Below are 57,671 nucleotides of genomic sequence, written 5' to 3' on the forward strand. Positions count from 1 at the left end.
TACTGTTGTGATTCCTCTTGAACTTGATGGAGCTGAGATTGGTACTGTTGTGATTCCTCTTGAACTTGATGGAGCTGAGATTGATACTGTTGTGATTCCTCTTGAACTTGATGGAGCTGAGACTGATACTGTTGTGATTCCTCTTGAACTTGATGGAGCTGAGATTGCGAGCGTTTCAATTCCCTTTCAAGTTTATTTGTTTGAGACTGCGACTGCTGCAATACTGTCTCTGTCTGATACTGTTGAGATTGGGAGTGTTCTAATTCTGCCTGAACTTGGTGAAGATGAGAGTGCGATCGCTTTAATTCCCGCTTACTGTGGTGCTGTTGAGAATGCGAGCGTTCTAGTTGGGCCTGAACTTGCACGAATTGAGACTTCGCGAGTTCTAGTTCCTGCTGATTGCGATTTAATTGAGATTTGCTATTTGTTAATTCTGCTTGAGTTGTCTGCGTTTGAAACCGCAATCGCTCCAATTCCCACTGAGTCTGATGCAGTTGAGAAGTCTTCTGTGCTAATTCTGTCTTAGTTGCGTGTAGTTGCTCCTGAGATTGCTCCAATACTGCCTGAGTTGCATCTAGTTGCTCCTGAGATTGCTCCAATACTGCCTGAGTTGCATCTAGTTGCTCCTGAGATTGCTCCAACTCTGACTGAGTTGAATGCAGTTGACCTTGATACTCTTGCAACAGTGTCTCAGCTTGTTGTATTTGATCTTGAAATTGTTCCAATACTTCCTGAGTTTTATGCAGTTGACTTTGATACTGCTGCAATTCCTCCTGAGTCTGTTGCATTTGTGACTGCGACTGTGCTAATTCCTCCTGAGTCTGTTGCATTTGTGACTGCGACTGTGCTAATTCTGCCTGAGTCTGTTGCAGTTGTAGTTTGTACTGCTCTGATTCCTTTTGATGATGAATTCGCACCTGAGAAACCGCCCCCTCGTTTTTATTGCTTAATACTCCGTTAAGTCTCACAGCTAATGAACTTTGTTTACCCCGACTGACTAAATCTTCGATTTTATCTTTAATCATTGCCATACCTTGATTGCTCTCTTTCTGAAAATCTAGCTTTTCTATAGATAGTGCGAGATTGTAAATAGCCATTGCCTTAGCTTCGATAAAATCTATGGTTGACTGACCTAGTTCGTCCTTTGAACTATTAACCTTTCCTTTCCTAAAAAAGTTTTGATATCCGCCCGCCTCCCAAAATCCCAGTTGGGATGTATCCTCAAGTTTTTGGATTCTTTGTAGTTCCTCAAATTTTTGATTGTCTACTGCTATCTGACACATCCTACTCGTAATGTTTAGCCCTAAAAAATCTCTCGTGGTTTTCCTCAATATAATTTCCGGTTTTTCCTTAAGGTTTTCATAGGAAATAAATAAAACATTGTCTGATTTTTTCTCCTTTGCTTCTATGTAACTTTCTACATGAGTTCGCCATTGTTCTACCTTAACTTTACAAAAATCATCTATTCCTTGTTTCTGAAGTTCCTCTCTCTGCTCTGGATCTCCAAGCAAATAATAGTAAAAAGAACAAAGAGCATCGGCTGGCTTCCGAAATAAGTAAATGCTGTTTACGTATCTAGTATCATAAAGTTCGTGGCTCTTTATTATCCTCAAAGGAATTTTTTTTAGTCGGGGATCGCGGTTCCATATATCAAGCTTTTCTTTGTATATATCGGGGATAAAGTTGCCACCTAATTGAGTTTTAAATCCTTGGCTTTGTAAAATTATATCACTCAACAGCAGGCGCATCCAAGTATTGCCTGAACGAGGATATGAAGCCAGAATAACATCCGTCTCTTTTAAGAGCTTTTGATTTTGTTCACAAATATCGTTAACAAACATACTTTCTTTCCTTTATTAATAAAAACAACTAGGTTTCAATCAATATTTAAAAACTTACTCCACCTAGCCTCCATCCTCAACCTCACCACATCCAGCATCCTATATTTTGCCTTCCAACCCAACTTTACCATAGCCTTACCCGGCTCACCCCGACCAAATGCAATCTCCGTCGGTCGATAAAGAAGACTCCCATCGATGGCCATATCTCCCCACCAATTCCATCCTCAAGTCGCAAACGCGAGCGCTATCAACTGTTTTAAACTCCCAAAATGGTTTCTCAGAAGCTTACCACAAATGAGGGTGATTTTTGCCCGATCGCCCCCCATGAACTCCAAATGCACTCAAGCCGTTGCCTTCCCAAGGATATCAGACTTCAGGCCTCTGAGGATGTTCCCGCACGCACCAGGTGTTATATATGGACGATCGCCCCCAAGCCCTAAGCCATCGAGCTTAACAATAGATATTACCCCAAAAACCAACGAAGACGTTCTAACTCAATCGAGCCAGCAACACGCGCGATCGGGTAAACTAGAAAGGTCGATCGCACCCAACCCCCGTGCCCTTGACCCAAAGCCCAAATTAAACTATATCGAGATTGAGCAAATTTTTAAGGAGAGAAATTCACTATGGATTTTCAACAAGTACGGAAAGACATTGCTTTTCAATACCTAAAAGGCGAGGGAATAGAAGTAGGAGCCCTTCATGCTCCTTTGCAAGTTCCAGACAGCGTGAAGGTTCATTACGTTGATAGAATGTCTGTAAGCGATTTAAGGAAGCAGTACCCAGAGTTAGCGACGGTTAATCTAGTAGAAGCGGACATTGTAGATAATGGTGAAACTCTGTCATCCATAGCTGACAACTCTTGGGATTTTGCGATCGCCAATCACATGATAGAACACTGTCAAAATCCGATCGGCGCTCTGGAAAACTTTTTGAGAGTTATTAAACCGGGAGGACTTGTGTATATGGGCGTACCAGACAAACGCTATACATTTGACATCGATCGACCCCTCACTTCCCTCGACCACCTAATTCGGGACTACAAAGAAGGGCCGGAATGGTCTAAGCTTGCTCATTACGAGGAATATGTCAGGCTAGTTGACAAAACTCCTGAAGAACAGGTGGCTGCGCGGATGCAGCTTCTACTTGACATAGATTACAGCATTCATTTTCACGTCTGGACATCAGAGACTTTCCCTGAAATGCTCGCATACTGTCAACAAAACCTATCTTCGAGTTTTGAAATAGAACTATTCCAAGAAAACTCTGGGGAAATGATTATGATTCTCCGAAAAACTGTTAAAGAAAAATAATAGTAAGATGAACTTGTTTTGGATGAGCAGCAATTGTCAATAGCTAATTGACAACTGCTGTTTCAAAAGCAAGGCAATCCCAAAACCAGCATAAAAAATACAACTCGTTGCCACAATATATCCTGACTCATCCCGAAAATAATTGCAATGGGCGGTGCAATTAACTGTCAGCCTCTACTTTCAACTTGAGGGAGCCGAAAACCAATTGATTGCTTCGAGGAGTTCTTCTTGTTCAACTATTTCAGAAACTGACGGCAGCAAGTAACGCTGAGCCTGGCGGCTAGTAGCAAAGCTGCGTTGAGGGTAAATCGTTTGCTCTTTGTCCTCATGGCGAACTTCGATAATAGCAGCAAACTCTTGGACAATACCTTTATAATATCGAATTGCAAATTCAAGCTGAATTTTCTGGTTGTACAGTTCGATTAATATATGGGGGGGAACAACATATACAATTTCCTTGAGATACCACCGAGCACCAAGCGACACCGACCACAAGTTTGCAAACCAAACGCAAAGGTGCATATAGTTATCCTCTTGGTAGTAATTTGTATGTCCGTAAATAAATGCTGAGTTATGCCAAACATAGGGTGTCCAGAACTCTAATTTAGCACCGTCAATGCAAACACGACTAACTTCTTGGAATAGATGTATCGGGTCAGTCAAATGTTCTAAGGTATGTGATGAGTGAACGTATTCAACACTGCGATCGGGGAATGGCAATATATCAGTCTGTATATTAAGTACGTGGTCAACAACGCCGGGAACATAACAGTAATCTAATCCAATTGTTCCCGGTTTTTTGTTGCCACCGCAGCCTAGATCTAATCTTAGATATTCCTGCTGATTTGTGACTGGTTCAAGTTGTGATTGAATTAAGTCATTTTGGGTTAACTCGTTCTCAATTAGCTGGGGCTGTTCCTGCGATTTGTCCAAATCTTTCACTATTTTAATAACCTCATCATAAATTACTTTCCAATCACAATCATAATTTTCCCATCCCCCCCCAGTAGTGACATCAATTATAGAATCAACAGGAACTAATACTGGATCAACAGAGTTTTCACGAACCTCAAACCAAAAAATCAACTGCGAATAATGTCCACGATCCGAGTGGGCTACTCCAGGCTTGTTAGCGATCCAAGTTACCAACGTTAATCCAGAACCAATAACAGCTATGTATGTATCTACCGTACCAGCCCAGACAATTGTTTCGTGGAGAGGACATTCAAGCGCATTGTATACCTTAACATTAGGAGAAATTAGAGCCTGTATTTGCTCCATATAGGGTTTCTCTGTGGAAAAACCATCAAAGACAACTGCCATATCTGGATAATCGTCAAATATTTTTGTGATGATATTTGCATATCCTTCTACTTGGGATATCCAAGCCTTATTATGGCTGCGAAGATTAATCCATAGCAGCGGAAAATGTTTCTTAGCTGCTTCTACAGTTTGCAAAAATGACTGACTGCACTTATTGACAGCAGCGGTCTGAATTCTGGCAGCTAAATCCTCCTTAATCAAGGAGTCCGTTACTTGGACAGCGAAATAGTTATTGTCTAATATAGATCTAAAAAAACTGTTATTGTCGGATAAGCGAACAATCTTTTCGGGCGGAATTTCAGGGAAAAGCGAAGCGAGTTCAAAGTATTCATTAGCTCCTATTAAAAATTTATCGATTTTGTGCAAGAGATCATTTTCATATAGATAATAAAGTCCGCTGATTTGATTCCAGAAATAGTGACCTAAGTTGGAGACATTCCCTACAACAGCGACAACTTCTTTTGTTTCTTCATTTGATACGTAAGATTGGAATGACCGCCAATAACTAACAGCATGAGCCTTAAATTCATTAATAATTTTTTCCGAACTCAGCCAGATACTCCATTCATTAGACAAGTTGATGACTAGATCTAATCTTGGGAAATAAATACCTATCTTGCAACCGCTCCAAGTTCCCACAATCAGGTAAAATATTTCTGTGCTTTGAAATTGATAAATTAATATCGGTACACTAGGAGCATGTTGGAGATAAAATGAACGATTACTCCTAAGTACCCTACCTGTAAACGGGCAAACTGAATAAATATAACCTGTTTCTACTATGCTTTGCTGAAAATCGTTAGTCGGTTTAATTACATCCCATGTAAAATTGGACCGTTTAATTGTTTTTTTGGCGATGTTTATACCTTTAAATTCTTGAAATTGATTTATATAAATCTCTTCTAAAGCCAGAGAGTCTTGTTTGATTAACTCCAAGTTAGCTAAGGAAAAATTTGCATCTTCAAGAATCGTCTTTTGTGATTCATTCAAGTCAGTTAAAGATACCATTTTCATGACGGTATATTTGCTTGTCTGACTGAAGTGTGTACAGGCATCTTCCAGTTTAATTTCAGCTTGACTATCTATATCAGTCTCGTGGAAAGGAGTCAGTTGATTCAAACCATTCCAAATTTTTTCATAAATTTCTGCCTCGCTGGGTTGCTTCTGGGCTTTTTGGAAACAGGCTATAGCTTCATCTAACTGACCTTGTGCTGCTAAAATAATTGATAATTTATAGCTCGCACTGGCGTGGTTGGGAGTAATTTCCAAAACCTTGCGGTAGCAAGCGATCGCTTCTTCCCACCTCTCTTGCTGTTCTAAAAGCACACCTAAACTCAAGTAAGCTTCTTCAGCTACTGGTGGAAGAGTTAAAGCATATTGGTCAGTTATTAAACCATCAATTAGTGTTCCTATTGGCGAATATTCAAAAGCACGACTGTACGCCTGATTTGCCTTCTCCCGTTGATTTTTTAATTGCAGGAGGCAACCCAAATGAAAGTAGTATAAAAAAGCAGCATCGGTGTGAGGTTTTGGTTGATAGACAAGAGTCATTTCAATACAGCTTACTGAAAATGCTGATCCGGTGGAAAAGAAACGAAATTCTGTTCTGTGACCTTCAATAAAGTCCAAGTAAAATTCAAGAGAGGTTTGATGGCTATCAACCTTGGCTTCATACAAAACATAAGGACAAGGAGAGACCACATCAAATTTGAAACTGCGATCGCAGTCTTGTTCCTCAGTCATCTCTAAACTGTTCTCTGGGAAACTGAATCCAACCCTAACGCGGTACAACCCATCGGGAATGTCTATATACGGCCCGTAAAATACAAAGCCTTGATTGCCCTCCAAGCTTAAATACCCTTCACTGGTTTCCTCAACGTTGTTTCCGGGTATAATACCTAATTCTTTGGCATTAATTCGCAGAAAATTTATCGCTTCCAAATCATCTAAAAAGCATTTTGATTGCGAGTATGGATTGAGGGCGATTACTCTGTGATAACAAGCAATTGCCCCCTCCATGTCACCCTCCTTTGCCAACTTCTCTCCTAATTCGTAGTAAGACTCAAAATTTTGGTTCTTCATCATTGCTCCTAAATATTTATTGCACTTTTACTATTCCACGTAATAAATTATCAATTTATTACAGTTACTATGCTTGAGAAAATTTGGCTACCAATATTTTTTGACTTCCTCAATCCACAGTTCACACAGACGAACCTCTATCTCGCCTAAAAAATTAGTTTTATTTAGGTAAAAATACATTTCTTTCATTAACTCGCAAGCATCGCTAGTATCACTTGTAAAATTTTCCAGTAAGTCAATAAAAGTGTGAACCTGAGTATACAAAGGAATTTCTTCACTAAAATCTTTCATCAGGTTGTGTTCATTTCTCAACTGGTACACTGAGGGCGATAGAAATAGAACACTGGAGTTCATGCACCATAAAAGTCTCTGGGCAATGTAGCTTTTCCAGATATCGGTAACACGACTGCTCACACCAATAGGCAGCAACATCAGAGGAAAAGCTTGCTTGTAAAATAAAGTATTCTGCGTATTGAAAGGACTATAACATCCGGGCGAAAGTGACAACTTCTTATCCCGTTCAAACTTAATATTTTCATCACCAACCGTCAAACGATAGATAGCGTCTACATCGGGGTCTAAGTCTGCTAGCCCTTGCTGGACGTAACAAGTAACCTCTTTTTCTGTTGCCCGATTCTCATCGACAAAACTATTAACTTTGTCAAGTGGCAAGCCTCTGGGCCATATTTTTTTACTGGTAAAGTAAGAATAGACATTAACAGCACCTTTAACGTCTACCGCTGGAGTCTTAACCAGGGAAGGGAGGAAATTGGGATACTTGTCATCATAGGGAATATTGTCGTCGTCTGTTTCCGCGATCGCTTCTGCACCCATACGCATAGCATACAAGTATCCTAAATTCTTGCGGGAGTAATGATTCATAGGAATCAGAGAAGCTAGCTCGCCAAAGTCTTCGCATTGCTGCTCTACATTAAAGTATTCCGCCCCTGCCAATTCAAAATCTCTAGGAGTTTTTTTATCCCCAACTACAATAATTTTCCACCCTAAATCTAGCAAAATATCTCTGTATTTAAACAGAGCAGCAGTGGGTTTATGAATTGTTGTTATAACTAATGATTTCACGGATTAAACCTCAAAAATTTTATAGAAATCAAACATTACCCATCCTCGCCTAAACTATCATCCGCACCACATCTTGTATCTTATAGTCTGCTTCCGACCTGAACTTTATCACAAAAAACTACCAAAGGCAAACAAATTGTACCTTTCTGATCCAGTAACTTTTCAATATTTAAAAAGAATGCTATCATCAGCCTGTTTGAATTTTATATTAAACTGACAGGATAAAACCTAACAGGCTCAATAAATTCGCTTTCATATACGCGATCGAGCGCATAACCCAATTTAGGTATATCAGCCGGAATCTCGTCCTTCATCTTTCGATAATCGCGATCGCGACTAATCACCCCTTTGTTAGTATAAGCTATCCACTCGCCTCGATATTTTTTTTTATCACGGTGATTAGCCTGATACCACTCATTAGCCGTGGGATATTCTGCCTCCATCTTTTCACCCCATACTTTTCCCTCACATCATCCTCGCTTCCACCATCATCCGCACCACATCGGGCATTTTATATTTTGCCTCCCAGCCCAATTTTTCTTTTGCCTTACCCGGATTTCCATTCCCAACTGCAATCTCCGTCGGTCTGTAAAGACTCGCATCGTTTACCAAATGTTCCTGCCAATCCAAACCCGCAGAAACAAACGCTGTCTGCACAAACTCCTCCAAAGGATAGCTTACACCCGTTGCAATTACATAATCATCCGGTTCTTCCTGCTGCAACATCAAATACATCGCCTCCACATATTCCGGCGCCCAACCCCAGTCCCGCTGCACTGAAATATTTCCCAAATGCAGTTTTTCGGGACTCCCCGCAGCAATTCGGCACACAACAGATACAATCTTTTGCGTTACAAACCTCTCCGGCCGCAGCGGCGACTCGTGATTGAACAAAATACCAGAACACGCAAACAAATTGTACGCTTCTCGATAATTTGCTACTTCCCAAAATGCCGTTGCTTTCGCTACCGCGTAAGGACTTCTGGGGCGAAATGGGGTATTTTCATCCGCTGGATTGCCTCCGGTATCTCCAAAACATTCGCTGGAACTGGCATTGTAAAGTTTAATTTTGCCGCCTGTAAACCGAATTGCTTCTAAGAGATTCAAGGTGCCTGTGGCAATGCTTTCGAGGGTTTCTACGGGTTGTTCAAAAGACAGACCGACGGAACTTTGACCTGCTAGATTGTACACCTCATCTGGTTCTATTTTGGCAAGCACTTGCAAGACGCTGCGAAAATCGTTCAGAGACATGGATTCTAGTTTTACTCGGTCTCGAATGCCCAAACGGGCCAGGTTTCCGAAACTAGACATTTGGGCGTCCCTGGAGGTTCCACAAACTTCATAACCTCGATCGAGCAAAAGTTTAGCTAAATAAGCTCCGTCTTGACCAGATATACCGCTAATTAACGCTTTTTTCATACCACATTTTGCTTTAAAAACTACACCGTAGCTGTTGCTATTTTTTGACTTTTTAGCTTTTATAGTAATTTTTATTATTTTTTTTAATACCTAAGATTTTCCCAGGAGTTCTCAGAGCAAGTTTAATGGCTTACTACAAACAACAAATTTCTCATCAAACAGACCCAAAAGCCCGATCGAAGTATGATTGCAAAAAGTTCGATAGATAGCTGGGAGTAGCAGCATAAGCATATAGTAGGGACGGCAGTGCCTTGTCCCTACTATATTTCATCTTCTACTCGCCAACTATCGACTGCCAAAAGTCTCTACCGCTCGAAAACAGAAATAACCAGTCAGCTAGAAATCGGCTCAAAAGTACAAAATGTCAGCATTTTTTACCTTCTGCCGAATGACTAATGCCTTCTACCTTCGGATTAAGCTTCCCAACGTTCGGCGACCAATTCAGCCAAGTCAACCACCCGCTGACTGTAGCCCCACTCATTGTCGTACCAAGCCAAAACCTTTACCATGTCGCCATCCATCACCAGCGTCAAGCTGGAATCCAGAATCGAAGAAGCATCACTTCCGCGATAGTCGCATGAAACTAAAGGCAAATCGTTGTACTCCAAAATCCCTTTCATGGAGCCAGAGGCAGCTTCTTGGAACACTTGATTTACCTGCTCGGTAAAAGTCTTTTTCTCTACCTGAGCCACAAAATCCACTACGGACACATTGGGAGTCGGCACGCGCATGGCAATACCATTTAACTTGCCCTTCAATTCTGGAATCACCAAAGCCACAGCTTGGGCTGCTCCGGTAGAAGTCGGCACAATATTCATTGCTGCCGCCCGGGCCCGCCGCAAGTCGCGGTGGCTGGCATCCAGCAAGCGCTGGTCGCCAGTATAGCTGTGGGTAGTGGTCATCATGCCTTTGACGATGCCAAAATTTTCGTGAAGCACTTTCAGTACAGGAGCCAGACAGTTGGTAGTACAGCTAGCATTGCTGATGACAGTGTAGTCACTGTGCTTGTAGTTGTGGTGGTTGACTCCCATCACATAAGTGCCAACTTCAGAACCCTTGCCGGGAGCGGTAATTAGCACTTTTTTAGCGCCGGCAGTGATATGCTTCGATGCACCAGCTTGGTCAACGAAGACACCGGTCGATTCAATAATCAGATCAATACCCCAATCTTTCCAAGGCAAGTTTAGCGGGTTGCGATCGCTCACGCATTTAACTGTCTTGCCGTTGAGAGTAATGGAATTTTCATCCGCACTGATGTCCACATTCTTCAACGTTCCCATCATGGAATCGTATCTGAGCAAGTGAGCATTACTTCTGGGATCGGAAGTGTCATTAATAGCTACCAACTCTAGCTGGCTGTTTTCTCTGCCCAACCAGCAGCGCGCAAAACTGCGCCCGATACGTCCAAAACCATTGATCGCGACTCTAATCACCTTGTACCTCCTAACGATGGCAGCCTCTAGCTCAGGCTTAAATTTTGAAAAAATTTAAGAATTGACTTATGAGACAAGATCATATCGCAAAGGTCGATCCTTTCTAACTTTTTGTGTCGATCAAAAAAGCTTGAACTTTTCTAGAAGGCAGAAATTACAAGGCAGAAGGCATTAGGCTTTCTGTCACGGGTTACTGGTAAAGCTGATGGGCTGCAATATAAGTTTGCACAACTTCCGGGACTAAGTAGCGGAGGTCGATTCTTTCGGCGCAGCAGCGGCGGATGTGGCTCGACGAAATCTCGATCGCAGGCATGGAAAGCACCTCCCAGCGAATTTTCACGTCCAGAAGAGCCATTTGTTCGGCAACTCGTCGGCCAACAGCATTTGCCTGAACCTGCATCCTGTCGCCCGCGGAAGCGAGGGGTTTTCCACCCGGACAATCTCCCCACTCGGACAGTCCCCCAATCTCCCCGCTTTCTGCTGTCTCTCGATCTCCCTGAGTCGGACGTGGGGCCACCAACCAGTCGCACAACCCGGCAATTTCGCCACACCGGTGCCATTTGGGCAGAGTAAGGAGTGCGTCACTACCAATAATCCAGTACCAGCGATGATCGCCTGGATACAATTTTTGCAAATACAGCAGGGTGTCGATCGCAAAAGAACTGTGGGAGGGATTTGCCGACCGCGGCGAAATTACGAAGTCTGGGCGATCCGCGATTGCCAAAGCCAGCATTTCCCGCCGCCGCTCAAAACTTGCCAAATCCGGGCGCTCTTTGTGAGGAGGAGAGCGATCCGGTACCCAAATGACTCGATCGAGAGCAAATTGACTCGCAGCCGTCTCGGCTACCAACACGTGACCCCAGTGAACCGGGTCAAAAGTCCCCCCCAAAATCGCTATTTTCCCCATATTTCCCCAAAATCAGGATTAATACAGACATCGCGCCAATTTTATGTTTATACACTTTTAACCATAAGCTCGTTTATTAGAAAACCCTCGCTTTACATCGGGGACAAACCCCTGGACGACCCTAGTTTCGACGATCGTCCTGAACGCTGAAACCGATTTTTTCAACCCCCTTAATTCGTTCAAACCTTCAATAATACTTAAAAAACCCCGTTCTGAGCGTCGGAGTGGGTTCGGGACTGGATGATTAACCTTGCAAATATTAATCCCAACTTGTTTTGAGGGCGCGATCGACCACCTGAGCATTCGTTTGTGGGCGACCGAAAAAGTTTTGAGGGTAGATATACTTAGCGCCGTGGTAAAAATTTTAAGGGCTGCCAAGAACGTCGATCGGCTTCTCTATCAAACCAATGATTTGCTTTGATCTATGGCTTTGCGACTATTTCGACTAACTGCATACCTTGTATATATACAATAAAATAAGAATATATACTATAGCTGCGATCGTGTCAATCTCTGACTTTCAAGAAAAAATGAGCGTACGAGTAGATAAATGACTATAAAAGGAGCGAAATTTTGTTGTTCGTGGTAGTGTTTGTAAATCCTTATGGGTTTTACCCTCAATCTTGGTAGAAAGGTTGTGGGGCTTTTGCTGCCGTATCCCAGCACAGCAGGCGGATAGAAATAGAAAGAATGCAGGAGTATGCAACCACCCAAAATTAGTCTATTGGCCCCGACCCCAGACCCCGTTTTCTGTTACCTGCAATTTTCGAGCTGTGACTGTTCCGGAAAACTACTCGGTACTAAGTCATATAGGATACAAGACAAACATCTCTACAAGTCCCTCAAATCTAGGGACGCGCAGAGAATTTTGTACAAAATCTCTAGCGAACTGTATCCTGAAAAAACAATTCTTGATATGATATCGCGTGTTATTGGCGTGGTGTGGTGTGTGAGGAGCAAAGATGCCGAGTTCTGTTGATTTTAGCGGTAGACCATTTCATTTCATCGGCATTGGTGGGATTGGGATGTCAGCCCTTGCCTACATTCTAGCTAAACGCAAGTTGCCTGTGTACGGCTCCGACATTAAATCGAGTCACATAACCGAGCGCTTGCAAGGAATGGGAGCTCATATTTTTTGGAGTCAAGACGCCAGCAATTTTGAACTATTTCAAACGGCCCTTAACGGTAGCAGTCCCGACTGCGGGCAACAGGAAAGGGCAGTATCCTCGATAGTCGGGGGTACGGTAGGGACTTCTGTCGCGACAGCCGAAGCTCTCCAATTGAATGGCAACGGTTCAAGCGCCCAAGCAATTCTGGGATTGCCTCAAGTAGTATGTTCGACGGCTATTCACCCAGCCAATGCCGAATATCGAGCTGCTTTAGATTTGGGCTGTCCGATTTTTCATCGATCGGATGTCTTGGCAGCGTTAATTCAAGATTACCAAAGCATAGCCGTAGCCGGGACTCATGGCAAAACTACTACTAGCAGCTTAATCGGCTTCATGCTGATGGCTGCGGGTCTAGACCCGACGATCGTGGTAGGAGGCGAGGTAAATGCTTGGGAAGGCAATGCCCGTTTGGGGGAAGGCCCCTACTTAGTTGCCGAGGCTGATGAATCCGACGGTTCTCTCGTCAAGCTGGTAGCCAAAATTGGCATAGTGACGAACGTGGAACTGGATCATCCAGACCATTACGATACCCTTGACCAGGTAATAGACACATTTAAGGTGTTTGCCGAAAACTGTCAAACCTTGGTGGGCTGCATTGACGATCAAATCGTTAAAGACTGCCTTCAGCCTCATGTCAGCTACAGCTTGCAGCCTGACAGCGGTGCTGACTACACAGCTTCGGGCGTGGAGTACGGGGCACAAAGCACCAAGGCTCGGATTTGGGAGCGAGGAGCTTTCCTGGGAGAAATGGAGTTGAAGTTGCTAGGCACACACAATCTCAGCAATGCACTAGCTGCGGTAGCAGTGGGCCGATTGTTGGGGTTAGAGTTTTCGGCGATTGCCAAAGCGATTGCTGGCTTTGAAGGAGCTCGTCGCCGTTTTGAGGTGCGGGGTTTTCACAATGACATCCTGTTTGTGGACGACTACGCTCACCATCCTAGCGAAATTCGTGTCACCTTGGCGGCCGCTCGCTTGCGTATCGAAGGTAGCGAAAAAAATCCCAAATCCCGAAGAGTGGTTGCAATTTTTCAACCCCACCGTTACAGCCGGACTCTGACATTTTTGCCAGAATTTGCTCAATCTTTTGGGGATGCTGATTTGGTTGTGGCTTGCGATATTTATAGTGCTGGGGAACCAAATTTAGGAGAGATTAGTGGGCAGCAGGTTGCTGATTTGATTGCTAAAGAAGGCCGAGAGGTTGAGTTTGCGCCTTCCCTAGAGTCAGTCACTAAGTTTTTAACCAAAAATCTGCAACCGGGGGATTTGGCTCTGTTTTTGGGCGCTGGTAATCTGAATCAGATTATTCCAGAGGTTATGGCTTTTTATCAACAAGCCGATCGCCCCGATTAGCTCGCGAACAGAGTAGAGTCGATCGACATTATGGCGTGGCACGTTGTGCCGAAACTTCTGTCGGACGGCTCGCTCAAAGGGGCGACATAAGTTAGCTAAACGAATTTTCAACCACGTCTTCGAGCGAAGGTATTTTTAAGGATTTTCAAGATGGTGACTATCTCGAATGACTCCTCTGTTAAGGACAATCGGCGAGTGTATTCTCCTATTTCTTTGCGGGGAACTGATTGCAAGATTAACTCCCAAGTTTCGCTGGCGGGCCTGACTTCGTTCCGAGTCGGCGGGCCCGCCGAGTGGTACGTGGCTCCCCGCAGTATGGAGGCTTTGCAAGCGAGTTTTGCCTGGGCACACGATGAAGGAGTGCCGGTGACTCTGCTGGGTGCGGGTTCTAATTTGTTGGTGAGCGATCGGGGTTTGTCCGGTTTGGTCGTCGGCACTCGCTACCTGAAACAGGTGAATTTTAATGCAGAAACAGGTCAAGTTACAGCCGGGGCGGGGGAGTCAATTCCCCGCCTCGCTTGGTTGGCGGCTAAACGGGGCTGGAAAGGCCTAGAATGGGCAGTCGGCATACCGGGTACGGTGGGAGGGGCTGTGGTGATGAATGCAGGCGCTCACAGAGGCTGTACTGCTGATATTCTAGTCAATGCCCGCGTCCTATCCCCTGGCGGCAAGGTGGAAATTCTGACTCCCCAAGAGTTGGAGTACCGCTACCGGACTTCGGTGCTGCAAGGGGGCGATCGGCTGGTGACTGAAGCGACTTTCCAGTTGCAGCCGGGATTCGATCGATCGCAAGTAATGGCAGAAACTAATGACCATTTCAGCCAGCGGCGGACAACTCAACCTTACCACTTACCGAGCTGTGGCTCAGTCTTCCGTAACCCTGGCCCCAAGACTGCAGGTTGGTTCATCGAACAAGCGGGACTGAAGGGATATCAGATCGGCGGCGCACAAGTGGCTCAGCGCCATGCTAATTTTATTCTTAACTGCGGGTCGGCAACGGCCAATGATATTTTTCAAGTGATCCGCCACGTTCAACAGCAAGTCGAGCAGCGATGGTCGCTGTTGTTGGAGCCAGAAGTTAGAATACTGGGAGAGTTTCCCTTCTAAGGCATCATTGAAGTAATACGGAAACGGCAGACTGCCAACCCACACACCATCAAAAAGTAGTTATGACAAAATCAGGACAAGGATTTGGCTTCGGCCTGGGAAAAATGAAAGAACTGACTGAAGCTTTCAAAAAAGCTCAGCAGGTTCAAGAAGGAGCTAAAAAGCTCCAAGAAGAGTTGGATGTAATGGAAATTGAGGGAACAGCCGGCGGTGGCTTGGTCAAGGTTTTTCTCAGCGGCAACCAAGAACCCCGCCGCGTGGAAATCTCACCGGATGCCCTCGGTGAAGGTGCTGATGTGGTTTCTGAACTCGTCACGGTGGCGATGCAGGATGCTTACGCTAAGTCTACGATGACGATGCGGGAGAAAATGGAAGAACTCACCGGTGGACTAAATCTCCCCGGTTTCGGTTAGTCATTAGTCATCAGTCAATTGTTGACTGTTGACTGTTGACTGATTAAACTTTCTGGAAAACCCCTATAGTAAGGTGCGTCGCTGCTCCATGTTCGATAGAACTTGCAGATTGACTCTGAAAGCGACGCACCCTACAAATTAGCAGTGTTGAGTGACTAATAACTAATAACTAATAACTAATGACTAATGACTAAATTATTATTTGTCTGCCTCGGAAATATCTGCCGATCGCCTTCAGCAGAAAATATTATGAATCACTTAATTGAACAAGCTGGTTTGAGCGATCGTATCACCTGCGATTCTGCCGGAACTGCTAGCTATCACATTGGCAGCCCCCCTGACAGGCGGATGGCATTGGCGGCGAGGAAGCGAGACATTGAATTGCTAGGGGAAGCCCGCCAATTTTCCAAAAACGATTTTGAAAAGTTTGATTTGATTCTGGCCATGGATAGAGAAAATTATCGTAATATTCTTGCCCTGGATGCGGCTGGAAAGTATAAAGATAAAGTGCGGCTGATGTGCGATTTTTGCCAGAAATACGACCTTAAAGAAGTGCCAGATCCTTACTACGGTGGCCCGGAGGGATTTGATCGAGTAATTGATTTGCTGCTGGACGCTCAAGCGGGTTTGTTAGAGTACGTTGTCAGTCAAGAAAAATTAACAGTTGGCGGTCAGCAATCAATTTAAATTAAAAAAGTGTCTTTTTCCGCCCGAATATTAGCAATGCTGTAGGGGGGACAACGCTAACAAAACTCGTAACTAGGGAGATCACAGTTGTCCCCGCTCCCCCTCCCAAAATGATACTGGGTGACAAAGAAAAAGTTAAACTTGTCCATACAAAATGGGAAGAATTGATACTCAAAGCAGCAATTGGCAACAAAATAGATGGATACCAAGGCATTAGCCAAGGTGTAGCGAACAAAAACAAAGTGAGAGTCGTCCATCCAATATCTGATACTAAATTAATTTCCCAATCTTTTTTGCGGAATAATGATTTAATTAACGTCCCTGCATAGTAAACAATCCAGCTTAAATACGCAAAATATTTGACTAATAATAGAATACTTTTCCTAGTTTCAACACTTACATTGGGCAAAAAATTCATAAATAAATTGATTGCATGGTGGAACGATCGAGCCGTCGCCCCGGCGGTTCCTGGATTTAAAAGACTTCTCCAAGCTGAAACTGTTGGCATAAATGTATAAGTTATCACCGCAATAATTAATAAAGAAAGCAAGAATGATGCTGCTAAATCTTTCCACCGACGCTGCTTGCAGAGAAAAGCCAAAACTAAGGGTAGCCAAATTATAGGTAAGGTTTTTACTAGAAAACCCACCCAAATTGCTAAAATTGCCAAAACATAACGTTGGTAATAAATACATCCTATTAAAACAATCAATGTATTGGCAAGAAGAACGTCAAGGTGAGCATTAGCTATTTGCTCGTTCAATAGCATGGGATTGACTAAATAGGCCAGTGTGATGAGGTTACGATGTTCAGCATTGGTTAGCAACCGCCAAATTAAGTAGCCATTGAGCGTGTGTACCAACACGCAGATTATTTTAAAAATATAAACTGCTAGTAAAGGGCTAATTGATCCACCAAGTGCTGATAGGGCAAAAAAGAATAAAGAAACGGGGCCGTAGGTAGAAGTTTGCCCCCAGTGGAGGAAGGGAGATACGTTAGAAATTAAGGTATCAGGATTATTCAAATAAGGATTAATGTTTTGTAAGCTCATCGCTCCGTAATGCAGGTACATATAAATGTCACTGCTTTGGGGATAAGCTATGAGGGCAAGTGCCAGAAAGGGGATTGCATACTTGCAAATATCTAGAAAGCTGGAACTTGTCTGTTTTTTTTGAATTAACCAAATAATATATGTAACTGTTGCTATCAAGTAGGAACCGTTAATTAGAACTCGGATCAGGCTGAAACCGCTGGTAGGGAAATCGTTATAGTTGTCTCCACCCTGTAAAACACTGTAATACTTGGTGATTCCCATGAAGGTCATGGCCATACAGAAAATTATGGAAGCTGCTAATGCTGCTGCATATAGAATTTTCTGATTTTTTAAGTAATTGTTGACCATGATGTTATTTATTCAGCGTGGTAAGTGCAGGTAATTTTCTTGCCCAGAGCGTTGGCGGTTATCTGACTAAATGGTGTTCCATCGCAAAGCGAACGAGTTCTGCTCGGTTGTTGCTTTCCGTTTTTCTGAACAAGCTGCTGACGTGCTTTTCGATCGTTCGAGGGCTCAGGTGGAGTGTGGAGCCTATTTGAATATTAGAAAGACCTTCTGTCAGCAAATCTAGCACTTGTCGCTCTCGCTGAGTCAAAGTCGGAGCATTTTGGCTGGGAGATGCCCGTGAAGCGGAGCTATCCCGTAGGGAATCGCCTGTGTTTGACTTTTGAGTTAAAAAATCTGCTTCTAGCTTGTCATTGCCTCTGCTGGGTGCCTCTGTTGGCGTCGGTTCGGGTTCCGGGGAACGAGAGGGGGCCTGAGCGATTAGAGCGTAGCGATCGAGCAAAGAGCGAATAACCGCCCCCAATTCCTGGAGTTCAAAAGGTTTAGCCAGATAATTGTCGCACCCCATCTGATAGCCGCGAATCCGTTCCTGCGTGCTCGTGCGTTCCGTCAAAAAAATCACCGGCAGCAAGCGGAAAGCGGGACGAGTCCGAACTCGCCGCACAAATTCGTAGCCATCCATTTCGGGCATTGTAATGTCGGTAACAATCAAGTGTGGCTGAAATTCATCTACCAGGCCTAATGCTTCTTTGCCGTTCTCAGCAGCGATTACAGAGTATCCGGTAATTTCTAGATAATCGGTAATTGACAAGCGAGTCGCGAAATCGTCGTCAGCAACCAGAATAGTTAATGGCATGGGGGAATTAAAAGTTAAACATTAAAAGTGACTAATTTCACTTTTAATGTTTAATTCTACTGTTTAATTCTCTTGATAACTTGCAGTTAAAGTAGCCGGTTGTCCTAATTTGCCCTCCAAAGCTACGCCGCGCCCGTTGGCTGCCAAATGCCGCAGAGTTTTGTAAATTGTCTCGATTTGCTCTGGTTTTCCTGCTTTTTTGGCTAGTTCTGCTACAGACAGAGGTTTTTGGGCGTCTTTGAGCACTTGCAGTACCCGTTGCTGCAAGTCCAATACAGCAGCGGCTGCTTTTTTGCCTGCTTCAACCCCTGGCTGGTGATAGGCATTGACATTCACCAAGGAACCGTAAAAACCTACGGCTCTTTCGTAGAGGGCGATTAATGCTCCTACTGTCCGAGGGTTGACTTGGGGGATTGTGACAGTAATTGAATCTCGGTGATTTTCGTACAAAGCTTGTCGAGTTCCCTGCAATAAACCCGACAAATAATCTCCTGAAGTGACGCCGGTTTCTACTTCTGGGGAAATGCCTTGCCTGTCTTGCAAAACTTCGATAAATGTTAGGAAGAAATTCGGCACGCCGTCTCGAAGTTGCTGGACGTAAGCGTGTTGGTCGGTGGTGCCTTTGTTGCCGTAAACTGCGATACCTTGATGAACTGTATTGCCGTCTAAATCTTCCTGTTTGCCGATCGATTCCATGACTAATTGCTGCAAGTAGCGGCTGAACAATAGCAGGGAATCTTTATACGGCAAAACTACCATATCTTTTTCGCCACGTCCGTTGCCAGCAAAATACCAGGACATTGCTAACAAGGCGGCGGGATTGTTTTTTATTTCGGTGGTTCTGGTAGCTTCGTCCATGACTTTAGCGCCGTCTAGCATCGCCCGAATGTCGATGCCTTGCAAAGCTGCTGGCAAAAGTCCAACTGCTGACAATTCGGAAGTGCGTCCTCCCACCCAATCTGCCATTGGAAAAGTGGTAATCCAGCCTTGGGATTTGGCTAATTTGTCTAGTTGGCTGTCAACTCCGGTGATGGCAATTGCTTGTTTGGCAAAATCCAGTTTTTCGGCGGCGAAGGCTTTTTGAACTTCGATCATCCCGTTGCGGGGTTCGGGGGTGCCGCCGGATTTGGAGATAGTAATTACTAGGGTGCTGGCGAGTTTGTCTTTGATTTTGTTGAGAATTCGATCGATCCCAGCCGGATCTGTGTTGTCGATAAAATGTATTGCTAGGGGCGGAATGTCTGGGGATAAAGCTTCGGAGACAAATTGGGGGCCGAGGGCGGAACCGCCGATGCCGATCGAAATTATGTCGGTAAATTGCGGAGCAAAGGGCGGTTTAATATCGCGGTTTTGAACTTTTTTGACAAATGCTTCGACTTGTGCTATGCCTTCGATTATTTCTTGTTTTAATTCTGGAGTGGGAGCTAAATCGGGGTTTCGCAGCCAGTAGTGGCCCACCATCCGGTTTTCGTCGGGATTGGCGATCGCACCTGCTTCCAAAGCTGCCATGTCTTTGAAAGCTTTGTCAAATTTGGGCTTCAATGCTGCTGCAAAAGCGTCGTCGAATCCCATGCGGCTGATATCGAGGTAAAGTCCCAATCCAGAGTGATAGTAAAGCCAGTCTTGATAGCGTTGCCAGAGTGCTGCGGCGTCCATAGGAATTCTCTACAATTTTTTTAATGTTCGATCGGCGTCGTCAGGAATCCACCAATTGTAGTTTAAAACGATCTGATGTACGGCTTTTGCAGAATCCCAATAAATTTAAGCATTAGTCGTCTGAAGGCAGCCGGAACAGAAGACAGTCAGAGCATTCGGCAGAATTAAACAATAAAAATATGACTTGGGCAACACTCTTAGTAGGTAGATCCCTGATTAATGGTCACACCCCATAGATAGATAGAAGTGGCACAGAGATTTAACTGTGGTCGGCGTTGGCGTTTGGGTTCTGGTTTCACAATATTCAAATTCGGGCGATCTGGATGTGTAAAATAGACATTGCGGTCAGGTTAAATATACTTTTAGCTGCCACTCAATAATCGGCTAAAAATATAATTAACAACTGTCAAGTATCGGAAGTGTAGTATAATATACAGATATTAGAATTAAAGTGCGATCGACTATGCTTGCTCTATCTCCAGAATTAAAAGAAAGGTTAGCAACTCCGCTAAAAATCGGCGATTTTGAAGTTAAAAGTCGCGTCCTGCAATCGCCCTTATCCGGCGTTACCGATTTGGTATTTCGCCGCCTGGTGCGCCGCTACGCGCCGGATTCGATGATGTACACGGAAATGGTGAACGCTACGGGTTTGCACTACGTGAAGCAACTGCCGAGAATTATGGAAGTTGACCCGAACGAGCGTCCGATTAGCATTCAATTGTTTGACTGCCGGCCGGATTTCTTGGCAGAAGCGGCACAGAAAGCAGTGGCAGAGGGAGCGGATACAGTTGATATTAATATGGGCTGTCCGGTTAACAAAATTACTAAAAACGGCGGCGGTTCATCCCTGCTGCGAGATCCGGCAACTGCCGAGGCAATTGTGCGGGCGGTTGTGGAAGCGGTAGATGTTCCTGTCACGGTTAAAACTAGAATCGGTTGGACGGACAAAGAAATTAATATTTTGGAATTTGCGAAGCGGATGGAAGATGCGGGAGCAAAAATGATTACCGTGCACGGCCGCACTCGATCGCAAGGTTACACCGGCCCGGCAAAATGGGAGTGGATTCGCCGAGTGAAAGAAGTTTTATCGATTCCAGTTATTGCTAACGGGGATATTTTTTCCGTGGAAGCAGCGATGCGATGTCTGGAAGAAACCGGCGCAGATGGAGTGATGTGTTCGCGGGGAACTTTGGGCTATCCATTCTTGGTGGGAGAAGTTGATTATTTCTTGAAAACTGGTGTGGAAAAGATAGCTCCGACACCAATTGAACGGCTCGAATGTGCTAAGGAACATTTGCGGGCTTTGTGGGAATATAAAGGTGAAAGCGGTGTCTCCCAAGCGCGCAAGCACTTAACCTGGTATGCTAAGGGTTTCCCCGGCGCTGGGGAATTGCGGGGCGTGTTGGCTGTGGTAGAAACGGTTGAACAAGGTTGCGATTCGATCGATCGCGCGATCGAGCAATTGCCCGCATAAACCTTACCCGCAGATGTCTGTCGATTTTAGATTTTAGATTTTAGATTTACTTGCCACATTGAATGTGGGAGCTTGAACTTTAGTCTAAAATTTTAATATCGACGCTCAGGAGTGTACGTGGCACGGTATCCGTTTTAGGGCGGAGTCAACTAGGGGTTACAGAAACAAAACCTGCCTCTGCGGGCTAAGATTTAAGACACAGTTAAAAATTTGTGTGTGGGGGAAAGCATGGACTCATTAAAAGGGCGAGATTTATTAAGTCTGGCCGATTTAAGCATTGACGAATTAAATTATTTGCTGGATCTAGCAGCCAGTTTAAAATCGGGAATGGTCAAGCTGAAACGCAATAAAGTTCTCGGCTTGTTATTTTCCAAAGCTTCAACGCGAACGCGGGTAAGTTTTACGGTGGCAATGTATAAATTGGGAGGGCAAGTGATTGACCTCAATCCCAACGTTACACAAGTCAGCCGCGGCGAACCGTTGGTAGATACAGCCAGGGTTTTAGACAGGTATTTAGACATTTTGGCGATTCGGACGTTCGAGCAAAAGGATTTAGCAACTTTTGCTAACTATGCCAAAATTCCTGTGATTAATGCACTGACCGATGACGAACACCCATGCCAAGTGCTGGCGGATTTAATGACAGTAAAAGAGTGTTTTGGCAAGTTGGAAGGGGTGACTTTGACTTATTTGGGCGATGGCAATAATATGGCAAATTCGCTGATGTTGGGCTGTGCAATGACGGGAATGAATGTCAGAATTGCTTGCCCTCAAGATTTCCAGCCGAATGCTGAGATAGTGGAAAAAGCTAAGAATATTGCTAATGGAAAAACAGAAGTTACTGTGACGGCGGACGCAGAAGCTGCTGTGAAGAATGCTCAAGTGATTTATACTGATGTTTGGGCGAGTATGGGACAGGAAGAGGAAGCAAAAATCAGGATTCCTTTGTTTAAGCCATATCAGGTAAATGAACAATTGCTGAAGTTAGCAGATAAGAATGCAATTGTATTGCACTGTTTGCCCGCACACCGGGATGAAGAGATTACGGATGACGTGATTGAGGGCAGTCAATCGCGCGTTTGGGATCAAGCAGAAAATCGGATGCACGCTCAGCAAGCTTTGCTGGCAAGTATTCTAGAAAGCGATTAGGAATAGAGAAGGGAAGAGAAGAATAGCCCGACTGAAGAATAAGAGAAAAGCCATTCTCTCAATCTCAATCTCTATCTCTTCTATTCTCTTTCTCTGCGCCCTCTGCGGTTAATAAAAAAAACATAATTCACAAAAAGTTATCGAAAAACATGAAGTTGTCGCTAATTCACATTTAACACCCAATAATCGGCAATTCCCGATCGACACCATGCTAACAGAATTTACCCTCGCAAACTTCAAGAGTTACAAAACAAGCCGATTACCGCTTGGAGCGCTGACTGTGCTCATCGGAGCCAACGCCGCAGGCAAAAGTAATGCAATTGAAGCTTTACGCTTTCTGTCATGGTTGGCCCAAGGTCAAAAACTCACTAATATTCAGTATGCTGTCAATAATGCCGATCGCATTATACGCGGTCGGGTCGATGATTTGTGCTATCTTAGACCGTCTAGTTTTACTATCGGTTGTCGCTTGGATGCAACTCAATGGAACCAACTTGATATAACCCTCAATGTGCGTGAAGGAGAACTGCATATTAGTAGTGAGCGTATAGTGGGTTCGACAATTCAAACACCTCAAACACCTAAAATACCTCAATTATATGACCTAATTAAACCATCTGAAGGAATAGGGACGGATGTTGAAGTTTCCTATAACAACTTTAGGAAAGGACAAAATAAGCCACGAGTAATTTGCAGCGATCAAATGGCGATCTTTGTCCAATTAGACACACCTGCTCGTTTTGATGCAAAGTACCACAGATCGCAAACAATTATTCCTCAAACTGTCCGCGAATATCAAAGAGTATTGCAAAACATCCTATTTCTCGATCCAGTTCCCGCCAAAATGCGCGAGTACAGTTTCAAATCGGATAAACGCTTACAGGAAGATGGAACTAATCTTTCCAGCGTTTTGTTTCGCCTATGGAACAACCAAGACAATCAACAAACAATTTTAAATTTTATTCAGAGTTTACCAGAGCAAGCTATAGAAGGACTGGATTTCATTTTTGGCCCGCGAGATGAAGTGATGGTGCGGCTGGTAGAAACCTTTGGTAATAAACCGCGCCATTGCGAGGCTGCTTTGTTATCTGATGGTACTTTGCGGGTGCTAGCAATTACAGCAGCCATGCTATCAGCAACCGAAGGTAGTTTAGTAGTCATCGAAGAAATAGATAATGGGGTTCATCCCAACCGCGCCAAACATCTACTAACCTGCATCCGAGATATTGCCGAGCGCCGTCATTTGCGGGTGCTGCTTTCTACTCATAACCCCGCTCTCATGGATGCCTTACCTGACGAGGCTCTCGGTGATGTAGTGTTTTGTTACCGAGATCCACAACAAGGGGATAGCCGCCTTATACGACTCGGAGATATGTATGAGTATCCTAGGCTGATATCGCAAGGCCCTCTTGGCCAATTGGTAACTGCTGGAGTAGTCGATCGGTTTGTCAAGTCGCCGCACACGCCTGATGAGAGAAAACAGCAAGCATTGGCATGGCTATCTCGTTGGCAAGAGTATGGGGATGAGTAGTTTTTGCCTAATCGATACTAGCATTTTCCTCAACTATCTTAATGTTCCCCACTGCAATCAGGATAGGGCATTAGTCCAAGAAGATTATAAGATTTATGCTGAATCTGGTTGTACTTTTTTCTTACCGATGGCAACCATAATAGAAACAGGCAACCACATTGCCCAGAATGGCGACGGTACAATGAGAAGGAAAACAGCCCTGCGTTTTGTTAAAGAAGTTAAAGCTGCATTTAAGGGTGAACATCCTTGGTCACTTACTGAATTCCCAAAAACAGAAGACATACTACTGTGGATTGATAAGTTTCCTGATTTAGCTGGCCAAAACAAAGCCCCTGATAAGTTGTCTGAAGGAACTAGCTTTGGCGATCTCAGTATCATTGAAGAATTTAATAAGTTGTGCAAGCGCTTCTCCATGAGTGAAGTGTTTATTTGGTCACTGGACAGTGATTTAAGTCGCTATCACCAAAACGCAAAATAATTATCAGTTAGCCCGAGGTTTAAACGCCGGCTTTTCAACTGAAGATGACTTTCGCCCGACGCCAGGGGTTTAACCCCCAGGCGTCGGGCTAAGTTGAAACCCTACAAACTGGCGAAATTCACTTTTGTTACTTCACCGGCGACAACATTAACTGTTTGTTGAATTTGACTACCGTCAACTTTCAACTGATAAGTTCCCGGAGAAAGCTCGATCGCCCCAAACCATCCTTTGCCATCGGCGCGCAGTTGACGCCCCTGGCCACCAGCATCGATCGACTGCAATGTCAAGCTGGCACCGTCGCAAGTTTGAGCGCACCGCTGCAAATTTCCGGCGATCGCACCTGTAGTCGGCCGCGACTTCCAAGGCATATCGGGAACGGCTGCTGCAGTGGCCCACACAGGCTGAGTTTGAACGGTTTTGCCCGTCGCAGCGTCAACGTATTGACTCGGCTGCGAAAGCGCGGTGTAAAACAAATCGTTGCTTTGAGGAACGTATTTCCAAGGCTGGCGGGGCAAATCACCGCTGCCGCCCGATCGCAGTTCGACATTCGTGTACACGTTGCTGCTAGCGTAGGAATAGAGCACCGTACCTGCGACGTGATTTCCTTTCGCAGACGGCCCTTCGGCGCGACGAATCTGGCCTAGGGTGTCTTCGATGTAGTTGAGGTAATTGCCGGGGCCGATCGCAATTTGGCGGTTGTACTGGTGGTCTTTGGCGAACTCGATCCAGCGGTCGTAAGCGAGTTTTTGCGATGGTTTGTACTCGCGCTGGTAAGTCATCGGCATCGCCATGTCTACGATCCCTTCTTCCAGCCAAGCGCGCCAATCTTGCAATACTTCTTTGTAAGGCTGCGTTTGATACCACCCTGCATCGTTTTGCGGGCCGTCTCCCCAGGCGATCGTGGCAGCGGTAATTTTAACGCGCGGTTTAATCGCAAGGCTTTCTACATAAAGCTTCCGCACTAAATTTGTCACCTGGTCGCGCCGCCACTGCATCCACGCGGGATCGGTGGGTGCGGGTTTGCCCGATCGACCTGTTTGCTGATTGAAACGGGCGATCGCAGTCGGATTGTAGCCCCAAGTCGGCCCGCCGTAGCGCACATAATCCAACTGTACGCCGTCCACATCGTAGCGCTTGATCAAGTCCAAATAGACGGAAACAGTATAATCTACGGCGTCTGGATGGCCGGGATCGAGGAAACCGGGTGATTCGCCACTCGAAGTCAGCATCGCCCAATTGTCATTTCCTGGGGCAGAAGGCCCGTGTTGTTGCCAAACGTGACCGGCGGGAAGTTTGCTACCGGAAACCACCGGCAGCGTCACCATCCAAGCGTGTACTTCAATGCCTGCGGCGTGGGCTTTGTCAATCAAATCTTGCAGGGGATCGAAACCGGGGGGAACGTTGGGATCGAGGGTGCGGGGTTCGATCGCACTGGTGTAAAAAGCATCGCCACGGCGGCGGACTTGGGCGACGATCGCGTTGGCATTTGCCCGCTGCGCGTCTGCGATCAATTTTGTGACTTCTTGAGGGGTTTTGAAGCCGGGGTTGAAGGCGTCCACCCAGAAGGCGCGAAATTCGGCGGTTTGGGTTTGCGGGGGCATAAGTGCGATCGCGCGGTTCGGGAACCAGTTTGATAGCCAACCAGGAGTCAGCAGAAAACTAATTGTTAAGCCAATCAGGAACAAGCTTGACAAAAAGAATGTTTTGGTATTTCGCATCAGAAATGTGTGAGAGAGCGTTTAACAGTCCTTTACGGACTTTTGGTTTGAGCGTCCGCTTGACATTTTCGCACAATGGTACATTAAGTGGGTCGATCGGTAAATATTTGAGTAATACCGCTGGGAGAGTCGAGAATGAGATTAAAATTGACCTCGGCAAAATGGGCGATATTTTCCGATCTTTCAATATAGCGGTTGAGCCAGTAAATTGAATCCGCTACACCACTTAACATAGTTTTAGAGGGTAAATAGGGTTTTAATGATTTTCATTTGGGCTTTATCAAGGCCGCCTTCAAGTTTGGAAATTGGAGTTAGGCTTTTCCACTTGCCTTTACTAGCGGTGAAGATAGCATCCGCTGTTTTTTCGGCATCAATCTTTTCAAAGCCTCCTATTTTATTAGTTGATAAGTAATTGAGACGATCGAAAATTTCATCTCTTGATGCACGTTTCACGCTGACTGCTTCAGGCGGTGGCGGCGGCGGTGGTGGCGGTGATATAGAAAATACTTTAGCAATAAAATCTAATCTCGCTTTCGTCAAACCACATTGTAACTTAGTCAGAGGGGTGAAATCTGACCATTGCTCGCGGTTAGAATCTACAATTTTATTGGCCGTTTCAACTGATTTTACATTGTTCCAATTATGCTCTTTAACTAAGTATTCAAGTGCAGCTATAATAGTATCTTTTGATGCTGTACTCAGATTGACTGTGGGATTTGCTTCTCGCGCTAGAATCTTCGCTTGTTCAATATTTGATGGTTTTGGGTCAATGACAATACACCATGCTCGCTCTAATTGAGCTTTTTTAGCAACAGCATAGACAAAGTTATTGCTCACAACTTCATACTGATAATCGCCTGTTTCTTTGACGATAATCGGAATCCAATTGCGATTACCCGATTGTAAGATAGCTTCGGCTGATCCGGCAATAATAAACTCTGACTCAGAGCAGGATTCTGCTGATTCAATTTTAGCTAACTGCAAGTGCATTAACTTACCAATGTTCTCTGAATTATTCATACAAGAAATACTCCCGAGCTAAATCTAAGTAATATTTATTCGCTGTTTTGTGTTGAAACACTGCCGGTATTCTAGAAAAAGCTGCACTTGATACAACTTCATATTCTGGCACAAAGAATATATTTGTGTCAGGCTCTCCTTTGGTATATTTAGGCCAAAAATATGGTAATAAATTAGAATCTAACACATCTTTGTCACCTTGTTTTAATGTAAGGATTACTTTGATTTGTTCCCTCATTCTTTTCTTTAGGGCATCTATTTGTTTGTATTTATTGAAAAAGATGGGTAGGGGAATAGGACCGCCGTCCTGCCTCAGCTTTTTAACTTCTGGTAAGAATTCTTTAATAACTTTGACCACATTTTTTAAAGACGAAAAGTTATTGGGTTCTGTGGGCATAAAGACAGCATCGGCAGCTCTCACGGAGCTTTTGCTAAAAAAAGTCCAGTTCGTAGGTGCATCAATTAAAATGTAATCATATTCGCGCATAAAAATTTCGAGCAAATCCCGCAGCCTTGCGGAACCTTTTTCAATTCTTGCTTCATACTCATAACTCATGTACTTTGACAACCCTGAGTCAGATGGGATGACATCAAATTTCTTAACTAATTGACCTGCTTTATTCTTGAGTACAAATGGTTTAATAGTGTCTCGAACATTTAAGGCATCCTCAAGCAGGCAATCGGATAATTTAACTTTTCCCTCCTGCAATCCCAAGGAATCTGTTAAATCTGCTTGTTGCGGGTCGAAATCAACAACCAACACTTTTTTATGCTGTTGGCAAAGGATTGCAGCCAAGTTGATTGTAGTTGTCGTTTTTCCTACACCTCCCTTATCATTATAGATGCAAATTGTTAAAGCTTTGGGTGGGTTGTCCAGCAATTTCTTAATTTTCTCAATAATTTCAATGATATTATTTTTGTTTATCCTCATGCAGTTAGTAGCAGGCACTACGATTTTACCATGTCTGCGGAATAGCTGGATATCTGTTGAGTTGGTGATGATACCCCATTGAACTGTTTGGCACTTAGAGTCGAGAATATAATCTGTTATCTGTTTTTTAGCTTCTTTATACTTGGGAGTACCTTCTGCTAAATTAACGATCCCCTTTGCCGATCCTCTGCCTTTAACTTCAATGACTAAGTTTGGGTTAATCTTAGAAACTGAAAATTTATCATCATCGTGATTTTTGCGAGCAGCAAAATCAGCAACACCACTTCCTGTTCTAAATTGTTGTACCCACTCATCAATGGTGAATCCCAGTGCATAGAGAAGAGGTTTGACAAATCGATGGGTGACTTGGGGTTCGTCTGCATTCTCTGAAATACTATCTAAAACTTCATTCCAGTTGATAGTTGTCATAACTTAGACCTAGATACTTAAGTAAAATCATAACGCTTGGTTTCAGTTTGTGTCATCGTTAGCTACCTCCCGCTCTAGCTATATGAACAGTATACATACTTTTGGATAACTTATATATTTTCTAGTGCGCTTGACATTTTTGCACATCGGTGAAATTTTAGGCGAAAATACAGTGAACTCGCGATCCTCTTCGAGGGCTTCGCTAACGCACTTTTTGAACCAATGATAGCACCACATTTTCAAACCCTAGCCCTGCCGCCTGACAGCAATTTACTCGATCGAGTAGATGGCTGGCGCCAAGAAGCAACCCGAAAGTTGCAGCAAAGCCAGAGAGGAGAAAAGGGACAATTTTTAACACCTTCCTCAGTCGCAAGTTTGATGGCGGGAATGTTTGAATTTAACTGTCCCGATATATCGCTTTTAGATGCCGGGGCAGGAATTGGTTCGCTGTTAGCAGCAGTTGTTTGCGAACTTTGCCAGCGCCCAAACAGACCGCGCAGCCTGCACGTTACAGCTTATGAAATTGACCTTATTTTGATAGAATACCTCAAGCAAACTTTAGAATTATGCAGTATTGAATGTCAGCGTTTTGGGATATCTTTTACCTGTGAGGTTCGCGAAATTGATTTTATTCAAGACAGCGCCGATATGTTGCATCCCAATCTATTTACACAACCAGTAAAACGGGAATTTACCCATGCAATTATCAATCCTCCCTATGCCAAGATAGACGCTAAATCCCAAGCCCGAACCTTGCTGCGTTCTATAGGACTAGAAACCAGCAATCTCTACGCTGGCTTCACAGTTGCTGCTGCTCACCTGCTCAAACCAAACGGTGAATTAGTATCGATTACTCCCCGCAGCTTTTGCAACGGTTTATACTTTCGAGATTTCCGCAAAGTCTTCCTTCAAATGATGGCTTTACGCCAAGTACACATCTTTGAATCCCGACAGTTGCCATTTCGCGATGATGCGGTGCTGCAAGAAACTATTATTGTGCGCGCCACCAAACAAATAGAACAGCCAGATACTGTACTAATTACCTCAAGCAGCAGCGTGGACGACGACCTGGTTTTGTCTCACCAACTGCCCTATACCGCCCTAATTAATCCCAAAGATTCTGAGCAATTTATTCGGATTCTACCGGATTCTGTCAGCCAGAAAATAGTCGAGCAAATGGCTCAATTTACTTGCAGTTTAGAGGAATTAGGCTTAACAGTTTCCACCGGAAAAGTTGTAGATTTTCGTGTTCGCTCTGACTTGCGACTAAAACCTGAAAACGGTACAGTTCCGCTGATTTATCCCGCACACTTCTCGGCTGGCTGTGTTGAATATCCCACAGCCACGAGAAAGCATCAAGCTTTAGCTGTCACGGAAAAAACTGCTGCACTCCTCGTACCTAACGAACATTATGTTTTGAGCAAGCGCTTCTCTTCAAAGGAAGAGAAAAAGCGAATTGTTGCAGTTGTCTGGGATGCCAATAAAATTAATAGTTCTCGCGTTGGTTTTGAGAACCATTTGAATTACTTTCACCAACAGGGACGCGGATTAGACCTCACCCTGGCGCGGGGATTGGCCGTTTATCTAAATTCGAGCTTGGTAGATGCGTTTTTCCGACTCTTCAACGGACACACTCAAGTTAATGCTACGGATTTACGCAATTTGAAGTATCCTACTGTAGAGCAATTACTTTTACTTGGAGCTCAAATAAGAGAAATATTTCCTACACAGCAGGAGATCGATCGACTTGTCGAGACACAACTGCTGAAGGCGACGAATCCGTTAGAAAATAACCCAATTACAATCAAGAACCGTATTGATGAATCTCTAGAAATACTTGCAGCGCTGGGTTTTCCAAAGGGTCAGCTTAACGAACGTTCCGCCTTAACCCTTCTGGCTTTGCTTGACCTCAAGCCAAATGATGCTTGGGAATTGGCAAAATCTCCACTTCTGGGAATCACACCAATTATGGAATTTATGGAGCAGCAATACGGTAAAAAGTATGCGCCAAATACGCGGGAAACTGTGCGTCGCCAGACTGTCCATCAGTTTCTAGATGCAGGTTTAATTGTTGTTAATCCTGACAGTCCAGAACGTCCGGTAAATAGTCCAAAAACTGCATATCAGATAGAAGAAAGTGCTTTAGAACTGGTGCGAACTTATGACACTTCTGACTGGGAAAAGAATGTTCGCGCTTACCTCGTTCATTTTAAGGAAGAAAAATTATTGCAGGCTTATTCCAAAAATAGAAATATTGGTGAGTCAGAATGATGCTAAAATACACTCTTTATATGGCTGCCGCTGGTATGGGAATGACATATACTGTGATGCAAGCGGTTTAGTTGACCGGAATTGTCGATCGCACTCAGTAAATTAGATAACTAACTAGCCAAAATATCTTTGCAATGGAAAAAAAGCATAACGCTGGATTGTGGGTATCAGTATTGTACTTCGCTCAAGGTCTCCCTTACACCGTCGTTAATTTAATGTCGGTGATTTTTTTGAAAGGTATGGGCACCAGTAACGAGCTCATCGGATTGACCAGTCTGTTGTCTTTTCCTTGGGTTTTAAAAGGTTTGTGGGGCCCAGTTGTTGATTTGTATTCCACCAAACGCAAATGGATTTTAACAACCGAAATCATTTGTGCTTTCCTGTTTGCTTTCCTAGCTTTTGGCGTATTAACGCCGGCACCGATTATTATCTCGCTGGTGATATTTACGGCGATCGCCTTTGTGTCAGCTACTCACGACATCGCCATTGACGGATTTTATTTAAACACTCTCAATAAAGACCAGCAAGCGTTGTTTGTCGGGGTTCGCAACACGGCTTATAGAGGTGCTGTCATTGCCGGTAGCGGTTTATTGGTGTTCTTAGCGGGGAAACTAGCCGAACAGCATTTAGTCACCGGAAATACAGGCGACACCAAAATCTATCAAAACATTCCACTGTCACTTTTCGGTTCGGATTTTAGCGTGTCTGCGCTTAACTACGGATGGGCGACAGCCTTTGGCATTTGTGCGATTATGTTTGTGCTGATATATCTCTTTCAGCGGTGGTATCTTCCCTATCCTCGAAATTACGATTTGGAATCCGATACCCCCCAAGAAACAACAAGCTTTATCGAAGCATTTAAAACATATTTTCAGCAAGATAAAATTGGTTGGATTGTTACTTATGTCGTGATTTTTAGGTTAGGCGATGCCTTGACGTTTAAAATGGCTCCGCCATTTTTAATGGATAAAGTGGAGAAAGGAGGATTAGCAGTTTCTACCTCGGAAATGGGTTTATTATCCGGTACTTTAGGGGTAATGTTTCTGTTAATAGGAGGGTTGCTAGGCGGCTATTTGATTGCCAAACAAGGATTGAAAAAATGGATGTGGCCGACGGCAATTCTGCAAAATTCGACTAACGTGCTGTATTGGCTGTTGGCAATCAATCAGCCGGGGATTGAATGGGCTTATGCTGTAAATTCGATCGAGCAATTTACTTACGGACTTGGCGTAGCTGCCTATACAGTGTTCTTGATGCGGACTGTCCGCCCTGAATACGAAGCATCTCACTATGCAATTACAACTGCTTTTATGGCCGCAGGAGTGCTGATTCCGGGCGTTTTTAGCGGCTACTTGCAGGCGAATCTCGGCTATCAAAATTATTTTTTGATGAGCGCGCTGGCTGTGATTCCCGGTATGCTGACGATTTTCTTTCTGCCCCTAGAAGATGAGAAAAAATTAGCATCCATGCCCAGACCTGGACTGGACGATTTCGATTAATATCAAGTGCGATCGCTATAACTATAATATTCGGGCGGGTCGGGTTTACCAATGTCTGCACTACTTTTGGAGATTTCGGTCAACCCCTCCCTAGAGGAATATTGATGTTTGTAATCATGGAATGAGTATAAATCAATACGCTTGGGTTAGCGCTTTCAGACGAATTTCATTTCACGCATTTATGAGAGTTCCAGACTTGTGAAAGGAAATCAGATTATTCTTATCCCAAGCGTATTGGAGTATAAATTATGTGCGGTTGCGTTCATAAAATAAAATAAGGACACAACAATGTTGTGTCCCTAGCGCTACCGAATATCTGTATTGCCAGCCGCCAACTAAATCGCAATAAAATCACTAGCTGTTAGCGGACTACTTGGAATGCCAGGAATACTGGCAAGAACTTCGCCGTTACTGGCAATTTCGATCGTCGTTATAAAATCGCCTGGAGTAACTCTCACTTGGTTGAAGGTCAAACCTCCGCTCAAGCCGATTAAATCTTGACCCTTTTGAAAGTCTACAAGTGTATCTGTACCGGCACCTACTCCTAACACCAATACGTCGCGTCCAGCACCGCCAATCAAGAGATCCGCACCCGCTCCGCCAATGAGCGTATCGTCTCCTTCTCCCCCATTTAAATTGTCATCTCCTTTGCCACCTAATAGCCGATCGTTGCCGCTGCCACCGCTGATAATATCGTTGCCTTTATTGCCACTGAGAGTGTCGTTGCCCCCATTGCCAGTGATAATATCGTCCCCTCCAAAACCTGATGCTGTATTGTTGGTATCGTCGCCGACTAAATTATTAATTTGGGATGGATCTAGAGCAGTTTGCATTGCTGCAACGTTTGCTAAAAATGAGGCTCCCGGAGTGGTTCTTAATTGCTCTAAACTGCTGCGCGATTCCAGCGAGGTTCCCAAGGCTGGCAGTGCAAAGTCTAAGCCAGCTAACAGCTCTAAATAATCGGAATCTGTAAAAGTGAAATCAGGGCGGCTCAACTCGTCTACAGAGATTTCTGTCTGAGTCAAGCCGGGAGGTGGAGAAGTTAACAAACCGCTTTGCGTGTGCTTGTCCAAGACAAGTAGCGGGTTGATAATCGGGTTAGTAAATGTTTGAAGAACTACTTTTCCGGGGAGAAAAGCTTCTCCTCCCAAACTAACAAAGTCGCCGCTAACTATGTAGTGAGTTACATTTTTTCCGGCGCCGACTTTCTGCTTGAATGTATTGACGGTGCTCTGATCAACTCCGGGAGAATTGAAGGTGACAACATCTCCAATAGTAGATGTGAATTCAGTGGCGGCTAGTTGCGTTATGGCGCCGCCCAAGCTGTGTCCCAGAAGGTCTGGTGGCAAGCGGCTGGGGTTTTTGGCTGTATCTTGACTGATTTGGGTCAGCCAATTTCCTAATGCTTGTTTGTTGGCTTCAAATTGGTTGAAACCGGTGCCGCGCGGGTCTCCGTTAGCAAGATCATCTACGGGCGAGTCGGTGCCGCGAAATACTAAAACGGGCGGTTTGTCTGGAGTGGTGGAAATTAAGCCGATCGCGTGAAATCCAGTTCCGGGATCGTCAAAAGTGCGATCGATTTGATAGCCAGCAGCACTCAAGCCTGTTTGAACTAAAGTTTGAAACTCGGGATCGTCATCTATGTAAGCAATTTGCTTGGCTATAGTTTCGTAAGCGGCGGGGGAGGAGGGCATATTTTTTTATTTCCTGTCGTTTGAGGGGGAATTAGTTTTTAAGCTACTTAACTAAGTTTACTATAAACTTCGTTTATTGACCATATTAATTGGTCATTTTTATGGGCTTTTTAGGAGGAAATTGATAGAGATTTTTTAATACAAAAAAACACTCTCGCTACAAAACCCAGGCAGGTTTTGCGCCCCCAAAAATACAAATTTTGAGCACCCTAAAGCTATACAAAATCTACCCGCGTAATATCGCTGGCCACTACGCCTCTGAGAGTAGCAAGAATTTCCCCAGTAACCGGGATAGTAATTAAAGCTCCGTCACCACCTTGGGTTACTCTAATTTGAGGAAAAGTTAGACCCCGCGACAGGGTAATTAAATCTTCACTATCTTGAAAATCTACAATCACATCTGCTCCGCCGCCGGATTCCAATACAAAGCGATCGCGCCCCGCACCACCAATTAAAAAATCGTTGCCAAACTCGCCGGAAACCAAATCGTTTCCGTCGCCACCCTCGAAATAATCGTTATCTCTGCCACCGTACAAGAAATCGTCGCCATCACCACCGGTGATGCTGTCATTACCTCGATTGCCTCTGAGAGTATCGTTACCGCCGTTGCCGATAACTGTATCCTCTCCAGGGCCCCCGGTAGCAGTATTGTTGCGAGCGTCGCCTGATAAATAATTCGGTTGCAAGGGAGCTAAACCGAATTGCATTTCTCTGATCAACTGCACAAAAGAAAATTCTGGCGCTGTTCTCACACTCTCTGCACCGCCTCTGCTTCTGATCGCTACTGACACATTGGGCAGGACCACATTCATCGCAGCTATAAACTCGTTAAAATCTGAATCGTTGTTATAAGTAAATTCGGGACTGTTTAATTGTTCTACGGAAATTTGCCTCTGCAAAAAATCCACGGGCGGAGTAGTTAACAAATCTTCAGTTCGATGTTTTGCCAAAACAGTTAAGGGATTAATACTCGGATCTGTAAAACTTTGGATAAATACTTTACCTGGGATAAATGCTTCCCCAAACAAGCTGACTACATCTCCGCTGACAATGTAGTGAGTGACATTTTTGTTGCCGGCCCTGCTGAGATTTCTCCGAAAACTGGTGAATGTACTCGCTGACACTCCCGGAGAGTTGAAAGTAAAGATATCGCCGGTCAGAGATGTGTATTCGGTTGCTACAATTTGAGCGACTGCTCCGCCCCAACTGTGTCCGATGACATCGGGCAATAATTTGCTGGGGTTTTTACCTGTATCTTGACCGATTTCTGTTAGCCAGTTTTTGATATTATCTTTGTTTTTTTCAAATTCAGGTAAACCAATGTCTCTGGAGTCAGAAAAGATAGCGTCGCCGTCGATAAAATCTGTACCTTTAAATACGAGGGCGGGCGGGTTTTCGGGATTGGATGAACCGAACCCGATCGCATAAAAGTTTGTTTCTGGGTCGTCGAATATGCGATCGATATAGTAGCCATTAGTATCTAGGAAACTGGAAATTTCATTTTCCGCGTTAGGTTTTTGATTCAAAAAAACAATTGATTTAGCCAGAGCTTCATAAACAGCAGGCGAGGCACTCATAATATTAGATTTTCTGTTTGTTGGTATTTGCGATCGCTCTCTTGTTGAGCTAATTGTCCAATGGTAGCAATTATAGCTGACAAGATTTGTATGGTACACTTGATAAGATCAACTCAATAATTAAGTTTTTGCGGTTATGGGTATCATTCGTCAATACATTGCTCCATTGATAGCGGTATTAGTATTTTTCGCGGCTCTGGTAGCAGTCAGTGCTCGCATCTTTTTGCCTGGTGACATGGCTGCCCCGGCACCGATTGAGGAAGCGATCCCCCAAAAGCAAGCGGCAGTAGTCAATCCAATTTTCTTGGGGCTAAATGATGCGGCTCTCCGTGTCCGCTGAGCTGATGTCTGCTCAACTAATACCGGGTTACTGGCTGCGATCGGGATCGGGACTCGATCGGGCAAAACTGGTAAAGTTTATGCACCGGACATATCGAGAGCTTTACCCCGATAGGGAATTGGGACATTTGGCTCAAACTGTCGAGCAGTATTTTTCTAACCAGACGCCGGTTTGGTGGGTAGAGTGCCAGAAAAACAGCCAAGAAGAGGCAAAAATTTTGCCGACGCTTCCCTCGCAGCATCTCAATCCCCAATCTCCAGTCCAAAATCTGACATCGGTTGTCGGATGTTTGTGGTTGGGAAATGCGATCGACCAAAGCACCGGAGAACGCCACGCTCACATTTTTTTGGTGTACGTAGCACCGGAACACCGCCGTCTGGGGCTCGGTGCAGCTTTAGTTATTCATGCTGAAAACTGGGCGCGGGAAAGGGGCGATAGGCAAATTGGTTTGCAAGTATTTCTGAGCAATCAACCTGCGGTGAATCTCTATCAAAAATTAGGTTATCAAAGTCATTCCCTCTCGATGCTCAAATCCCTTTGAAATATAAATTCTACTGGTTTGGAATCAGGACTTTAGTCATTATTCATCCCAATTATGAAGACTGAAGTCCTCCACTACAAACTTAAGTAACAGCAGAGATATTCCTTTGCAGTAACTCATGTGTTGCACCATTCTCAATTAGCCTTTTATGAACAGGCTTTCGGGCCTGTCCCACAAAAGATCAATTTTCTTGTGGAACAGGCCCGAAAGCCTGTTGCTGACAATGGTGCAATATCTCAGTAGTAAGGTACTGCGCGCGCACCCTACAATTATTGACTGCGGACTGCTGAGTGCTGACTGAGTTGCTTAGGAGCATCCTCTGTACGGTAAAGTTTTTTTATGAACAATAACGACTACTCCAACGCCCTTGATAGTGATACGGAACTGGAAAGCCCTTTGGATCAATTTGACGAATCCGAACCCCCGCTGCCAGATCCCGAGGAAATGCTGCCTTTGCTGGAATCCCCGGAACCTCAGCACCGGATGATTGCGGCGCGGGCTTTTTGCGAACTGCAGGACGATCGAGCAATTTCGCATTTAATTAATTTGTTGAAAGACGGTTGCCCCTTGGTGCGGGTAAGTGCGGCTTATGCTTTGGGACGAAATCCGAGTCCCGATGCTGTGGAACCGCTGATTCTTCAGCTTAACTGCGACTGGAACGGTTACGTTCGCAAAGGGGTAGTTTGGGCCTTGGGAAATTGCAGAGATCAGCGCGCTTTGCCATCTTTAATTGATGCTCTGAAAACTGATATTTCGGCGGTGCGTTTGTGGGCGGCGAGTTCTCTGGGTCAAATGGCAAAAGTTGGTTACTATGTGGTGATTGCTGCGATTCCGCCGTTGATTGAAGCGCTGCGGGGAGATTCTGTATCTGCTGTGCGAAGTAATTCCGCTTGGGCGATCGGACAACTGGCCCGCGAATTGCCGAATAATATAGTGTACGCTGGGGCGATCGATGGTTTGATTGAAGCTTTAGAAGAAGATGAAGATATGGGCGTGCGGGAAGATGCTAAATCTTCGCTATTGCGAGTCGGCGACCCGCGCGGATTGCAGATAATTGAAGACTTAGAAATGGAAGGACTTTTGTGATTTAAACGCCCCAATTACTAATTACCCATTACTAATTATGCCTTTTATCAGTGCTAAAACAGATTTTGGTTTCAAAAAAATCTTTGCTTCCCCCCAGAGCAAAGACATTTTGATTAGCTTCCTCAATGCTATGCTCTATGACGCACAGCCAACCATTGAAGACTTAGAAATTATTGACCCTTACGCCGCGCCGAGCGTTACTGGATTAAAAGACACTTACCTGGATGTTAAAGCCAAAATTACAGGCAACAAAACTGTGATTATCGAAATGCAGGTAATAAATGTAGAAGCTTTTACTAAACGGGTAGTGTACAATGCCGCAAAAACCTACGCAACTCAACTCAGACCCAGGGAAGGATACTCTAAATTAAATCCTTTGATTGCTTTAACAATTACAGATTTTATTCTGTTTGAAAATACCGAAAAGTTTCTCACCCATTTTGTATTTAAAGAACTCGAAGAAAACTTCGAGTATTATAACAGAGAAATAGAATTAGTGTTTGTCGAACTGCCCAAATTTAACAAAGAACTGGAACAAGTCGAAAATATAATTCAAAGCTGGATTTATTTTATCAAAAATGCTCCCCTCTTCGATGAAATTCCCGAAAAATTTGCATCAATTCCCGAAATTCAAACAGCTTTTTCCATCGCCAGCAGAACTAATTTAACCCTTAAGGAATTAGAGGAATTGGAAAAGCGGGAAATGTTTGTTGAAGACCAGCGCGGTGCTATTATTAAAAGCCGCAAAGAAGGCATAATTGAGGGGCAAACAGCATTAATCCTGCGTCAAATCGTGCGACGTACTGGTGAGATTTCGCCGGACATTCAAACTCGCATCCAGCAACTCTCTTCCAAACAATTGAATGATTTAGGAGAAATCTTGTTAGATTTTACCAGTCAAGATGATTTGATAGCTTGGTTGGAATCGGCTTCAGCATGAATTTATATATAACTTTTGCACTCCTGACACTAAATCCGGCTGTAATACCCCCTTTATTCTTTATTCGCTGCGGGCGGGCTGTGTTTGTGTACTAGCGGTTGAAACCGCCGAGTTTCTAATCTAATAAGTCTGGTTCCCGGCGCACTATCATGTCATAAAGCGGTTGAAAGCTAAACCATCCCATGCGGTGAGACCCTACTTGCTGCTGTGTCAAACGCGCACATTCTGGCTTGATGAGAATTGGTTTTCCCGCTGCTTCGGCCATTAATTGCGCTTGACAAGAACGTTCCATTGCAATAAACCACCAAGCTGCTTCATCTACTGTTTGACCTACTGTTAACAGTCCGTGATTTTGTAAAATAATAGCTTTTTTCTCACCTAAAGTTTTGGCGATGCGTTTAGCTTCTTCGATTTCCAAAACAACTCCGGTGTAATCGTCAAATAAAGCTTGGTCTTCATAAAAAGAACAAGCATCTTGCGTCAGCGGGTCAAGCAGGCGGCCCAAACTCGACCAACTTTTGCCGTAGGGAGAATGAGCGTGGGCTGCTGCGATTACGTCTGGGCGGGCGCTGTGCACTTGGGAATGAATGGCAAATGCTGCTTCGTTTACGGGTTTATTTCCTTCAACAACTTCGCCTTTGTGGTTGACTAAAATTAGGTCGCTGACTCGAATTAAACTAAAGTGCATTCCAAAAGAATTGACCCAGAAATGGTCTAGGTGTTCGGGGTCGCGGACGGTGATGTGTCCGGCAATTCCTTCGCTGAATCCGAAGCGGGCAAATAATCGAAATGCGGCGGCTAAACGTTGTTTGCGGTGGCGACGTTCTTCTTCAAGTGAGTTGAATGTTGGGGGTTGAAAAGTGACTTTGGGGATTTTTATTGCAACCATATATTTTATTAGTGAAAAGACAGGAGGCAGAGCCTCAGAATCGGCATTCCCAGTCAGAGAAGGGGAACGAGATAAATTTTGAATTGGGAAATTTGAATTGGGAACTGTGGGGCTGGCATCTTGCCTGCCCTACTACACTGCGATTTCACTGAGGCGCAAACCTGCGATGTTTTTGCAGTCGAAAGTGGCGTTATTGCCGGGGTGGCGCTCGATTAATTCGATGATTTGTCCGGCGGGGTTTTGCAGAAACCACTGGGTTAATGAGCCGTAATCTAAAGCTCGATCGGACAGGGGTTGGAAGTTTTTATTTTTCCATATTGTAGCAGCATTCTGCACGTTTTCGACTCGAATCGCGACATGGTGAACTGCTGCTAATCCTCTTTCTTCCTGGAAACGGTTTTTTTGGTCGCCGGCTGCGTGGGGCGCATCTAATACTACTAAGCCGCCGGCTGGCATTAATAAGGTCATTAAATGCAGCCACAAATCGGAGGGAACGTTAATGTTTTCCGCACAAAAGTTAATCGGGAACAAGTCTGGGCCTTCAACTGTTTTGGCGCCGAAGGGATAAAAAGATTCGGCGTATTTTTCGAGTTCGGCGCGGCTAGGAAATGTGATGACAAAGTGGTCGATCGCAACTTGTTCGTCGTACAGGTGTGTTTCAAACGTCCAGGTTGTTAAAAATTCGGGAGTGATAAATTTGGGGTTGAATTCCAGCAAGCGATTTTTTTCGATGAAAGGTGAGTCAAGATGGCCCTCAAGGTTGCGATCGAACTTTAGGGTTTGTAGATTCAAGTTTTTCATCTGTCTTCCCCGATGTTAACTTCGCAAAACTGCGAATTTTGTCTGCAAGCTGAATTCGGTGCACATTTGGTGCGCCTTAATTCAAAAATAACACAAAATTTAATACTGCGAAGCCGATCGCGCGATCGCACGTCCCAAACCTTTACACAGCAAATATTCCCCAATCTAAAATCTAAAATCGGATGGTTTGCCGATCGCGTTCCCGGCCAACCACGCCGTAGTCCAAGCACTTTGGAAGTTAAAACCGCCCGTCACGCCGTCGATATCCAAGATTTCGCCAGCAAAGAAAAGTCCGGGACAGCGGCGGCTTTCCATTGTCTTGAAATCGACTTCTTTGAGGTTGACACCGCCGCAGGTGACGAACTCTTCTTTAAATGCCCCTTTTCCGGTAATCTGATATTCGCCTTGAACGAGTTCTAGCAGGAGGCGATCGAGGATTTTGTTAGATAAGTCTGCCCAGCGTTTTTGCTCATCAATGCCGATCGAACTTGTCAAGCGTTCCCAGAGGCGGCGCGGCACCGGAAACGGGCAGCTAGAGACAATCAATCGGTGCGACAACTGCGACTTCACCGCTAGCAGTTGCTGCCGCAAAACTTCCGCATTGTACTGGGGAAGCCAATTAATCAGCACAGAGGTTTTATAATGGCGATCGTGCAAAAATCTCGCACCCCAAGCCGAAAGTTTGAGGACAGCAGGCCCACTTAAACCCCAGTGAGTAATTAGCAAAGGCCCGCTTTGTTCTAATTTAGCTCCCGGCAATTTCACCTTAGCATTAGGAACAGAAATTCCGGCTAAATCTTTGATTCTGCTGTCAGAAATATTAAAAGTAAATAGAGAAGGAACGGGCTGTTCTACAGTATTACCTAACTCTTTTGCCCACTTAAAACCCGACGGATTGCTGCCTGTAGCGAGAAGAATGCGATCGCATTTCAATTTCGCCCCGGATTTCAACTCAATTTCAAAACTAGGGGCGGTGTCTTCGTGTTCGCCCTCTGCAGTATTTCCCGTTAATTTCTTTACAAAAACTACTGCATCGCCCGTGCGAATTTTTACGCCTGCATCCTCAGCAGCGCGGATCAAACAGTTAACAATAGTCCCCGAATCGTCTGTGGTCGGAAACATTCGCCCGTCTTCTTCGGTTTTCAACTTCACGCCGTGACCGGCAAACCATTCTACAGTATCGCGGGGTTGAAATCGAGTAAAAGCACCGCGCAGAGCTTTCCCACCTCTGGGGTAATTCTGCACTAAAATACCAGGGTCAAAACAAGCGTGAGTAACGTTGCAGCGCCCGCCGCCAGAGATGCGAACTTTTGCTAGGAGTTGCCGGCCAGCTTCTAGTAAAGTGACGCGGGCTTGCGGGTAGGTTTTGGCACAGGTAATTGCACTAAAAAAACCTGCAGCACCGCCGCCAATGACTGTAATTTTGAGGATTCGATCGGACAAATTTTTTCTCGCTTATTCTGGTTCAAAATCGGATTTTGCTGCCCCGCAAGTGGGACAAACCCAATCGTCGGGGATATCTTCAAAGGGTGTACCGGGAGCTATGCCTCCGTCGGGGTCGCCTAGTTCTGGATCGTAGACGTAATTGCAAACTGTACAAAGGTATTTTTGCATTTGCTTAACTCAATTTTATATTGTAAGCCTGTAGATTGTACTTGACAAGCCAACTTTGTGCAATACCAGAAAAATTAAATCTTTCACAAGTTACAATTCACAATTATAAAATAGACAAGATTGAAAAAATAAATAGGACGCTGCTCAGAGCAACGTCCCAAAATTTTTGTTCTTGTGGGACGGTGCTCTGAGCAGCGTCCCAAAATTTGATTAAAAGGACTGAGACAATATTTTCTAATCTAAACTGTCAAATATTACAAGCCTCTAGAACCCAAGTTCTAGAGGCTGCATTCTATCTTTTATTAGTTAACCGCGATCGGGAAACTAGACTTTCGCTAAAGGCTTAGTCCAAACGCCGTTTTCATCTTCTTCGTACTGCTGGTGAATGGCATTCCAAGCGGTGTGTTCCGCTTGTATGGAGTCGTTGCTTTCATCAAATGCGGCGTTGTAGGATTCCATAAAGGTTTTTTGAGCGGCTTCCGACAGGTGCGATCGCACTTCTGGCGACAAATCTGCCGGACTGTTGCAGCGACCTTTGACCGCGCGCGGCAGCGTCATCTCGCTAACTGAAACTTCTTCGCCACCTGCACTTTCTAGCAAGAGTTGAAATTCGCCCGATTTATCTGCGGGAACTTCTGCCATCACGAGAAATTCGCCTGCTTCAACGCGGGTTTGATAGATAGTTGCTTTGTCTTCGGGCATTCCGACAGCGACCAAAGCGGAAACTAGACCCGCACCGGCCGAACCTGCGATCGCGCCGCTAGCTGCACCCAAAAGTACCGCACCCAGCGGGCCCGCCGAGACTACTGCACCGACAAAGGGAATAAACAGGACACCGACGCCTGTTAGCAAACCCAAAAAAGAACCGAATAAGGAACCAAAAATCGCCCCGCTTCGCAGACCGCCTAATATCACATCTTTTTTAGTAATAAAGCCGGCAATTTTAGTTTTAGATTGAAAGTTTTTTCCCATTACTGAGATGTGGTCGCGGGAAACTCCGCGATCGAGCAAGCGCCGAATTACGCCGTCTAATTGTTCTTCTTCCTTAAATACGGCTGAAACTGTGCGTTCGGCTAAATATTCCTCGGTCATTGTTCCTCCTTGATGGTTTTTCGATTAGTGATGCTGGTTTTCAGTATAGGAGGACGCTGTAGGGCGATCGCATCAACCGCGAGATAGAGGTCGAGCGACTGTGGCTAGATTGAGTCTATATCAAAGGAGTTAAAGAGGCTGGTAGTTTCCGGTGCACTCGGTTATTTCAAGCTTTTATTCATATCTAATGTACTCAGCTAAAAATACCAATTGATCGATCATTTATTCTGCTGATTTAGCAGCAATTAAGTTGAAAAACCCCCGCAACTGATCGCCCATCGAGTACCGCTGTTGTACTCCCATAATAATTCCAGCATGACCGATATCTTGGGCAATAAAGGTACTGTGCAAACGACAAAAATCTTTAGTGTTGAAACTGTATATGGCACGCCCTTGCTCCGCTGCCCAGATTAGTTGTTCCTCATCTGAACAGCTAAGCTTGTTAGCGTCCGAGGTAGTTATCACGTCTACACCAGAAGTTCGCAGAGCGAGTATCAGCGAGCGTTGGAGAATATCCTCATCCATGTATAAACAAATTTGGCTCACGATAGCTTACCTGCCATATATTCTGCTTCCAAACGGTCATACTCTTCGTAGTAAGCTGCTATTTCGGCGTCCGTTGCTTCCTTGTTCGCGTAATAGTAAGTGAGCGCTGCATAAATTTGTGATAAAGTCAAATGCGGTCTTTCATCAATGATTTGCTGTGGAGTCATCCCGGCATTAAAATCAATAGCAATATTCTGTACCGTAATTCTAGTTCCTGCAATTCGCGGGCGGCCGCCGCAGGTTCCCGGCGTGCTGACAATTAGCGTTCCAATATCAACGGCAGTTGTCATATTTACCTCGATTGAGTTAACTTTATTTTATTGTAACACAGCTTCATTTCTACCCGATCGCATTTATCAAGGTTAATCAATGCCACTAGCACCCCTGTTTCCTGTCGTTCATCCCATCCTCAAATCTGCTTTTCCCAGATGTCTGTGGACGGGAGATATCAACAGCCGAGAAATTGCTCTCACATTTGACGACGGGCCGCACCGTCAGCACACACCTCAACTGTTAAAAATTTTAGATAAATACGACATCAAAGCTAGTTTTTTCTGGCTAGGTTTTTGCGTTGACAGGCATCCAGAAACGGCTAAAGAAGTGTACGATCGCGGGCACTGGATCGGCCTCCACGGCTATCAGCATATATCGTTTCCCAAACTCAAAACCCACGAACTCAAACAAAGTTTAGAAGACACGCAAAAAGCAATTGCCAAAGCTTGCGATTTAGATCCAAAATTAATCCTGGACGTGCGGCCGCCCAACGGCATTTTTACGCCGCGAACATTAGAGTTATTACAACAGTGGGAATATCGCCCCGTAATGTGGAGTGTCGTCCCGGAAGATTGGGTGCGACCGGGGGTGAGGAAAGTTATTAGTCGCATCGTGCAGCAAACTGAAAACGGATCAATTATTGTACTGCACGACGGCTATTGCGGCGGCGAAGATGTTGCAGCTTCGGCGGATAAAATAATTCCATTGCTTTTGTATAAAGGTTACAAATTCGTGACAGTCGATCGACTGTGGGAACAGGCCAACATTCAAATAAGAGGAAATTAAATCCATGAAGAAAAAAAGACAGTTTATTGCATCTCTTTGTTTGGTAAGTGCCGGATGGGCGACTCCCTACGGGATAGCTTCGCTTCACGAGCTTTCTCCTGCTTCGCTAAGTGCTGAAACTCCACTTCTAGTGCAGCAACCAGCCCCTGGCTTATCCGCGCCTGCCACCAACTCGAAAACCCCGCAAGTGGAACTGCTAAATCCGGGAGTGGAGCCCCGCCAGGAACTGCGTTTAAAACCAGCTATCGATGTCAAAGAAACAACTGTTATGACCGTAAAAATGGATATGGAAATATCCGCATTGGGTCGGTCTTCGCCTGTGGCTAAAAGTCCAGTATCGGTGATGACTTTCGAGACAAAAGTCACTAAAATTGATTCCAACGGCGATATTCACTACGAGTTTGCTTATACTAACGCAGATATCACGGGCGATACTGGAAATACCCCGCCAGCCGCCAGAGATGCCATGCGTTCCGCACTCAAAAGCATGGTCGGAATGAAAGGCTCTTTCATCATGGACAATCGCGGTTTTAATAAAGGAGGTAACTTTATTTTGCCTGAAAAAGCTGACAACAACCTCAAACAAATGGTGGGACAAATGTCTAAATCTCTAGAGCAACTTGCCTCGCCGCTGCCTGCTGAAGCAGTAGGAAAAGGAGCAAAATGGCGCGTTTATTCTTCCTCTGATTTCGGCATGAATGTGAATAACATTGCTACCTATGAATTGGCTAGTTGGCAAGATGGAGTTGCCTCTCTGAATGTAAGTATAGAGCAGCAAGCAAAACCTCAAAATATTACCTCTCCCCAACTGCCGCCGGGAACTACCTTAACCCTAAAATCTTTTGCTTCTCAGGGTCGGGGAGCAGCCACAAGGCGCTTGGATAGATTAATGCCTTTTCGGTCTACTGAGTCTGTTAGTTCAAATAGCGAAATGAGTGCTAAAAATGCTGGCAGTTCTCAAGAATTAACAATCACAACAAAAATGGCGATGGAGATGACTTTAGAGTCGAAGTAAGCTTTATTATACCAACTCTAAAAATTAGGGACACGGCAGTGCCGTGTCCTTGGTCATCGGTAAATTTTTAATAAATGGTATTAAATCCGGTTAATATACCTGATATTATATAAATTTTCTGAAAGTTTCGATCGCCAATTTGTAAGTAGAGGAGTCTGTTCTATGATTCGATCGCACAGATGGCAAGCTATCATCGGTTTAGTGGTAGCCCTGGGGATAATCATCGGGGATTTAATGTTTCCGGGTCTGAATGTAGCGCCGGCATTTGCTCAACCCAAATTTAAGGATGTTAACGACCATTGGGCGCAAGCTTGCATAGAAGAGTTAGCACAGAAAAAAATTATTAGTGGCTACTACGAAGATGGCACTTTTCGCCCGAATCGCCCCGTCAGTCGCGCTGAGTTTGCGGCGATGGTTCGCATGGCTTTTCCCGATGCCAAAACCGTCCGCGCTCCGATCGACTTTGCAGATATTCCCACGAATTACTGGGGTTTTAAAGCAATTCGAGAAGCTTATCAGACTGGTTTTATGTCTGGATACAGTGGCAGTATCTTTAACCCAACTTTGAATATTACCCGCTGGCAGGCTTTGGTAGCTTTAACCAGCGGCTTGAAATATACACCTACGGGCTCGGCGGCTGAGATTTTGGATGCGACTTTTGAGGATGCGCCGCAAATTCCCGAACTGGCAAGAAATGCGATCGCCGCCGCCACAGAAAAACAACTTGTGGTCAATTATCCGGCTGTTAAACAGCTAGAACCTACTCGGAATGCTACTCGCGCCGAAGTCGCAACTTTTTTCTGTCAGGCGATCGCCAAACCCGGCCAAACTGCCTTAGTTCCTGCCCAATATATCGCCCAAGTTCCGCCGAATATCGGCCCGCCGAGAACAACAGAAATCTCAGAAGCGGGGAAAGTTCGGGCGGAAGTTTCTTTCGTAAAAGAAGCAGAAAATGCTAAAAATCTCCGCATCAGAATTATCCGCGACGGTAAAACTTTATTAGAAGAACCAGTGCTGATACCGACTCGTTCTCTCGTAGATAACCCCGACCAAAGGGCGAGCGAAGAAATATCAGAAGGACGTTTTTTATCGCTACGAATCCGTGATTTGGACGGGGACAAGGAACCGGAAGTGCTGGCAGATTTAGTCTCAACCAAAAGCGGCGTCCGCTGCTGCAATTATTCGTTTATTTACCGCTACGACTCGGCAGCTAACAAATACACTCATATCAAGCATTTCTGGGGCAATGTGAGTTACGAAATAGTCGATTTTGGCAAAAATGATATCCCAGAGTTTAAGAGTCAAGACGGCAGATTTTCCGAGGCTTTTACAAATTACGCTGATTCTCGCTTTCCGCTGCAAATTTGGCAGTACCGTCAAGGTAAAATGCAAGATGTTAGCAAAGAGTATCCGGTGGAAGTATACACGAACGCTGCTGAGCTTTGGCTGGAATCTAACAAGCGTTTGAGTGAAAATGGGGAGGTGAAGGGGGTTTTGGCAGCCTTCATGGCGAACAAGTATGTCATGGGCCAGGAGGCGGAAGGTTGGCAGTTGTTGGAGAGAGTTTATCAAGGGCGCGATCGCACTCAATTCTTTGGAAAGTTGCGGGAGTTTTTGGTAAGTACGGGTTATGCCAGTAAGTAGATTTGGAGGTTTTTAACCGCAGAGTAACCCGGATAAACGCTGATAATATCTGTAGGGGCGGGTTTTACGAATAATATCTAATTCCTACTAACAATATTACTAAACCCGCCCCCATACAACCGAGAACCAACGTCAATTATTCATCAAATTAATCGTCACCTATTATTTTTTTACATAAAGTAAATTACTAACAACTTGTGAAAAAATACCAAAATTGTTGCTTTTTGAAGCGCCAAGCTAAAATAAAGAGAAAATCTCAAATATTTAATCACTGAAAATGGTATATCCACCTGCACCTTGGCATCTGCAAGGTTATGCTGTTCAAACTTTACAATTGGTAGATGTGGCACGAGTGCGCCCCTTGGTTCCCTCTGAGTTAGAAATTGTCTCTTTATTGCCAGGAAAAACCCTAGGTGGCATTTATATATCCTCCTACGGGTTGGGTTCGGTAATGGAGTACAATGAGTTAATTGTAGTTAGCGCGATCGCCAATTATGCAGGAAAATGGGGGGCTTGGATTTCCCATATTTACGTAGACAATCCTAACTCCGTAGCCGGCGGGCGCGAAATTTGGGGACTTCCTAAAGAATTAGCTCAATTTAGTTGGGAAGGCAGCGATTCGGTAAAGGCAACACCTCTAGGCTACCGAGTCACAGTTCGCCAAGGAAACCGTCAACTGTGCAGCCTCAATTACAGCCAGCAAAGTTTAGCCTTACCGCTGCCTTTTAGCGGAAATGTTTTCAGCGCTGACCGCAGCAATTTGCTGTTGTTTAAAGGAGGATTACAGTCTCGCATCGGTTTGATTAAAGGCGAATTAGAAGTGCCAGAAGAAAGTCCTTTTGCCAGTTTAAACTTAGGTCAGCCCTTGCTAACATTTGCCTGCGAAGATATGCGTTTAACAGTCGCTGCGCCGGAAGTTGTGGGAAACAGAGCCGTTGAATTCAGTTATTAGTTGTAAAGTGCGGGTATTCGCCGTCAACCTAAAAAAACAGAACAGCCAGAAACCCGGTTTCTTGAAGAAGCCGGGTTTCTGGCGCCGCGTATTAGTTTGAGCTACTTACTAATCTTTTTGAGGACTTACGCATCAAACGGCTAAAAACCGGGTTTTTTCCTAAATGCGTCGTTGCTACATCCGAGAAACCGGGTTTTTTTTTCGTAAGTCCAATTTTTAAATGCCAGCCCCCGGAGCGGCTTCAGCACCCATTACTAAAACTGTACCGCGAAGGAAATCAATTTGCTGCTGAAAGTCCATCCCCTGAACCTTTCCTAATAAAGCTTTTCCGGCTTCAGGAAGTTGATAGTCGGAAGGCATAGGAATAATAGTTCCTTCGTCCATTCCTACTGCTAGGAAATACCAAAAAGCCAGCTTGGTTTCTGGGCTCATCGAGCCATACATCCGGCTGATTTCTGTATTGGCTTTTGAGGCAATGTCGCGCATTACTTGTAGTTGTTCTTCGTGGGGTAGCGGTTTGACTTGCTCGAACAAACCCTGAGCGATTTCGGAACCGGAAGCACCGGGAGCCGCTGGCGTTATTGACTTGCCCATTTCGGTGTAAACAAACCACAGCAAACCTAATTGGTCGTCTACACTCAAGCTCTGGATATCTGCTTTTCCTTGGTCGTAAGCACCGGCAGTAGTAAATGTCATTCAAGCCTCCAAAATAATATGTATTGCTCAGCTTTCTTATTGGTGAGAAAACTTTTGTTTTGTACTTAAGTTAAAGTACCTAATAAATAGTGAAGCTAGAATCTTGCTTAAGACAGAGATGATCCCGGACATAAATTCGGGGAGTAAATTCACCCAAATTGGGAAAATTTGCAACCAAAGGATGAGGAAAATTTGACAAGATTGTTGTGATCCGAACTCATGATTAGCATTGTTGAGCCGATCGACGATCGCCTATAATCGCAACAGACCTGTATAGAGGTGGCTGTTATGTCGATCGCAACTGCTAAACGCTTCACGACAGCGGAATATCACCGCCTGACAGAACTGGGATTTTTTGCTGAGGACGATCGAGTTGAGCTAATCAAGGGAGAACTTGTAAACCTGGCTGCTAAAGGTACCGCTCATTCTGTTTGCGAGACACGCTTGGAACGCGAGTTATTTAAGCTGCTGGGAGAACGGGCGACACTGCGAGGACAACAACCGATTATTCTGGCGGATGACAGCGAACCAGAACCCGATCGCGCGATCGTGCAAAATCGCCCTGACGACTATCTATCCTCTCACCCCTGTCCAGCGGATATACTGTTGGTGATTGAGATTGCAGATTCTTCTTTGAGTTACGACAAACAGGTTAAGCTCCCCCTTTATGCTGAAGCCGGAATCTCTAGCTATTGGATATTTAATTTATCACAAACTTGCTTGGAATGTTACAGCGATCCGTATCAGAATACCCCTGGTCAATTTGGTTATCGCAGGACAATGATTTTTCTGCCCAACGAGTCTGTTAATCTGCCTTATTTTCACGACTTGGCGCTCGATTTATCGAGAGTTTTTCCGCCAACTATAGAATCCTGAAGGACTCTAATATTATTCCAAAGAAAATAGGCTGGCAAACAGCCAGCCTAGAATCAGGAGAACTTTAATGGAAACTTGTTGAAAGTCTAGCTAAACAAACCCGAAATACCACCGACTGCTATTGCTCCAGCCAAAGCAGAAACAACCACAGAAGTCACAGCCGTACCGAACAGCCACCAAGCAGCAGTTGCTGCGGCTTCGCGCGCATCTTCTGCTTGCTGCTTGGTCTTTTTCTTGAGCTGTTTGATGCGTTTTTTGGCTTCTGTTTGTAAGCGTTCCGAGCGCAATAAAACGCTGTCCCGGGCTCCTTCCATTTGGTCAACAATTCGGTGCGCGTCAGTCTCGGAAATATCGGAACGAGAACTCAGCAGGGCAACTAAAGTACCGCGATCGAACTCACCTAAACGCTCCTTAATCGCGTCAAATCCGGCCTGCGGGTCGTCAAACACTTTGCGTAAGTCCCGCTTGATGCCTTCGTAGTTGAGTTCTGGTCGCTCCAGCGAATTGAGGTAATCCCGGATTTTCCCGAAAATACCATCCATTGCTGACTGGAACTTGTCCTGAACCATTTGAACTTGTTCGACAATTTGGTTGCGGACAGATTCAATTTGGTCGGCAATTCTGTTAGCTTCCTCTTCCGAGATGTCTTCCCGCTGCGACAACAATGCTACCAGAGTCGATCGATCGAAGTGCTTCAGGCGATCGCCCAAACTTTGCATCCCCATTCCCGGCTCGCTAAACAGCAACTGCAAATCGCGTTTGATGCTTTCAGGATTGAGTTCTTCCTTGTCCGTATTCCGCAAGTAATTTTCCAAACTTCCTTGGAAATCCCGTACAGTTTTTTGAGCGCGAGAGGCCAAGCGGCGGGGCGATTTCACGATGCTGCGAATCGAATCTTGCACGCGATCGATCGTCCGATTGATCTGTTCTTCGCTCAAATCTTCCCGCTGCGACAGCAGCTTGACCAAAGTTTCGCGATCGACCTGAGAAAGTCTATCCCGAAGTGCCAAAGCACCCTCTTTGGGATTTTCAAACAATTTAGTCAAATCCCGATTGATGCCTTCTGGATCGAGTTCATCCAGGTTTGTATTCCGCAGGTATTCGCCAATTTTTGCAGTAACTTCCTCGTACTGTTGCTTAGCTCTATCTGCCACCATTTGCGGCGCGTGGATAATGTTGTCGCGCACAGATTCGATCCGGTCGATCGCCTGATTGATCTGTTCTTCGCTGAGGTCTTGGCGCTGTGACAGCAACTGCACCAGCGTATCGCGGTCGAATTGAGACAAGCGTTCTCTCAGCGCTTTAAATCCGGCTTCCGGGTCGTTTAACAGCGTTTGAAACTCGCGCTCGATCGCTTCAGGATTGAGCTCTTCCTTATTAGTATTGCGGAGATAGTCTTCTACCTTTTGTCTCAATTCTTGCGCTTTCGATTGCGCTTGCTCTTGCAATTCTTGAGCTCTTGAAATCACGCGATCGCGCGAACTTTCGAGCCGCCCGATTAACTGATCGGCTTCCTCTGGACTGAAATCCTCCCGCTGACCAAGTAACTGCACCAAAGTATCGCGGTTAAACTGAGACAGGCGATCGCGCAAAGCCTCAAAACCAGCATCCCGGTCTTCCAAAAGTGCTTGGAAATCCCGTTCGATACCTTCTGGATTCAATTCCTCCTTGCCGGTCGATCGCAAATAATTCTCAATCCGGCTCCGCAAATCTTGAGACTGTTCTTCACCAGCAGCATCTCGCACAATTTCCAACACTTCTTGTCGGACACCTTCAAGCTGTTCGGCAATTTCCGTCACCTGTTCAGGAGCAAACCCCTCGCGGCGGCCCAGAATCCCTACAAAATAATCGGGATTCAACATTTCTAACTGGCGCAACACCGCTCCCGGAGAAGCTTCCGGGTCATAAATCACATCCCTAAATTCCTGCTTGATTGTCTCCCGGTTGAGATGCCACGGTTGGGAGTTCATCAAGTAATTTTCCACATCAGCCTTAGCTGTATTGAAAGGCAGCGCAGGCACTTTGTCGCCCACCTGAGAAGCAAAAGTTTTAGCTTTTTGAGATCCTTGTGCTGTCAGTTGTTGCAACTGACCAGAGATTTTTTCCACATCCAAATCCGACAAATCCGTCCGGGACAAAACAGTGCCCACAAGAGCTTCCACACCCAACTGCATCGCTCGCTTCATGCCGCTGCTGGATTCCGATTTGTTTTCCCGACTTTCCAGAATTTGAGACAGCTTGGCGTTGAGTTCGTCAGACTTCAGCAAATCGGGAGCCGCAAACTTGAGAAAATCAACCAACTCTAAATTCGGGTCTTTCTGCTCTTGCTGCTTGCCAAATGTTTGCTTCCAAACGCCTTCTAGTTGGTCTGCAACTTGAGTTATTTCCTCTTGAGAAAAGTCTGTGCGACTCTTAACTAAATCCACAAAAGTCTGGCGGTTAACATTCTTCAGAACGTCGCTTCCCGCAATAGATTTGATATCGGCATCGCCCAGCAACTTTTCAAATTGACCGCGAATTTCCTTAACATCTAGTTTCGGTAACTGCAAAGAACCCACATAATCTTGCAGTGTTTCGCGAATACTATCCGGATCTACCGCCGAACTCAGTTCGCGGCGGACAGCGGCAACAGATGCCTCTACAGTGTTGACCATTTGGTCGCTGGCCATCTTACCGCCGATCGCAGCACCAGCAGTACCCATGACGCCTTGAACGCCTGAAAAAGCAGTTTTTATCAAGGAACCAATCATGGAACCGACGGCGCTAGAACCGAGCCACACCAGCGTTAAAAAGTACGCCGACCAAATGACTACACCAATAATTGCCGCTCCATCTACCGAGGCAATTGAAGTTAGTTTGACTGCCAGAAAACAACCCAAAAATAAAGCCAGGTTAACGGTGACTAAAATCCAACCCCCCACTAAACCTTCGATTTTCCGAACTTTACGGCCTATACTTTCGGACTCATCATCATCGTCATCGTCGGGTAAAGCCTCGTCCCAATTTGAGATTTTGGCAGCGATCGAGAAATTTGTTAACAGGAATTGGAAGCCGAAAGCCATAATGACTCCCGCGATTAATGCCACGAAAAACTGCGGGCTTAAAAACATCAGCCCTCCGATATCGGGGTGGTCAAATGGCACATCTATTTCTACTGGCATTTGGGCAATATTGAATTTGGGACTGTACAGCGACATTAATAACTCGCTTTCAAACATAATTTACCTCCTAAGTTTTTATGCCTAACTAGGCATATCGAAAAGATTCCCCAACTTTTTCCTGGGGGATTTTGTAATCTTTAGATGATGGTTTGTTTTGGTTCGGCTTTATCTTACGGAAGGCCTTAGTAGTGAAATTGCGATGAGTAGTAAATCCGTTCTCTAGTTATCTCATCCTTACTGCTTATTATGCCTGTGGAAGCTAAAACATAAATCCGTCTAAAGTCAGAAATTAGTTTTTATAGGACTGGTAGCAGCAGAGTTCGGATAAAAGTGGCAAGTTTGATGCGGAGGGCGAGCGCCACCAGTTCTAAATAGTAGTAAAGTGCGATGTGGTGTACTCTACATATCGTAGAGTGCGCTAGCGAGTTAGGATTCCCTTTGATTTTCCGGCTCAAAACGAGCGAGTAATTGCGATCGATCGAGCTGCATACTCAGTCGCGCGATTTCAAGAAATTCTAGTTGAATCAAAGGCTCAATTATTTGGGCTAATTCTTCATCAATTTCGCCAAATCTTACTTGTAATATACTTTCAAGATTCTGGCGTTTACCTTGCTGAATACCTTCCTCGATTCCTTGCTCGATACTTTGCTGAATACCTTGCTCGATACCTCGCTGAGTTGCTTCTTCAAGCCGTTGTAAATAGAGCGGTGACAGTTCCATAATTAACTCCCGATTTTCTCGATATATAATAAATAGTAAAGTGATATTTAGCGCCCCCTACATATCGTAGAGCGCGCTGCTGAGTTAGGATTCCGGTTGGTTTTTCGACGCCTCGAAACGAGCTAGTAATTCAGAGCGATCGAGCTGCATAATCAGTCGCGTGCGATCGAGGGGTTCTAGCTGAATCAAGGGCTCGATTATTTGGGCTAATTCTTCATCAATCTCGCCAAATTTTACTTGTAGCAGATTCTCTACTATCAGGCGTTGAGCGCGCTGAATACCTTGCTGAATACCTTGCTGGATACCGCGCTGAGTTGCATCTTCCAACCGTTGCAAGTAGAGGGGTGACAGTTCCATAATTAACTCCCTATCTTCTCGATCTATGTCTTGGCGGACTTCTAAAATAGTTCGCAAGTTGTACAACAATTCTAACGCATTCAACCGAAACACATTATCTGAGGGTAATTCTCTCAATTCGGCAATAGCTTGCTTCTGCACGTTTCCCTTCCCCAAAACTCTCAGCCACAGCGTTTCTGGAGTGCGGGGGAGTTGGTGAATGGCAATAATCGCTGCTTTCAGAGACGCACCCAGAAAATAAACTCCACTTACCCAATTTTCCGGTTCGGGAAGGGCTCGAAATCCAGCTAGCATCGTATCGGAAACAGTCGGCGACAGTATCCAGAGTTGAGGCAAGTCTGCCTCTGCAATCCGGGTATTTTCTCTAGCTGCGGCGCGTTCAAATTCGCCGTGGATATCGAAGAGTTTGCCCAGACAACTGCGAATTTCTCCGATTTGGACTGGACTGCGGAAGGGTTCAAATACCGCGGGTTTTGCTGCGATTTGACCCAAAATGCCGAGGGCTGTTGCTTCGACTTCCGGTTCTGCTTTGGGGGAAAATAAAACGTCAACCTGCCTTACTTCTCCAGCGACATCCCGGCTGGTTTCTACATTACCGAGAGGGGTTAATAGTTCTTTCAGATACTGTTTGGCAAATTGGTCGTGAATAAATCTGGTCATGATATTTTTTAGCTATCAACTGTTTAAAAACCTCGCCATCAACTGTCAACTATCAACCCAAGGACTGCGCTCTTCGGGCAAACTGTCAACTGTCAACTGTTTGCAGCATTTACCCTCACAGTTGCGAATGCTGCGAATACATCCGTACTCCTCGAAACGTTTACTGTGTTTGCGAACAGTAGGATATGCAAGCAAATGTAAAGGTATTCCGATTAGTTTGTACAGCAATCGACCACCAGCATGAAGAATATCCCAAATTTCGCTCAAGTTAGATTCTCGAACAAATTCTCCTATTTCATCTTTTAAGGCTACCCACTGAGATTGCAGAGTAGGAGAGTGACAATTATCAAATGCTGTCATACCTTTTTGATAATTTTCCCAAATTTTATTCATATATTTAATCAAATCCGCCTCACGTCTGATAATATCAGAAGTTGATCGGAGATTACAATCATTCGGTATTTTAAGGAAATTAGCTATGCGACTCTCTCAAATGCTTTTTGTCACCCTGCGCGAAGACCCCGCCGAAGCAGAAATTCCCAGCCACAAACTATTACTCCGTGCCGGATACATCCGGCGCATCGGTAGTGGCCTTTACGCTTATCTCCCTTTGATGTGGCGAGTTCTCAAAAAAGTCTCTCAAATTGTGCGCGAAGAAATGGACGCTACCGGCGCTCAAGAATGCCTCCTCCCGCAATTGCAACCGGCCGATTTGTGGCGGGAATCCGGCCGCTGGGATACCTATACTCAAGCTGAAGGTATTATGTTTTCCATGACAGACAGGCAGCAGCGAGAATTGGGACTGGGCCCAACTCACGAAGAAGTAATTACTACAATTGCTAAAGATATGATTCGTTCCTATCGGCAATTGCCTTTACATCTTTATCAAATCCAAACTAAGTTTCGCGATGAAATTCGCCCGCGTTTTGGGTTGATGCGCGGTCGCGAATTCATTATGAAAGATGGCTATTCTTTCCACACTAACGAAGAAAGTTTGAAAAAAACTTATCAGGATATGGCTCAAGCTTACAGTAATATGCTGCGCCGATCGGGCTTGCAATTCCGAGCAGTAGATGCTGATTCGGGAGCAATTGGCGGTTCTGGTTCTCAAGAGTTTATGGTGCTGGCTGAAGCGGGCGAGGATGAAGTTCTTTATACTGAAGACGGTCAGTATGCCGCTAATGTGGAAAAGGCTGTATCGATGCCTGCTGATGCCGAACCGTCGCCCTTTGCAACTTTTGAAAAGCGGGAAACGCCGGGAACTGAAACAATTGATAAACTTTGCAAGTTTTTGAAATGTTCTCCGACGCAAGTTGTCAAAAATGTGCTTTACCAAGCTGTTTACGACAATGGCATGACTGTTTTGGTATTGGTAAGCATTCGCGGCGACCAAGATGTGAATCAGGTAAAGTTGCTGAATGAGTTGACGAAATTAGCGGGCAATTATCAAGCTAAAACTGTTTTATTTTTGACTGTTCCCGATGGGGAAGCTCAGCGGAAATGGGCTGCTAAATCTTTACCTCTCGGTTATATGGCTCCCGATCTTGCTGATGATTATATCGCTGGGGGTAAGGAGGTAAACTCTAAGTTTTTGCGTTTAGTCGATCGCACTGCAGTTGACCTGACAAACTTTGTCACTGGTTCAAACGAATCAGGATACCACGTTGTCGGGGCTAATTGGGATAAAGAATTTCCGCTACCAGCAACGGTTGTAGGTGTCAGAACAGCCAAAAAAGGCGATCGGGCAGTGCACAATCCCGAACAAACCTTGCAAAGCGCCAGAGGCATCGAAGTCGGCCACATCTTCCAATTAGGAACCAAATACTCCCAAGCAATGGGCGCTACCTACACCAGCGAACAAGGCGAAGAAATGCCCTTTATGATGGGCTGCTACGGCGTCGGCGTGTCGCGGCTAGCTCAATCGGCCGTAGAACAATCCTACGACAAAGACGGGATAATTTGGCCAGTGGCGATCGCCCCGTATCACGCCATCATTAGCATCCCCAATATTTCCGACGCCCAACAAGTAGAAGTCGCCGAAAAACTCTACGCAGAACTCAACCAATCTGGCATTGAAACCCTACTCGATGATCGCGATGAACGGGCCGGAGTTAAATTCAAAGATGCCGATTTAATCGGCATTCCCTATCGGATTGTTCCGGGTCGTTCGCTGAAAGCAGGCAAAGTTGAAGTCGTGGAAAGAGCCAATCACAAATCACATGAAATTCTCATTGACGAAGTAAATTCTACCTTGAAACAGTGGATTGAAGCCGCCATCAACTAAGCCTTTATAATTGGTAAGGTGCGGAGTGCATCGCCCTACATTAACGCGCAACGTATAGGGTAAGGTGCGCACTGCGCACCCTACATTAGCTTCCTTCTTCCTTCATCCCTCTTCCTTCTTTCTGCCGTGAACTTTAAAGACCAAATGTGAAATTCCCTAAAACTTAAAACTCGATATGAATCTGAACCTAAATCAGTTTCTTCGATTCCCTCAATCCCGAATTGGGCGGTACTTAGTTCAAGTAACTGTCGTTGCTGTTGCTTACGCCGTGGGGGCGAGGCTAGCCATTTCAATTCAAGGTGTCAATCCTTTTGCTGCCTCGGTGTGGCCACCTGCAGGAATTGCACAAGCTGGACTGTTATTGTTTGGGAGTAAAGTCTGGCCTGCCATAGTTTTGGGTACATTTCTGCTAAATTTTGTTAACCCAAATGAACAGATATTCGCGGTTTGGCTGGGAGGAAACGTCGGCGCCATTCTGCAAGCTGTTTTTGCAGTAACTGCCCTGCGCTGGATGGGGTTTCGTCCGTCTCTGGCTCGCTTGAAAGATGTAGTTAATTTAATATTGTTTTGCGCTCTAATTTCTACTCAAATCAGTTGCACTATTGGCGCGTTTTCTATATATTTAGCCGGAAAAGTAGATTGGGCAGGA

The 57,671-nt window shown here is 44.9% G+C and carries 50 protein-coding genes and 1 pseudogene (1 of these 51 only partly in view); 23 read left to right on the forward strand and 28 right to left on the reverse strand.

Going from position 1 to position 57,671, the window contains the following annotated elements; genetic code table 11:
- A partial coding sequence (locus tag QUB77_RS00505; protein WP_333322780.1) for a sulfotransferase domain-containing protein occupies positions 1 to 1,841 on the reverse strand: 1,841 nt, incomplete at its 3' end.
- 626 nt (positions 1,842 to 2,467) lie between these two features.
- Between QUB77_RS00505 and QUB77_RS00510 the strand changes: the two genes are divergently transcribed.
- Positions 2,468 to 3,154, forward strand: coding sequence for a methyltransferase domain-containing protein (locus tag QUB77_RS00510; protein WP_333322782.1), 687 nt, complete (start codon positions 2,468 to 2,470; stop codon positions 3,152 to 3,154).
- 180 nt (positions 3,155 to 3,334) lie between these two features.
- Here QUB77_RS00510 and QUB77_RS00515 read toward each other — a convergent pair whose 3' ends face one another.
- From QUB77_RS00515 to nadD, 6 genes are all read right to left on the reverse strand, one after another.
- Positions 3,335 to 6,562, reverse strand: a complete 3,228-nt coding sequence (locus QUB77_RS00515; RefSeq protein WP_333322784.1) for a tetratricopeptide repeat protein — start codon at positions 6,560 to 6,562, stop codon at positions 3,335 to 3,337.
- Between the two features lie 84 nt (positions 6,563 to 6,646).
- A complete protein-coding gene (locus QUB77_RS00520; RefSeq protein WP_333322786.1) occupies positions 6,647 to 7,642 on the reverse strand; it encodes an STELLO glycosyltransferase family protein in 996 nt (331 codons plus the stop codon).
- 203 nt (positions 7,643 to 7,845) lie between these two features.
- Positions 7,846 to 8,085 carry a DUF5678 domain-containing protein gene (locus tag QUB77_RS00525; RefSeq protein WP_333322788.1) on the reverse strand — a complete coding sequence of 80 codons (240 nt, stop codon included), beginning with the start codon at positions 8,083 to 8,085 and terminating at the stop codon, positions 7,846 to 7,848.
- Between the two features lie 22 nt (positions 8,086 to 8,107).
- Entirely contained in the window at positions 8,108 to 9,061 is a 954-nt protein-coding gene (locus tag QUB77_RS00530; protein WP_333322790.1) for a GDP-mannose 4,6-dehydratase, read from the reverse strand.
- Positions 9,062 to 9,474: 413 nt separating this feature from the next.
- Entirely contained in the window at positions 9,475 to 10,494 is a 1,020-nt protein-coding gene (locus QUB77_RS00535; RefSeq protein WP_333045021.1) for a type I glyceraldehyde-3-phosphate dehydrogenase, read from the reverse strand.
- A 190-nt stretch (positions 10,495 to 10,684) separates the two neighbouring features.
- Positions 10,685 to 11,401: a nicotinate (nicotinamide) nucleotide adenylyltransferase gene (gene nadD / locus QUB77_RS00540; RefSeq protein WP_333227072.1), complete on the reverse strand. Its 717-nt coding sequence runs from the start codon at positions 11,399 to 11,401 to the stop codon at positions 10,685 to 10,687.
- A 250-nt stretch (positions 11,402 to 11,651) separates the two neighbouring features.
- Here nadD and QUB77_RS00545 point away from each other — a divergent pair, with 250 nt between their 5' ends.
- The 5 genes from QUB77_RS00545 (at position 11,652) to QUB77_RS00565 (ending at position 16,127) form a co-directional block, all read left to right on the forward strand.
- Positions 11,652 to 11,822: a hypothetical protein gene (locus tag QUB77_RS00545; RefSeq protein WP_333159065.1), complete on the forward strand. Its 171-nt coding sequence runs from the start codon at positions 11,652 to 11,654 to the stop codon at positions 11,820 to 11,822.
- Positions 11,823 to 12,363: 541 nt separating this feature from the next.
- Positions 12,364 to 13,920 (forward strand): UDP-N-acetylmuramate--L-alanine ligase, encoded by a 1,557-nt coding sequence (murC, locus tag QUB77_RS00550; protein WP_333159067.1) that lies wholly within the window; start codon positions 12,364 to 12,366, stop codon positions 13,918 to 13,920.
- Positions 13,921 to 14,070: 150 nt separating this feature from the next.
- On the forward strand, positions 14,071 to 15,027 hold the full coding sequence (gene murB / locus QUB77_RS00555) for a UDP-N-acetylmuramate dehydrogenase (RefSeq protein ID WP_333322792.1): 957 nt from the start codon (positions 14,071 to 14,073) through the stop codon (positions 15,025 to 15,027).
- 62 nt (positions 15,028 to 15,089) lie between these two features.
- Positions 15,090 to 15,440, forward strand: a complete 351-nt coding sequence (locus QUB77_RS00560; RefSeq protein ID WP_006634273.1) for a YbaB/EbfC family nucleoid-associated protein — start codon at positions 15,090 to 15,092, stop codon at positions 15,438 to 15,440.
- A 186-nt stretch (positions 15,441 to 15,626) separates the two neighbouring features.
- Entirely contained in the window at positions 15,627 to 16,127 is a 501-nt protein-coding gene (locus QUB77_RS00565) for a low molecular weight protein-tyrosine-phosphatase (protein ID WP_333322794.1), read from the forward strand.
- 1 nt (position 16,128) lies between these two features.
- On the opposite strand, the gene QUB77_RS00570 is transcribed toward QUB77_RS00565, so the two are convergent.
- The 3 genes from QUB77_RS00570 to QUB77_RS00580 form a co-directional block, all read right to left on the reverse strand.
- Positions 16,129 to 17,529 carry a hypothetical protein gene (locus QUB77_RS00570; RefSeq protein ID WP_333322796.1) on the reverse strand — a complete coding sequence of 467 codons (1,401 nt, stop codon included), beginning with the start codon at positions 17,527 to 17,529 and terminating at the stop codon, positions 16,129 to 16,131.
- Between the two features lie 58 nt (positions 17,530 to 17,587).
- Positions 17,588 to 18,322: a DNA-binding response regulator gene (locus QUB77_RS00575; RefSeq protein ID WP_333169512.1), complete on the reverse strand. Its 735-nt coding sequence runs from the start codon at positions 18,320 to 18,322 to the stop codon at positions 17,588 to 17,590.
- A gap of 63 nt (positions 18,323 to 18,385) precedes the next feature.
- Positions 18,386 to 19,978 (reverse strand): glucose-6-phosphate isomerase, encoded by a 1,593-nt coding sequence (locus QUB77_RS00580; protein ID WP_333169515.1) that lies wholly within the window; start codon positions 19,976 to 19,978, stop codon positions 18,386 to 18,388.
- Between the two features lie 463 nt (positions 19,979 to 20,441).
- Between QUB77_RS00580 and dusB the strand changes: the two genes are divergently transcribed.
- The 4 genes from dusB (at position 20,442) to QUB77_RS00600 (ending at position 24,610) form a co-directional block, all read left to right on the forward strand.
- A complete protein-coding gene (gene dusB / locus QUB77_RS00585) occupies positions 20,442 to 21,452 on the forward strand; it encodes a tRNA dihydrouridine synthase DusB (protein ID WP_333169518.1) in 1,011 nt (336 codons plus the stop codon).
- A gap of 228 nt (positions 21,453 to 21,680) precedes the next feature.
- Positions 21,681 to 22,601, forward strand: a complete 921-nt coding sequence (gene argF, locus QUB77_RS00590; protein ID WP_190739043.1) for an ornithine carbamoyltransferase — start codon at positions 21,681 to 21,683, stop codon at positions 22,599 to 22,601.
- Positions 22,602 to 22,809: 208 nt separating this feature from the next.
- The gene (locus QUB77_RS00595) at positions 22,810 to 24,132 is read left to right on the forward strand and encodes an AAA family ATPase (protein ID WP_333169523.1); all 1,323 of its coding nucleotides are present in this window, start codon (positions 22,810 to 22,812) and stop codon (positions 24,130 to 24,132) included.
- Positions 24,125 to 24,610, forward strand: coding sequence for a hypothetical protein (locus tag QUB77_RS00600; RefSeq protein WP_333169525.1), 486 nt, complete (start codon positions 24,125 to 24,127; stop codon positions 24,608 to 24,610). Before QUB77_RS00595 ends, QUB77_RS00600 begins: the two co-directional genes overlap by 8 nt.
- Before the next feature lie 101 nt (positions 24,611 to 24,711).
- On the opposite strand, the gene QUB77_RS00605 is transcribed toward QUB77_RS00600, so the two are convergent.
- The 4 genes and pseudogenes from QUB77_RS00605 to QUB77_RS00620 all read right to left on the reverse strand — a co-directional run bounded on the left by QUB77_RS00605 (position 24,712) and on the right by QUB77_RS00620 (position 28,708).
- Positions 24,712 to 26,304 carry a family 10 glycosylhydrolase gene (locus tag QUB77_RS00605; protein ID WP_333169527.1) on the reverse strand — a complete coding sequence of 531 codons (1,593 nt, stop codon included), beginning with the start codon at positions 26,302 to 26,304 and terminating at the stop codon, positions 24,712 to 24,714.
- 131 nt (positions 26,305 to 26,435) lie between these two features.
- A pseudogene (locus QUB77_RS00610) lies at positions 26,436 to 26,561 on the reverse strand (alpha-E domain-containing protein); the annotation flags it as partial.
- A 4-nt stretch (positions 26,562 to 26,565) separates the two neighbouring features.
- Positions 26,566 to 27,348, reverse strand: a complete 783-nt coding sequence (locus QUB77_RS00615; protein WP_333169530.1) for a hypothetical protein — start codon at positions 27,346 to 27,348, stop codon at positions 26,566 to 26,568.
- Positions 27,341 to 28,708, reverse strand: a complete 1,368-nt coding sequence (locus QUB77_RS00620; protein ID WP_333169532.1) for a ParA family protein — start codon at positions 28,706 to 28,708, stop codon at positions 27,341 to 27,343. Before QUB77_RS00620 ends, QUB77_RS00615 begins: the two co-directional genes overlap by 8 nt.
- 222 nt (positions 28,709 to 28,930) lie before the next feature.
- On the opposite strand from QUB77_RS00620, the gene QUB77_RS00625 reads away from it, so the two are divergent.
- Positions 28,931 to 30,979, forward strand: coding sequence for an Eco57I restriction-modification methylase domain-containing protein (locus QUB77_RS00625; protein WP_333169534.1), 2,049 nt, complete (start codon positions 28,931 to 28,933; stop codon positions 30,977 to 30,979).
- A 134-nt stretch (positions 30,980 to 31,113) separates the two neighbouring features.
- Positions 31,114 to 32,478, forward strand: a complete 1,365-nt coding sequence (locus tag QUB77_RS00630) for an MFS transporter (protein WP_333169537.1) — start codon at positions 31,114 to 31,116, stop codon at positions 32,476 to 32,478.
- A 335-nt stretch (positions 32,479 to 32,813) separates the two neighbouring features.
- Here the strand turns inward: QUB77_RS00630 and QUB77_RS00635 are convergent, their stop codons facing one another.
- Positions 32,814 to 34,172: a calcium-binding protein gene (locus tag QUB77_RS00635; RefSeq protein WP_333169539.1), complete on the reverse strand. Its 1,359-nt coding sequence runs from the start codon at positions 34,170 to 34,172 to the stop codon at positions 32,814 to 32,816.
- A gap of 215 nt (positions 34,173 to 34,387) precedes the next feature.
- Positions 34,388 to 35,749 (reverse strand): calcium-binding protein, encoded by a 1,362-nt coding sequence (locus tag QUB77_RS00640; protein ID WP_333169541.1) that lies wholly within the window; start codon positions 35,747 to 35,749, stop codon positions 34,388 to 34,390.
- Positions 35,750 to 35,885: 136 nt separating this feature from the next.
- Between QUB77_RS00640 and QUB77_RS00645 the strand changes: the two genes are divergently transcribed.
- From QUB77_RS00645 to QUB77_RS00660, 4 genes are all read left to right on the forward strand, one after another.
- Positions 35,886 to 36,089: a hypothetical protein gene (locus QUB77_RS00645; protein WP_333169542.1), complete on the forward strand. Its 204-nt coding sequence runs from the start codon at positions 35,886 to 35,888 to the stop codon at positions 36,087 to 36,089.
- 4 nt (positions 36,090 to 36,093) lie between these two features.
- Positions 36,094 to 36,630 (forward strand): GNAT family N-acetyltransferase, encoded by a 537-nt coding sequence (locus QUB77_RS00650; RefSeq protein WP_333169545.1) that lies wholly within the window; start codon positions 36,094 to 36,096, stop codon positions 36,628 to 36,630.
- A 339-nt stretch (positions 36,631 to 36,969) separates the two neighbouring features.
- The gene (locus QUB77_RS00655) at positions 36,970 to 37,716 is read left to right on the forward strand and encodes a HEAT repeat domain-containing protein (RefSeq protein WP_333169546.1); all 747 of its coding nucleotides are present in this window, start codon (positions 36,970 to 36,972) and stop codon (positions 37,714 to 37,716) included.
- Positions 37,717 to 37,753: 37 nt separating this feature from the next.
- Entirely contained in the window at positions 37,754 to 38,656 is a 903-nt protein-coding gene (locus QUB77_RS00660; protein WP_333169548.1) for an Rpn family recombination-promoting nuclease/putative transposase, read from the forward strand.
- 115 nt (positions 38,657 to 38,771) lie between these two features.
- Here the strand turns inward: QUB77_RS00660 and QUB77_RS00665 are convergent, their stop codons facing one another.
- From QUB77_RS00665 to QUB77_RS00695, 7 genes are all read right to left on the reverse strand, one after another.
- A complete protein-coding gene (locus tag QUB77_RS00665; RefSeq protein WP_333169550.1) occupies positions 38,772 to 39,545 on the reverse strand; it encodes a class II aldolase/adducin family protein in 774 nt (257 codons plus the stop codon).
- Between the two features lie 132 nt (positions 39,546 to 39,677).
- A complete protein-coding gene (locus tag QUB77_RS00670) occupies positions 39,678 to 40,346 on the reverse strand; it encodes a hypothetical protein (RefSeq protein ID WP_333169553.1) in 669 nt (222 codons plus the stop codon).
- A 165-nt stretch (positions 40,347 to 40,511) separates the two neighbouring features.
- Positions 40,512 to 41,789, reverse strand: coding sequence for an NAD(P)/FAD-dependent oxidoreductase (locus QUB77_RS00675; protein WP_333169554.1), 1,278 nt, complete (start codon positions 41,787 to 41,789; stop codon positions 40,512 to 40,514).
- A 12-nt stretch (positions 41,790 to 41,801) separates the two neighbouring features.
- A complete protein-coding gene (rd, locus tag QUB77_RS00680) occupies positions 41,802 to 41,960 on the reverse strand; it encodes a rubredoxin (RefSeq protein WP_332955829.1) in 159 nt (52 codons plus the stop codon).
- 324 nt (positions 41,961 to 42,284) lie between these two features.
- Positions 42,285 to 43,052 carry a ChaB family protein gene (locus QUB77_RS00685; RefSeq protein ID WP_333169557.1) on the reverse strand — a complete coding sequence of 256 codons (768 nt, stop codon included), beginning with the start codon at positions 43,050 to 43,052 and terminating at the stop codon, positions 42,285 to 42,287.
- Between the two features lie 222 nt (positions 43,053 to 43,274).
- Positions 43,275 to 43,598: a DUF5615 family PIN-like protein gene (locus tag QUB77_RS00690; RefSeq protein ID WP_333169559.1), complete on the reverse strand. Its 324-nt coding sequence runs from the start codon at positions 43,596 to 43,598 to the stop codon at positions 43,275 to 43,277.
- Complete coding sequence (locus QUB77_RS00695; protein ID WP_333169560.1) at positions 43,595 to 43,888, reverse strand: DUF433 domain-containing protein; 294 nt, start codon at positions 43,886 to 43,888, stop codon at positions 43,595 to 43,597. The genes QUB77_RS00690 and QUB77_RS00695 overlap by 4 nt, the downstream gene beginning before the upstream one ends.
- Positions 43,889 to 43,967: 79 nt before the next feature.
- On the opposite strand from QUB77_RS00695, the gene QUB77_RS00700 reads away from it, so the two are divergent.
- The 4 genes from QUB77_RS00700 to QUB77_RS00715 all read left to right on the forward strand — a co-directional run bounded on the left by QUB77_RS00700 (position 43,968) and on the right by QUB77_RS00715 (position 48,268).
- Positions 43,968 to 44,657 (forward strand): polysaccharide deacetylase family protein, encoded by a 690-nt coding sequence (locus QUB77_RS00700; protein WP_333169563.1) that lies wholly within the window; start codon positions 43,968 to 43,970, stop codon positions 44,655 to 44,657.
- 4 nt (positions 44,658 to 44,661) lie between these two features.
- Positions 44,662 to 45,672 (forward strand): DUF6263 family protein, encoded by a 1,011-nt coding sequence (locus QUB77_RS00705; RefSeq protein WP_333169565.1) that lies wholly within the window; start codon positions 44,662 to 44,664, stop codon positions 45,670 to 45,672.
- Positions 45,673 to 45,834: 162 nt separating this feature from the next.
- Entirely contained in the window at positions 45,835 to 47,316 is a 1,482-nt protein-coding gene (locus QUB77_RS00710) for an S-layer homology domain-containing protein (protein WP_333169567.1), read from the forward strand.
- A 277-nt stretch (positions 47,317 to 47,593) separates the two neighbouring features.
- Positions 47,594 to 48,268, forward strand: coding sequence for an acetoacetate decarboxylase family protein (locus tag QUB77_RS00715; protein WP_333169569.1), 675 nt, complete (start codon positions 47,594 to 47,596; stop codon positions 48,266 to 48,268).
- A 216-nt stretch (positions 48,269 to 48,484) separates the two neighbouring features.
- Here QUB77_RS00715 and QUB77_RS00720 read toward each other — a convergent pair whose 3' ends face one another.
- On the reverse strand, positions 48,485 to 48,964 hold the full coding sequence (locus QUB77_RS00720) for an orange carotenoid protein N-terminal domain-containing protein (protein WP_333169570.1): 480 nt from the start codon (positions 48,962 to 48,964) through the stop codon (positions 48,485 to 48,487).
- A gap of 288 nt (positions 48,965 to 49,252) precedes the next feature.
- Here QUB77_RS00720 and QUB77_RS00725 point away from each other — a divergent pair, with 288 nt between their 5' ends.
- Entirely contained in the window at positions 49,253 to 49,840 is a 588-nt protein-coding gene (locus QUB77_RS00725) for a Uma2 family endonuclease (protein ID WP_333169572.1), read from the forward strand.
- Positions 49,841 to 49,926: 86 nt separating this feature from the next.
- On the opposite strand, the gene QUB77_RS00730 is transcribed toward QUB77_RS00725, so the two are convergent.
- From QUB77_RS00730 to QUB77_RS00745, 4 genes are all read right to left on the reverse strand, one after another.
- Positions 49,927 to 53,058 (reverse strand): MFS transporter, encoded by a 3,132-nt coding sequence (locus QUB77_RS00730; protein WP_333169574.1) that lies wholly within the window; start codon positions 53,056 to 53,058, stop codon positions 49,927 to 49,929.
- Positions 53,059 to 53,427: 369 nt separating this feature from the next.
- Positions 53,428 to 53,721, reverse strand: a complete 294-nt coding sequence (locus QUB77_RS00735) for a hypothetical protein (RefSeq protein WP_333169577.1) — start codon at positions 53,719 to 53,721, stop codon at positions 53,428 to 53,430.
- A gap of 84 nt (positions 53,722 to 53,805) precedes the next feature.
- Positions 53,806 to 54,738, reverse strand: coding sequence for a hypothetical protein (locus QUB77_RS00740; protein ID WP_333169580.1), 933 nt, complete (start codon positions 54,736 to 54,738; stop codon positions 53,806 to 53,808).
- Positions 54,739 to 54,783: 45 nt separating this feature from the next.
- Complete coding sequence (locus QUB77_RS00745; RefSeq protein WP_333169584.1) at positions 54,784 to 55,131, reverse strand: hypothetical protein; 348 nt, start codon at positions 55,129 to 55,131, stop codon at positions 54,784 to 54,786.
- Between the two features lie 85 nt (positions 55,132 to 55,216).
- On the opposite strand from QUB77_RS00745, the gene proS reads away from it, so the two are divergent.
- The gene (gene proS / locus QUB77_RS00750) at positions 55,217 to 57,022 is read left to right on the forward strand and encodes a proline--tRNA ligase (protein WP_333169586.1); all 1,806 of its coding nucleotides are present in this window, start codon (positions 55,217 to 55,219) and stop codon (positions 57,020 to 57,022) included.
- A gap of 175 nt (positions 57,023 to 57,197) precedes the next feature.
- A protein-coding gene (locus QUB77_RS00755) for an adenylate/guanylate cyclase domain-containing protein (RefSeq protein ID WP_333169587.1) crosses the window boundary here: on the forward strand, positions 57,198 to 57,671 show its 5' portion. The gene runs 2,499 nt beyond the window's last position; 474 of the gene's 2,973 nt are visible here — the first part of the coding sequence; its start codon is at positions 57,198 to 57,200; its stop codon lies off the right edge, out of view.

It is taken from the genome of Microcoleus sp. AT9b-C3, from assembly GCF_036705485.1.
In the GTDB taxonomy this organism is placed as follows: domain Bacteria; phylum Cyanobacteriota; class Cyanobacteriia; order Cyanobacteriales; family Microcoleaceae; genus Microcoleus.

Coding starts and splice junctions, on each gene's coding strand:
- QUB77_RS00510 (WP_333322782.1), top strand. CDS start 2,468: ATGGATTTTCAACAAGTACGGAAAGACATTGCTTTTCAATACCTAAAA.
- QUB77_RS00515 (WP_333322784.1), bottom strand. CDS start 6,562: ATGATGAAGAACCAAAATTTTGAGTCTTACTACGAATTAGGAGAGAAG.
- QUB77_RS00525 (WP_333322788.1), bottom strand. CDS start 8,085: ATGGAGGCAGAATATCCCACGGCTAATGAGTGGTATCAGGCTAATCAC.
- QUB77_RS00530 (WP_333322790.1), bottom strand. CDS start 9,061: ATGAAAAAAGCGTTAATTAGCGGTATATCTGGTCAAGACGGAGCTTAT.
- nadD (WP_333227072.1), bottom strand. CDS start 11,401: ATGGGGAAAATAGCGATTTTGGGGGGGACTTTTGACCCGGTTCACTGG.
- murC (WP_333159067.1), top strand. CDS start 12,364: ATGCCGAGTTCTGTTGATTTTAGCGGTAGACCATTTCATTTCATCGGC.
- murB (WP_333322792.1), top strand. CDS start 14,071: ATGGTGACTATCTCGAATGACTCCTCTGTTAAGGACAATCGGCGAGTG.
- QUB77_RS00560 (WP_006634273.1), top strand. CDS start 15,090: ATGACAAAATCAGGACAAGGATTTGGCTTCGGCCTGGGAAAAATGAAA.
- QUB77_RS00565 (WP_333322794.1), top strand. CDS start 15,627: ATGACTAAATTATTATTTGTCTGCCTCGGAAATATCTGCCGATCGCCT.
- QUB77_RS00570 (WP_333322796.1), bottom strand. CDS start 17,529: ATGGTCAACAATTACTTAAAAAATCAGAAAATTCTATATGCAGCAGCA.
- QUB77_RS00575 (WP_333169512.1), bottom strand. CDS start 18,322: ATGCCATTAACTATTCTGGTTGCTGACGACGATTTCGCGACTCGCTTG.
- QUB77_RS00580 (WP_333169515.1), bottom strand. CDS start 19,978: ATGGACGCCGCAGCACTCTGGCAACGCTATCAAGACTGGCTTTACTAT.
- dusB (WP_333169518.1), top strand. CDS start 20,442: ATGCTTGCTCTATCTCCAGAATTAAAAGAAAGGTTAGCAACTCCGCTA.
- argF (WP_190739043.1), top strand. CDS start 21,681: ATGGACTCATTAAAAGGGCGAGATTTATTAAGTCTGGCCGATTTAAGC.
- QUB77_RS00595 (WP_333169523.1), top strand. CDS start 22,810: ATGCTAACAGAATTTACCCTCGCAAACTTCAAGAGTTACAAAACAAGC.
- QUB77_RS00600 (WP_333169525.1), top strand. CDS start 24,125: ATGAGTAGTTTTTGCCTAATCGATACTAGCATTTTCCTCAACTATCTT.
- QUB77_RS00615 (WP_333169530.1), bottom strand. CDS start 27,348: ATGAATAATTCAGAGAACATTGGTAAGTTAATGCACTTGCAGTTAGCT.
- QUB77_RS00620 (WP_333169532.1), bottom strand. CDS start 28,708: ATGACAACTATCAACTGGAATGAAGTTTTAGATAGTATTTCAGAGAAT.
- QUB77_RS00625 (WP_333169534.1), top strand. CDS start 28,931: ATGATAGCACCACATTTTCAAACCCTAGCCCTGCCGCCTGACAGCAAT.
- QUB77_RS00630 (WP_333169537.1), top strand. CDS start 31,114: ATGGAAAAAAAGCATAACGCTGGATTGTGGGTATCAGTATTGTACTTC.
- QUB77_RS00635 (WP_333169539.1), bottom strand. CDS start 34,172: ATGCCCTCCTCCCCCGCCGCTTACGAAACTATAGCCAAGCAAATTGCT.
- QUB77_RS00640 (WP_333169541.1), bottom strand. CDS start 35,749: ATGAGTGCCTCGCCTGCTGTTTATGAAGCTCTGGCTAAATCAATTGTT.
- QUB77_RS00645 (WP_333169542.1), top strand. CDS start 35,886: ATGGGTATCATTCGTCAATACATTGCTCCATTGATAGCGGTATTAGTA.
- QUB77_RS00650 (WP_333169545.1), top strand. CDS start 36,094: ATGTCTGCTCAACTAATACCGGGTTACTGGCTGCGATCGGGATCGGGA.
- QUB77_RS00655 (WP_333169546.1), top strand. CDS start 36,970: ATGAACAATAACGACTACTCCAACGCCCTTGATAGTGATACGGAACTG.
- QUB77_RS00660 (WP_333169548.1), top strand. CDS start 37,754: ATGCCTTTTATCAGTGCTAAAACAGATTTTGGTTTCAAAAAAATCTTT.
- QUB77_RS00665 (WP_333169550.1), bottom strand. CDS start 39,545: ATGGTTGCAATAAAAATCCCCAAAGTCACTTTTCAACCCCCAACATTC.
- QUB77_RS00670 (WP_333169553.1), bottom strand. CDS start 40,346: ATGAAAAACTTGAATCTACAAACCCTAAAGTTCGATCGCAACCTTGAG.
- rd (WP_332955829.1), bottom strand. CDS start 41,960: ATGCAAAAATACCTTTGTACAGTTTGCAATTACGTCTACGATCCAGAA.
- QUB77_RS00685 (WP_333169557.1), bottom strand. CDS start 43,052: ATGACCGAGGAATATTTAGCCGAACGCACAGTTTCAGCCGTATTTAAG.
- QUB77_RS00695 (WP_333169560.1), bottom strand. CDS start 43,888: ATGACAACTGCCGTTGATATTGGAACGCTAATTGTCAGCACGCCGGGA.
- QUB77_RS00700 (WP_333169563.1), top strand. CDS start 43,968: ATGCCACTAGCACCCCTGTTTCCTGTCGTTCATCCCATCCTCAAATCT.
- QUB77_RS00705 (WP_333169565.1), top strand. CDS start 44,662: ATGAAGAAAAAAAGACAGTTTATTGCATCTCTTTGTTTGGTAAGTGCC.
- QUB77_RS00710 (WP_333169567.1), top strand. CDS start 45,835: ATGATTCGATCGCACAGATGGCAAGCTATCATCGGTTTAGTGGTAGCC.
- QUB77_RS00715 (WP_333169569.1), top strand. CDS start 47,594: ATGGTATATCCACCTGCACCTTGGCATCTGCAAGGTTATGCTGTTCAA.
- QUB77_RS00720 (WP_333169570.1), bottom strand. CDS start 48,964: ATGACATTTACTACTGCCGGTGCTTACGACCAAGGAAAAGCAGATATC.
- QUB77_RS00725 (WP_333169572.1), top strand. CDS start 49,253: ATGTCGATCGCAACTGCTAAACGCTTCACGACAGCGGAATATCACCGC.
- QUB77_RS00730 (WP_333169574.1), bottom strand. CDS start 53,058: ATGTTTGAAAGCGAGTTATTAATGTCGCTGTACAGTCCCAAATTCAAT.
- QUB77_RS00735 (WP_333169577.1), bottom strand. CDS start 53,721: ATGGAACTGTCACCGCTCTATTTACAACGGCTTGAAGAAGCAACTCAG.
- QUB77_RS00740 (WP_333169580.1), bottom strand. CDS start 54,738: ATGACCAGATTTATTCACGACCAATTTGCCAAACAGTATCTGAAAGAA.
- QUB77_RS00745 (WP_333169584.1), bottom strand. CDS start 55,131: ATGAATAAAATTTGGGAAAATTATCAAAAAGGTATGACAGCATTTGAT.
- proS (WP_333169586.1), top strand. CDS start 55,217: ATGCGACTCTCTCAAATGCTTTTTGTCACCCTGCGCGAAGACCCCGCC.